The sequence below is a fragment of the uncultured Alistipes sp. genome (genome assembly GCF_963931675.1).
GTDB lineage: Bacteria > Bacteroidota > Bacteroidia > Bacteroidales > Rikenellaceae > Alistipes.
In genome coordinates, this window is sequence record NZ_OZ007039.1 from 87501 (window position 1) to 144019 (window position 56519).

The 56519-nt window shown below is 59.9% G+C and carries 54 protein-coding genes, 1 rRNA gene and 1 pseudogene (2 of these 56 cut by a window edge); 17 read left to right on the plus strand and 39 right to left on the minus strand.

Features of this window, described 5'->3' with window-relative positions:
- The 4 genes from ABGT65_RS00355 to ABGT65_RS00370 form a co-directional block, all read right to left on the minus strand.
- Window positions 1-938: ribosomal RNA gene (locus ABGT65_RS00355) — 16S ribosomal RNA — on the minus strand; it reaches 590 nt to the left of the window's first position.
- A 217-nt stretch (window positions 939-1155) separates the two neighbouring features.
- On the minus strand, window positions 1156-1416 hold the full coding sequence (locus ABGT65_RS00360) for a hypothetical protein (RefSeq protein ID WP_346699240.1): 261 nt from the start codon (window positions 1414-1416) through the stop codon (window positions 1156-1158).
- A 523-nt stretch (window positions 1417-1939) separates the two neighbouring features.
- Window positions 1940-2611, minus strand: a complete 672-nt coding sequence (locus ABGT65_RS00365; protein WP_346699242.1) for an MgtC/SapB family protein — start codon at window positions 2609-2611, stop codon at window positions 1940-1942.
- Between the two features lie 56 nt (window positions 2612-2667).
- Complete coding sequence (locus ABGT65_RS00370; RefSeq protein ID WP_346699244.1) at window positions 2668-4170, minus strand: S41 family peptidase; 1503 nt, start codon at window positions 4168-4170, stop codon at window positions 2668-2670.
- A gap of 133 nt (window positions 4171-4303) precedes the next feature.
- Between ABGT65_RS00370 and rpmI the strand changes: the two genes are divergently transcribed.
- From rpmI to ABGT65_RS00385, 3 genes are all read left to right on the plus strand, one after another.
- The gene (gene rpmI / locus ABGT65_RS00375) at window positions 4304-4498 is read left to right on the plus strand and encodes a 50S ribosomal protein L35 (protein WP_009598828.1); all 195 of its coding nucleotides are present in this window, start codon (window positions 4304-4306) and stop codon (window positions 4496-4498) included.
- 119 nt (window positions 4499-4617) lie between these two features.
- Window positions 4618-4962 carry a 50S ribosomal protein L20 gene (rplT, locus tag ABGT65_RS00380; RefSeq protein WP_346699246.1) on the plus strand — a complete coding sequence of 115 codons (345 nt, stop codon included), beginning with the start codon at window positions 4618-4620 and terminating at the stop codon, window positions 4960-4962.
- Between the two features lie 117 nt (window positions 4963-5079).
- Window positions 5080-6285: an MFS transporter gene (locus ABGT65_RS00385; RefSeq protein WP_346699248.1), complete on the plus strand. Its 1206-nt coding sequence runs from the start codon at window positions 5080-5082 to the stop codon at window positions 6283-6285.
- 447 nt (window positions 6286-6732) lie between these two features.
- On the opposite strand, the gene ABGT65_RS00390 is transcribed toward ABGT65_RS00385, so the two are convergent.
- A complete protein-coding gene (locus ABGT65_RS00390) occupies window positions 6733-7695 on the minus strand; it encodes a hypothetical protein (protein WP_346699250.1) in 963 nt (320 codons plus the stop codon).
- A 158-nt stretch (window positions 7696-7853) separates the two neighbouring features.
- Between ABGT65_RS00390 and ABGT65_RS00395 the strand changes: the two genes are divergently transcribed.
- Both ABGT65_RS00395 and ABGT65_RS00400 read left to right on the plus strand, forming a co-directional pair.
- Window positions 7854-8513 (plus strand): DUF6250 domain-containing protein, encoded by a 660-nt coding sequence (locus tag ABGT65_RS00395; protein WP_346699252.1) that lies wholly within the window; start codon window positions 7854-7856, stop codon window positions 8511-8513.
- Between the two features lie 50 nt (window positions 8514-8563).
- Window positions 8564-9286, plus strand: coding sequence for an MBL fold metallo-hydrolase (locus tag ABGT65_RS00400; protein ID WP_346699254.1), 723 nt, complete (start codon window positions 8564-8566; stop codon window positions 9284-9286).
- A 115-nt stretch (window positions 9287-9401) separates the two neighbouring features.
- On the opposite strand, the gene ABGT65_RS00405 is transcribed toward ABGT65_RS00400, so the two are convergent.
- From ABGT65_RS00405 to ABGT65_RS00425, 5 genes are all read right to left on the minus strand, one after another.
- Entirely contained in the window at window positions 9402-9716 is a 315-nt protein-coding gene (locus tag ABGT65_RS00405; RefSeq protein WP_346699256.1) for a heavy-metal-associated domain-containing protein, read from the minus strand.
- 69 nt (window positions 9717-9785) lie between these two features.
- The gene (locus tag ABGT65_RS00410) at window positions 9786-12140 is read right to left on the minus strand and encodes a TonB-dependent receptor (protein WP_346703028.1); all 2355 of its coding nucleotides are present in this window, start codon (window positions 12138-12140) and stop codon (window positions 9786-9788) included.
- Between the two features lie 105 nt (window positions 12141-12245).
- On the minus strand, window positions 12246-12668 hold the full coding sequence (locus tag ABGT65_RS00415) for a transcriptional repressor (protein WP_346699258.1): 423 nt from the start codon (window positions 12666-12668) through the stop codon (window positions 12246-12248).
- A 136-nt stretch (window positions 12669-12804) separates the two neighbouring features.
- Entirely contained in the window at window positions 12805-13245 is a 441-nt protein-coding gene (locus tag ABGT65_RS00420; RefSeq protein WP_346699259.1) for a hypothetical protein, read from the minus strand.
- 7 nt (window positions 13246-13252) lie between these two features.
- Complete coding sequence (locus ABGT65_RS00425; protein WP_346699260.1) at window positions 13253-13528, minus strand: PqqD family protein; 276 nt, start codon at window positions 13526-13528, stop codon at window positions 13253-13255.
- Between the two features lie 69 nt (window positions 13529-13597).
- Between ABGT65_RS00425 and ABGT65_RS00430 the strand changes: the two genes are divergently transcribed.
- Genes ABGT65_RS00430 through ABGT65_RS00440 form a run of 3 tightly spaced genes read left to right on the plus strand, consistent with a single transcriptional unit; the run spans window position 13598 to window position 17460 of the window.
- The gene (locus ABGT65_RS00430) at window positions 13598-15631 is read left to right on the plus strand and encodes an ATP-dependent DNA helicase RecQ (RefSeq protein ID WP_346699261.1); all 2034 of its coding nucleotides are present in this window, start codon (window positions 13598-13600) and stop codon (window positions 15629-15631) included.
- Between the two features lie 24 nt (window positions 15632-15655).
- Entirely contained in the window at window positions 15656-16264 is a 609-nt protein-coding gene (locus ABGT65_RS00435) for a 3'-5' exonuclease (RefSeq protein ID WP_346699262.1), read from the plus strand.
- Window positions 16261-17460, plus strand: coding sequence for a class I SAM-dependent rRNA methyltransferase (locus tag ABGT65_RS00440; RefSeq protein ID WP_346699263.1), 1200 nt, complete (start codon window positions 16261-16263; stop codon window positions 17458-17460). Before ABGT65_RS00435 ends, ABGT65_RS00440 begins: the two co-directional genes overlap by 4 nt.
- 207 nt (window positions 17461-17667) lie before the next feature.
- Here the strand turns inward: ABGT65_RS00440 and yidC are convergent, their stop codons facing one another.
- The 3 genes from yidC to ABGT65_RS00455 all read right to left on the minus strand — a co-directional run bounded on the left by yidC (window position 17668) and on the right by ABGT65_RS00455 (window position 23756).
- The gene (gene yidC / locus ABGT65_RS00445) at window positions 17668-19611 is read right to left on the minus strand and encodes a membrane protein insertase YidC (protein WP_346699264.1); all 1944 of its coding nucleotides are present in this window, start codon (window positions 19609-19611) and stop codon (window positions 17668-17670) included.
- 74 nt (window positions 19612-19685) lie between these two features.
- A complete protein-coding gene (locus tag ABGT65_RS00450; protein WP_346699265.1) occupies window positions 19686-21305 on the minus strand; it encodes a CTP synthase in 1620 nt (539 codons plus the stop codon).
- A 27-nt stretch (window positions 21306-21332) separates the two neighbouring features.
- Complete coding sequence (locus ABGT65_RS00455; RefSeq protein WP_346699266.1) at window positions 21333-23756, minus strand: DUF349 domain-containing protein; 2424 nt, start codon at window positions 23754-23756, stop codon at window positions 21333-21335.
- A 254-nt stretch (window positions 23757-24010) separates the two neighbouring features.
- Here ABGT65_RS00455 and ABGT65_RS00460 point away from each other — a divergent pair, with 254 nt between their 5' ends.
- The 3 genes from ABGT65_RS00460 (at window position 24011) to ABGT65_RS00470 (ending at window position 27160) form a co-directional block, all read left to right on the plus strand.
- Window positions 24011-24682 (plus strand): response regulator transcription factor, encoded by a 672-nt coding sequence (locus tag ABGT65_RS00460; RefSeq protein WP_346699267.1) that lies wholly within the window; start codon window positions 24011-24013, stop codon window positions 24680-24682.
- A 125-nt stretch (window positions 24683-24807) separates the two neighbouring features.
- Window positions 24808-25899, plus strand: coding sequence for a glutamate 5-kinase (gene proB, locus ABGT65_RS00465; protein ID WP_346699268.1), 1092 nt, complete (start codon window positions 24808-24810; stop codon window positions 25897-25899).
- A 4-nt stretch (window positions 25900-25903) separates the two neighbouring features.
- Complete coding sequence (locus ABGT65_RS00470; RefSeq protein WP_346699269.1) at window positions 25904-27160, plus strand: glutamate-5-semialdehyde dehydrogenase; 1257 nt, start codon at window positions 25904-25906, stop codon at window positions 27158-27160.
- Between the two features lie 547 nt (window positions 27161-27707).
- Here ABGT65_RS00470 and ABGT65_RS00475 read toward each other — a convergent pair.
- From ABGT65_RS00475 to ABGT65_RS00490, 4 genes and pseudogenes are all read right to left on the minus strand, one after another.
- Window positions 27708-27989, minus strand: a pseudogene (locus ABGT65_RS00475) (flavodoxin family protein); the annotation flags it as partial.
- 12 nt (window positions 27990-28001) lie between these two features.
- On the minus strand, window positions 28002-28541 hold the full coding sequence (locus tag ABGT65_RS00480) for a flavodoxin family protein (RefSeq protein WP_346699270.1): 540 nt from the start codon (window positions 28539-28541) through the stop codon (window positions 28002-28004).
- A 12-nt stretch (window positions 28542-28553) separates the two neighbouring features.
- Window positions 28554-28937: a nuclear transport factor 2 family protein gene (locus ABGT65_RS00485; protein ID WP_346699271.1), complete on the minus strand. Its 384-nt coding sequence runs from the start codon at window positions 28935-28937 to the stop codon at window positions 28554-28556.
- 380 nt (window positions 28938-29317) lie between these two features.
- Window positions 29318-30397 (minus strand): IS110 family transposase, encoded by a 1080-nt coding sequence (locus ABGT65_RS00490; protein WP_087309029.1) that lies wholly within the window; start codon window positions 30395-30397, stop codon window positions 29318-29320.
- 280 nt (window positions 30398-30677) lie between these two features.
- Between ABGT65_RS00490 and ABGT65_RS00495 the strand changes: the two genes are divergently transcribed.
- The 5 genes from ABGT65_RS00495 (at window position 30678) to buk (ending at window position 35056) form a co-directional block, all read left to right on the plus strand.
- Window positions 30678-31028: a helix-turn-helix domain-containing protein gene (locus ABGT65_RS00495; RefSeq protein WP_346699272.1), complete on the plus strand. Its 351-nt coding sequence runs from the start codon at window positions 30678-30680 to the stop codon at window positions 31026-31028.
- Window positions 31029-31274: 246 nt separating this feature from the next.
- Window positions 31275-31646, plus strand: coding sequence for a fluoride efflux transporter CrcB (gene crcB / locus ABGT65_RS00500; protein ID WP_346699273.1), 372 nt, complete (start codon window positions 31275-31277; stop codon window positions 31644-31646).
- Window positions 31647-31758: 112 nt separating this feature from the next.
- On the plus strand, window positions 31759-32961 hold the full coding sequence (locus tag ABGT65_RS00505; protein ID WP_346699274.1) for an acetate kinase: 1203 nt from the start codon (window positions 31759-31761) through the stop codon (window positions 32959-32961).
- 63 nt (window positions 32962-33024) lie between these two features.
- Complete coding sequence (locus tag ABGT65_RS00510) at window positions 33025-33933, plus strand: phosphate acyltransferase (RefSeq protein WP_346699275.1); 909 nt, start codon at window positions 33025-33027, stop codon at window positions 33931-33933.
- Window positions 33934-33988: 55 nt separating this feature from the next.
- Entirely contained in the window at window positions 33989-35056 is a 1068-nt protein-coding gene (buk, locus tag ABGT65_RS00515; RefSeq protein ID WP_346699276.1) for a butyrate kinase, read from the plus strand.
- Between the two features lie 139 nt (window positions 35057-35195).
- Here the strand turns inward: buk and ABGT65_RS00520 are convergent, their stop codons facing one another.
- Genes ABGT65_RS00520 through aroQ form a run of 3 tightly spaced genes read right to left on the minus strand, consistent with a single transcriptional unit; the run spans window position 35196 to window position 38594 of the window.
- Window positions 35196-36644: a lipopolysaccharide biosynthesis protein gene (locus ABGT65_RS00520; RefSeq protein ID WP_346699277.1), complete on the minus strand. Its 1449-nt coding sequence runs from the start codon at window positions 36642-36644 to the stop codon at window positions 35196-35198.
- Between the two features lie 3 nt (window positions 36645-36647).
- Window positions 36648-38123, minus strand: coding sequence for a pyruvate kinase (gene pyk / locus ABGT65_RS00525; protein WP_346699278.1), 1476 nt, complete (start codon window positions 38121-38123; stop codon window positions 36648-36650).
- 45 nt (window positions 38124-38168) lie between these two features.
- A complete protein-coding gene (gene aroQ / locus ABGT65_RS00530) occupies window positions 38169-38594 on the minus strand; it encodes a type II 3-dehydroquinate dehydratase (RefSeq protein ID WP_346699279.1) in 426 nt (141 codons plus the stop codon).
- Between the two features lie 114 nt (window positions 38595-38708).
- Between aroQ and thiL the strand changes: the two genes are divergently transcribed.
- Window positions 38709-39647 carry a thiamine-phosphate kinase gene (thiL, locus tag ABGT65_RS00535; RefSeq protein WP_346699280.1) on the plus strand — a complete coding sequence of 313 codons (939 nt, stop codon included), beginning with the start codon at window positions 38709-38711 and terminating at the stop codon, window positions 39645-39647.
- A 51-nt stretch (window positions 39648-39698) separates the two neighbouring features.
- On the opposite strand, the gene ABGT65_RS00540 is transcribed toward thiL, so the two are convergent.
- From ABGT65_RS00540 to trkA, 19 genes are all read right to left on the minus strand, one after another.
- The gene (locus ABGT65_RS00540; protein ID WP_346699281.1) at window positions 39699-39974 is read right to left on the minus strand and encodes a septum formation initiator; all 276 of its coding nucleotides are present in this window, start codon (window positions 39972-39974) and stop codon (window positions 39699-39701) included.
- Window positions 39975-40610, minus strand: coding sequence for a 7-carboxy-7-deazaguanine synthase QueE (locus tag ABGT65_RS00545; protein WP_346699282.1), 636 nt, complete (start codon window positions 40608-40610; stop codon window positions 39975-39977).
- Window positions 40610-41152: a hypoxanthine phosphoribosyltransferase gene (hpt, locus tag ABGT65_RS00550; RefSeq protein WP_346699283.1), complete on the minus strand. Its 543-nt coding sequence runs from the start codon at window positions 41150-41152 to the stop codon at window positions 40610-40612. The genes ABGT65_RS00545 and hpt overlap by 1 nt, the downstream gene beginning before the upstream one ends.
- A 182-nt stretch (window positions 41153-41334) precedes the next feature.
- Window positions 41335-41913 (minus strand): electron transport complex subunit RsxA, encoded by a 579-nt coding sequence (gene rsxA / locus ABGT65_RS00555; protein WP_346699284.1) that lies wholly within the window; start codon window positions 41911-41913, stop codon window positions 41335-41337.
- Between the two features lie 2 nt (window positions 41914-41915).
- On the minus strand, window positions 41916-42500 hold the full coding sequence (locus ABGT65_RS00560) for an electron transport complex subunit E (RefSeq protein WP_346699285.1): 585 nt from the start codon (window positions 42498-42500) through the stop codon (window positions 41916-41918).
- Window positions 42493-43158, minus strand: a complete 666-nt coding sequence (locus ABGT65_RS00565) for an RnfABCDGE type electron transport complex subunit G (RefSeq protein ID WP_346699286.1) — start codon at window positions 43156-43158, stop codon at window positions 42493-42495. Before ABGT65_RS00565 ends, ABGT65_RS00560 begins: the two co-directional genes overlap by 8 nt.
- A 12-nt stretch (window positions 43159-43170) precedes the next feature.
- Entirely contained in the window at window positions 43171-44142 is a 972-nt protein-coding gene (locus tag ABGT65_RS00570; RefSeq protein WP_346699287.1) for an RnfABCDGE type electron transport complex subunit D, read from the minus strand.
- Between the two features lie 46 nt (window positions 44143-44188).
- Entirely contained in the window at window positions 44189-45538 is a 1350-nt protein-coding gene (gene rsxC, locus ABGT65_RS00575; RefSeq protein ID WP_346699288.1) for an electron transport complex subunit RsxC, read from the minus strand.
- A gap of 18 nt (window positions 45539-45556) precedes the next feature.
- Complete coding sequence (locus ABGT65_RS00580) at window positions 45557-46606, minus strand: RnfABCDGE type electron transport complex subunit B (RefSeq protein ID WP_346699289.1); 1050 nt, start codon at window positions 46604-46606, stop codon at window positions 45557-45559.
- Window positions 46606-47028: a SoxR reducing system RseC family protein gene (locus ABGT65_RS00585; RefSeq protein ID WP_346699290.1), complete on the minus strand. Its 423-nt coding sequence runs from the start codon at window positions 47026-47028 to the stop codon at window positions 46606-46608. The genes ABGT65_RS00580 and ABGT65_RS00585 overlap by 1 nt, the downstream gene beginning before the upstream one ends.
- Window positions 47029-47031: 3 nt before the next feature.
- A complete protein-coding gene (locus ABGT65_RS00590; protein ID WP_346699291.1) occupies window positions 47032-48612 on the minus strand; it encodes an NAD+ synthase in 1581 nt (526 codons plus the stop codon).
- A gap of 318 nt (window positions 48613-48930) precedes the next feature.
- Window positions 48931-49692 carry a C4-type zinc ribbon domain-containing protein gene (locus ABGT65_RS00595; RefSeq protein WP_346699292.1) on the minus strand — a complete coding sequence of 254 codons (762 nt, stop codon included), beginning with the start codon at window positions 49690-49692 and terminating at the stop codon, window positions 48931-48933.
- Window positions 49693-49714: 22 nt separating this feature from the next.
- Window positions 49715-50500 (minus strand): Nif3-like dinuclear metal center hexameric protein, encoded by a 786-nt coding sequence (locus ABGT65_RS00600; protein ID WP_346699293.1) that lies wholly within the window; start codon window positions 50498-50500, stop codon window positions 49715-49717.
- A gap of 54 nt (window positions 50501-50554) precedes the next feature.
- Window positions 50555-51178: a MerR family transcriptional regulator gene (locus tag ABGT65_RS00605; RefSeq protein ID WP_346699294.1), complete on the minus strand. Its 624-nt coding sequence runs from the start codon at window positions 51176-51178 to the stop codon at window positions 50555-50557.
- A gap of 2 nt (window positions 51179-51180) precedes the next feature.
- Window positions 51181-52581 (minus strand): methyltransferase RsmF C-terminal domain-like protein, encoded by a 1401-nt coding sequence (locus ABGT65_RS00610; protein WP_346699295.1) that lies wholly within the window; start codon window positions 52579-52581, stop codon window positions 51181-51183.
- On the minus strand, window positions 52578-53198 hold the full coding sequence (locus ABGT65_RS00615; RefSeq protein ID WP_346699296.1) for a deoxynucleoside kinase: 621 nt from the start codon (window positions 53196-53198) through the stop codon (window positions 52578-52580). The genes ABGT65_RS00610 and ABGT65_RS00615 overlap by 4 nt, the downstream gene beginning before the upstream one ends.
- A gap of 64 nt (window positions 53199-53262) precedes the next feature.
- A complete protein-coding gene (locus ABGT65_RS00620) occupies window positions 53263-53697 on the minus strand; it encodes a DUF3997 domain-containing protein (protein WP_346699297.1) in 435 nt (144 codons plus the stop codon).
- A gap of 14 nt (window positions 53698-53711) precedes the next feature.
- Window positions 53712-55181 carry a GH3 auxin-responsive promoter family protein gene (locus tag ABGT65_RS00625; protein WP_346699298.1) on the minus strand — a complete coding sequence of 490 codons (1470 nt, stop codon included), beginning with the start codon at window positions 55179-55181 and terminating at the stop codon, window positions 53712-53714.
- Between the two features lie 150 nt (window positions 55182-55331).
- A protein-coding gene (gene trkA, locus ABGT65_RS00630) for a Trk system potassium transporter TrkA (protein ID WP_346699299.1) crosses the window boundary here: on the minus strand, window positions 55332-56519 show its 3' portion. Its footprint extends 153 nt past the window's final position; only the last 1188 of its 1341 coding nucleotides appear in the window; the start codon falls outside the window, past its right edge — the gene reads right to left on this strand; its stop codon occupies window positions 55332-55334.

The window sequence follows — 56519 nt, forward strand, 5'->3', positions numbered from 1 at the left end:
CCGCTTGTGCGGGCCCCCGTCAATTCCTTTGAGTTTCATTCTTGCGAACGTACTCCCCAGGTGGATAACTTATCGCTTTCGCTTAGCCACCGACCGTGTATCGCCGACAGCGAGTTATCATCGTTTACTGCGTGGACTACCAGGGTATCTAATCCTGTTTGCTCCCCACGCTTTCGTGCCTCAACGTCAGATATAGTTTGGTAAGCTGCCTTCGCAATCGGTGTTCTGTATGATCTCTAAGCATTTCACCGCTACACCATACATTCCGCCTACCGCAACTACTCTCTAGTCCAACAGTATTAGAGGCAGTGCCGGAGTTAAGCCCCGGGATTTCACCTCTAACTTATCAAACCGCCTACGCACCCTTTAAACCCAATAAATCCGGATAACGCTTGGATCCTCCGTATTACCGCGGCTGCTGGCACGGAGTTAGCCGATCCTTATTCATACGATACTTTCAGTCACCTACACGTAGGTGAGTTTACCCTCGTACAAAAGCAGTTTACAACTCATAGAGCCGTCTTCCTGCACGCGGCATGGCTGGTTCAGACTTGCGTCCATTGACCAATATTCCTCACTGCTGCCTCCCGTAGGAGTTTGGTCCGTGTCTCAGTACCAATGTGGGGGGTTAACCTCTCAGTCCCCCTATGTATCGTCGCCTTGGTGAGCCGTTACCTCACCAACAAGCTAATACAACGCATGCCCATCCAAAACCACCGGAGTTTTCAACACCAAAAGATGCCTTTCAGTATGTTATGGGGTATTAGTACCAATTTCTCAGTGTTATCCCCCTGTTCTGGGTAGGTTGCATACGCGTTACGCACCCGTGCGCCGGTCGCCGGCAGTTGAAGCAAGCTTCAACCCCGATGCCCCTCGACTTGCATGTGTTAGGCCTGCCGCTAGCGTTCATCCTGAGCCAGGATCAAACTCTCCATTGTAAAAAAAAGAATGTTTATAGATCTTTCGCTCAAATCTCAAAGGTATTGTTTGAAATCACTCTCTTGCGAGAGTGGAAAACTTTAGCTGCTCAAATACTTCAAAGAACGCTGTTCACTATATTACTATAAGAACAATTTCTTTCTTTTTGTCGGGTCGGATCCTTCGATCTTCGCCTTGGTTCCGCCACTGATTTTTCAGTGGGAAAGTGGTGCAAAGTTAAGTCAAATTTTTCGAACCACCAAATCTTTTTTTCAGAAATTTTTCAGAACCTTTTTCATTTGCCTCGAATCGGCTTTCGATTCTAAAGCGGGTGCAAAGGTAAATCCTTTTTTCTGAACTTCCAAATCTTTTTGAAGATTTTTTCGAAAATTTTTCAGAACCCTTTTTGCTGTTTCCGGACCGGTTTCCCGATCTGGAAGCGGCTGCAAAGGTAAATCCTTTTTTTGAAACTCCAAAAGATCTCGGAACTTTTTTCAATTTTTTTCAGAACCTGTTTCGCTTCGATTTCAGAGCTGTTTCTTGGTCGAAGCGGGTGCAAAGATAAGGGGTTTCCGAGCAAACTTCCAAATATTTTCCGGACTTTTTTTGCCGCGTTTCCGGCCTTTTTCCGGCACCGGGCTATGAATCAGCGTCTTAGTTGTGAAAATTTTTTAATATCTCTATCCCCGACAAACCGAAGCCGAAATCATGCGATCCTTATTATATATAGGTATCTTTTTTTCGGCCTCTCCTGCGCGCCGCAAACGCCCCGACTCTGCACCGGCGACCTGCTGTTCCAGGTCGAAGCGGCCTCAGCCGTGGAAAGTGCAATCACGGCCGCTACGGAATGCGACAGTGTGCTGAATTTCACACATGTAGGGATTTTTCCCGCCAGCAACGGCCCCGATCCGGAATTGGGAGCCTCGGGCTACGCCGCCGATTCGGTACTGGAGGCAACCAGCGACGGAGGTGTGCAGGTCGTTCCGCTGGCGGATTTTCTGAACCGGGCGGGCCGCAGCGCTCAAACGATCTTCTCGACCGTGATGTCGGGATCGGCACGCAGGAGCTCGATAAAAGTCTCCTCGCCGTTCGTCCCCCTGGCCCGAATGACCAGCGTGGCTCGGTGTACCACCCCTTCGGGCGTGCGGGCCGCCTCGACCTCGTAGGAGATGACCGAATATTCCCGGGTTTCGAGTTTCGAGAACATGGCGTCGATCGGGGCCCGGCTCGGAGCCGAGAAGACGATCATGGTTCGCCGCCGACCCAGATCGCCGAAGAAGAGCGTCAGCGCCTCCAGCCCGAACAGGGTCAGCACCGTCGCCGCAGCCGCCACGACATACATGTGCGCCCCGGCGGCCAGCCCGATACCTGCCGTGGCCCAGAGGCTCGCGGCAGTGGTCAGGCCGCGCACCAGCTGCCGGTGGATAATGATCGTCCCGGCGCCGATGAAGCCGATCCCGCTGACGACCTGGGCGGCAATCCGGCTGGGATCGAGCCGCAGCCCGTCGTGCGAGGCGAGGAACTCCTCGAATCCATATTGTGAAACCACCATCATCAGGGCGCTGCCGAGCGCCACGAGGAAATGGGTCCGGAATCCGGCATCCTTGACCCGATACTCCCGATCCAGGCCGATCACCGTTCCGCACAGCCCGGCCACACACAAACGTCCGATAAAATCCCACTCCATACCCATCGTTTCACCATTTTGAATTCATTGCCCCTCCTCCTTGCCGGCGCTTCGGCAGGGATTTACTTGTCGCTCAGGATTTCGAGCGCCTTTTCCAAGACGGCATCGCGGCCCGAAAGCACGTCCTGCATCGTATTCTCCGCCACGACATCGGGTGTAATCCCGCACCCGACAAACTCCCTGCCATCGGGGAGACGCACCTCCTCGGTGCAGACCGCGCACTGCAGCCCCGGAAGCACCTCATACATAACCTTCTTTCCGGCAGAACCCGACGTGGGGACTCCGACGGTCGACATGTGGGGCTGCGACGACGCCCAGCCGACGAAGGTTTCGGCAGCATTTCCCGTTGCGTCGTTGACAAGAATCACGGTCGGGACAACCAGTCTCCCGTCACGATCCTCCGGAAAGCGATACATTTCCCGTTCAGGCTCAGAGAAAGCTTCGCTGCAGTAGTGCTGACGGGCAATCCGCGCGCGGGCATCACTGGCCAGATCCTCGAAATCAAACTCATGGTATCCCCTTGCTGCGAGTGCCGCATCATAGATGCGTGACCGCGACACGGGACCGTAAAGAACCGTATCCCGGGTCAGCCGGGAGAAGATTTCCGCAGCCCCATAATCGAGCCACCGAGAGGAGTTATTTCGCAGATCGAGGATGAGTTTGCGGGCCCGGGCCCGGATCTCGGGGAATGCGTTGCGGAAGGCCTGGGCCTCTCCGTACTCAAAAGAACCGATCTTCAGATAAGCCACATCGCCGGGATACCACGTCAGCCGGAAGTTCTCGTTCAGCTCCTTCCCGCTGCATCCGGGCAGCGCTACGCAAGCATCCACATCCGGTTCGGCACCGTAGTGCGGGTTGACCAGCCGCACGGAGCCCTCCGTCCCGTCCGGGCGGCGGAACTCCACCTCATGCGAGGTGCCGATCGGCCCGTACAGCAGGACCCTGACGGCCCAACGGCGCCGCACCCGTTCCGTCGATGCCGGGATACAGGACATCAACCCGGCAATCCGCTCCCCGACGGGTTGTCCGTTCACGGAGAGGATCTCGGAGCCGGGCGGCATGATCGCAGCCTTTGCTTCGCTGACCTCGGAGACGACCACATGGCCCCCGACATCCATCAGACGGAGTACCCACCCCTCTTCGTAACCGATGGAGGTAAGCGGGAAATTACGGAATGTGCGGACATAGGTCTGACTGTTCCCCAGCGCAGCGTAGAATTCCGCAAGCAGGCGGTAGAACTCCATATCGTCACGGGTCTGCATCGCGGGCGTGATCAGGGCCCGGTAGAGCGAGTCCCAGCGCTCGGCGCCGAAACGGTCCAGATAGGCGTAGTTGCGGTGAACCTCCATCCAGCACTTCGACAGGGCGAAGAGTTTCTGTTCGACGCTCCAGGCCCGGCCCCGCACGCCGGAACCTCTTCGGGAGGGCACGGGCACCACGCGATAAACCATGGTATCCCCTTTCAACTCGACCCCGACGGTCTGCATCGCGGGTTCCTGGGCCCAGCCCCCGGACATTGCCCCGACCGCTGCGAGCAATGCGACCCCCCAACAGCCAATTCTCATAACGCAACATTTTTTGACACTACAAATTACGAAAAAAGGCGGAGACGACAAAGTTTTTCCGGCAAAAGATTGCGGGAAGCGAAAAATTTCGTACTTTTGCAGGCTATGTTTAACTAATTAACTGTTTACGACAATGCCGAAAATGAAAACCAATGCCGCGGCGAAGAAACGCTTTACCTTCACCGGCACAGGAAAGATCAAGCGTAAACACGCTTATCACAGTCACATCCTGACCAAAAAGACGACGAAGCAGAAGCGGAACCTCTGCTATTCGGGTACCGTATCTGCGGCCGACGAGGCCAAGATCAAGAACCTGCTGGTGAAGTAATCCGCCGGTAGATTCGGATAGCCGCCCGCCAGGGCACCAACAATTACAAACCGGGACGAACCAGCCCCGAAGAATACGGGAGAACCGTATCGCTGGCAGTCTCCAAAAAACTTTACATTATGCCACGTTCAGTAAACGCTGTTGCGTCACGCGCACGTCGAAAGAAAGTTTTGAAACTTGCCAAAGGTAACTTTGGTTCAAGGGGAAACGTTTGGACCGTAGCGAAAAATACGGTCGAGAAGGGGTTGTGCTATGCCTATGCACACCGCCAGCTCAAGAAGCGGACGTTCCGTTCGCTGTGGATCATGCGTATCAACGCTGCGGTCCGCGCGCAGGGAATGACCTATTCGCAATTCATCGGCAAACTCAACGCCAAAGGCATCGTCCTGAACCGCAAGGTGCTGGCCGACCTGGCAATGAACGAGCCGAAGGCATTCGAGGCAATAGTTAACGCAGTTAAATAGCCCTTTTCACGAGGGGTTTTAGCACGGCGGACACCCTCGGGGTGCCCGCCGTTTTTTACAATACTACCTATCAACCAACCACCGCACCGCGTCCCCGCACGCCCGATACGCAGACCCATGCAGAGCTGGAAACGCACCTTCGCCGTCATCTGGAGCGGCCAGGCCATCTCGATCCTCAGCAGTTCGATCGTCGCCTACGCGATCATCTTCTGGATGAGCGTCGAGACCCGGTCCGCGGAGGTGCTGGCCCTGTCGGCCATTGCGGGGATGCTTCCGCAGGCGGTGCTGGGGCTCTTCGTCGGGGTCTACATCGACCGCTGGGACCGCAAGCGCACGATGATCCTCGCCGACAGCTTCATCGCCCTCTGTACCCTGGGTCTGGCCGTGCTGTTCTGGCTCGACGCCGCGGAATTGTGGCACGTCTACCTGCTGCTGGCGTGCCGATCGGCAGGTTCGGCCTTCCACGTCCCGGCGATGCAGGCCTCGGTGCCGCTCCTGGCCCCGAAAGCGCAGCTCACCCGCATCGCGGGCGTCAACCAGGTGATCTCGTCACTCTCGGACATCGCAGGCCCGGCCCTGGGCGCCCTGCTGCTGAGCCTCACCTCGATCGGGAACATCCTGCTGTTAGATGTCGTAGGGGCACTCGTTGCCTGCACGACGCTGCTCTTCGTCCGGATCCCGAATCCCGAACGCCCGGAGCGCCGCCCGGACCTGTGGCGCGAATTCCGCGAAGGCTTCACCGCCATGCACTCCCAACCGGGTTTGGGCTGGTTCTTCGGCCTGGCCATCGCCGTATGGTTCCTGATCATGCCCGTGGGGGTGCTTTTCCCGCTGATGACGCTCAACCATTTCGGCGGCGGGACCTGGGAGATGAGTTTCGTGGAGATCATCTGGGGAGGCGGGGCCCTGCTCGGCGGGGCCATCATGGGGGCCCGCAACTACCCGGTCAACCGCATCGTGCTGATCAACCTGATGTATCTGGTCGTCGGGCTTTCGTTCCTTTGTTCGGGGCTGCTTCCGGTTTCGGGATTCTACGGATTCGCAGTACTGACGGCCGCAGCCGGGATTTCGAGCAGCGTCTTCAACGCCTCGTTCGTCTCGGTGCTCCAGACGCGGATCGAAGCGGGGCTCTTGGGGCGTGTGCTGTCGCTCTACCGCAGTTTCGGATTGCTGCCCTCGGCACTCGGGTTGCTGAGTGCGGGATTCCTGGCCGAGCGGGTCGGGCTGACGACGACGTTCATCATCTCCGGGAGTCTGATTTGCCTGCTCGGCGGGGTTGCCTTCTGCATTCCGTCGGTCGTGCGGCTCGACCAACGGAGATAACGGACACCGTCCCGCCCTGCCCCGGCCTGCCCCGGCCTCGGTCCCGGCCTTGGTCCCGTCCCGGCCTCGGTCCCGGCCCCGTCCCGGCCTTGGTCCCGGTCCCGGTCTCGGCCCAACCTCGAACCATTCCGCCCTCCTCAACTGTTCCCGGTCCTGCCCGGCCGTTCTTGTTCTGTCCCTTCCGAGAAATCCGTCCCGTCACCTGTGAAAAGTCCGCTCCGCCCGGAGATTCGCCCACTCCGGAAATTGCCTTGTCCGGGAATTCGCCCTTCCCGCCGATATTCGACAGACCCTTTTCCGCACTCTTTTCTTCCCCTCCCTCTCTCCCGACATTCCCAAAACACAAAAACGGCAACCTCACATGAAAGAGGTTGCCGTTTTTTCAAGGCCGGAGGTTTCGGAATCCTCCGGGAGCGCATCCGGATGGAATCCGGAGCCGTTCCCGGCTCAATCCTTCGGATAGACGTATCCGTTGTAGTAAATCCGGAAGGAGTATCGGCGGCTGGCCTCGTCGAACGAGTAGACGTAGCGCACATCGGGAGCGGGATAGGCCGACGTATCGTAATCGAAGGGCGAGGAGAATTCGCACTCCTGGGTGCCGCTGACGATCTGCATACCGATATAGAGGCCGTCTGAGACACGATAGGACATCTGGAGGGGGCTCGAACCGTACATGTTGCTGTAAATGGAGTAGCCCGAAGCGGAACCGTTGACCTCGAATGCCTTGCCGACGCAGGAGGAGTAAGCCAGCGTCACCTCGTCATCGGACGGACGGACGGTGAATCCCGTCATCGAGCTCCAGTCGGAAGCCCCCGAGCTGCTGCCCTCGATGGAGGCTGCGATGTTGGAGATCTGAATGGTATAGGAACCGTCGCCATTATCCGCAATCCGGGTCGACCCGCCGTTCATGTTGATCTGGGTTTCACCACTGTAAGAGGAGCTGTAGAGTTTGAAATCGGACTGCATCACGACACTCCACACGGCACCGTCGGCCAGTTCGGGCTTGCCGCCGGTCTCAACCAACAGCGAGCCTTCGAGATAGAATCCGTCGGGCATCTGGTCGCTCTTGTTGAAGGTGAGTTTGTAGCCCTGCTCGACCTCTTCGATCTTCGTGCCGCTGTTGAACAGGAGCGAAAGGACCGAACGGTTGTTGTATTTCACATTGGCGACCGTCACCTCCTCGGCCTCCTCTTCGGCATTCCCGCGCTGTTTGGCGACCTCGGCAGCCAGCACGGCCACACGCATACCGGCATTGGCGGCCTGCATGGCCACGCGGTCCTGCGTCGTGACATAGGAGTAGATGTACTGCCCCGGCTGCACGGGCAGAAGATCCTTGTAGGAGTCGTTCTCCTTGATACAGCTCGAAAGCGCGAGGGCTGCGAGCGTCAACGTAGCAAAAATTCTATTCATGAGATGTTGTTCTGTTAAATTTTCCTTTAAACGTCCGATGCGGCGAATTACTGCATCGGGAATTGAAAAAAAATGTATTCGGCCCCTCAAAGGTACAATTTTTTTCGCGGACAAGCGGAGAATTTGGACTTTTCGCATCAAAATCGTATCTTTATTCCATGATGAAGAAGTTAGCGACCCTGTTTTTTGCCGTTGTGCTGCTCGGATGCGGCCGCTCGACGGAGTGGATTGCGGAAGATGAATCGGGGGATTCGCGCCTTGTCCGGCACGGCGACACGCTGGAGATCACCGCACCGAAAGGGTTGACACTGTGGTATCCGGAACGGCTCACGGGCGACTACCGGGTGAGTTACGAGGCTACGGTGCTGATGCAGGAAGGGCCCTGCGACCGGCTGGGCGACCTGAACTGTTTCTGGGCGGCCGAGGACCCGGAACACGGGGATGATTTTTTCGCCCGGGCGTCGTGGCGGGGCGGGATTTTCGAACGTTACAACTCCCTGGACCTGTTTTACGTGGGCTACGGGGGCAACGGGAATACGACGACACGGTTCCGGCGCTACTACGGCAACCGCTACGGGGCTCCGGCCGACGAAGTGAAGCCGCTGATCGGAGAGTACACCGATGCGGGTCACCTGCTGGTCGCCAACCGCCCGATCCGGATCGAGATAACGGTCGATTCGGGTCGCACGACCTTCCGGGTCGACGGCGAGGAACTCTTTTCGCGCAAGCTCTCCCCGGGCGAGGGAGACGGATATTTCGGCTTGCGGCTGCTGAACAACCGGACCCGGATCGTGAATTTCCGGATCGAGACCCGATAACCCCAACGACAAGAGAGATGCACACACACTTGATAACAAAGATAACGCTTATGTCATTGCTTTCTTTCTTCGGCTGCGGCCGTGCCAAGCAGGCCGAATATCCGTCGGACACGCTCACGACACGCGACGGGACCGAACTGACGTTCCACTTTTTCAAACACGCCTCGTTTTCGATCACCGTCGGGGATAAAACGATCTACATCGATCCGGTGAACGACTATGCGGATTACGGTTCGCTGCCGAAAGCGGACCTCGTACTGATCACCCATTCGCACTACGACCACCTGGACGTGGCGGCCGTGGACCGGATTCTGACACCGGATACGGAGATCGTGTGCGACCGGACCTCGGCCGAAGCCTTCGAGATGAACTGCTACACGATGCGTCCGGGGAGCGTGGCGACACCGCGCGACTACGTGAAGGTGGAGGCGGTTGCGGCGTACAACACGACGCCGGGACACCTCCAGTTCCACCCGAAGGACCGGGAGGATTGCGGCTACGTGCTGACGATCGGCGGGACGCGGATCTACATTGCCGGGGACACGGAGCCCACGCAGGAGATCAAATCGCTGAAGAACATCGACATCGCCTTCCTGCCGGTGAACCAGCCCTATACGATGACCGTGGATCAGGCCGTCGAGGCGGTGAAGGCGATCCGCCCGGCGATCTTCTACCCCTACCACTATGGGGAGGTGGAGGAGAAGACGGATCTCGAACGCCTGGCCCGCGAGCTGGAGGGCATCACCGAAATCCGCATCCGCCCGATGGAGTAACCGGCCGGTCCGACCGAAACAAGGCAGCAGACAAGAGGGTTTTCCGCCAAACGGAAAACCCTCTTGCATCGATAAACAACCCTACCCCGGCAAGGGGTGGGGTGAACGGCCGCAACTATTTCTTTCCGGCTGCGTCCTTCTTGACTTCGGCCTTGACCTTGAGAGAGGCAAAGCCCTTGATGATCTTCTCGTCGCTGTTCTTCGAAGCGTCGTAGACGACGGTAACCTCCTTTTTGGGCAGGTCGACCTGTACGTCCTTGATGCCCTTTCCGAGCGAAGGGACGTTGTTCATGATCTTCTGCACGCAGTGTTCGCAATCGATGTCGGTTACGAAGACCGTCGTGACACTCTTTTTCTGGGCGGGCTTGGCCGCCGTTGCAATGCCCACGCCCATCACGAGGGCCAGACATACCATCAACAGTTTTTTCATAGCAGTTTTATCGGGTTTTTCGTTGTACTTTTTATTATATCAAGGTATCGGTGACCACACTACGCACCATCAATAGATGTTAAGCCGCATCCCGATATAAAACTTGCGACCCATCAGAGGTCCCCAGACGTTCATCGAGTTGAAGGCCGCCGAGTAGGGATTCTCCGCCCCCATGATCGGGTCCTTCTGGATGTAGTCGGCAATGTTCTCGCAGCCGACATAGAGATCGAACTTGCCCAGCTTGCGGCTCACCTGGGCGTAGAACATCGGGTAGCGCGGCGAATGATAGCTGTCGGCCAAATCGGCATTCTGCGTCGGGATGCGGGCCGGGCCGTTCAGCTGGGCCGTGGCATCGAACGTCCAGCGGCGGAACTTCGTGGCGTACTGGATGTTGAGCAGCGTCTTGTACTCGCTCACCAGCGGGCGCTCGACGCGTGCCGACGATCCGTCCGCCCGGCGGATGGTCATCTCGCTGTCCGTGTAGCGGAACGTGGCGAAGATGTCGAGCCGCTCGACGGGCGACCACGAGAAGTCGACCTGATAGGTATCGGTGTAGGAGCGGCCGTCGGTGTTGTAGAAGACGATGCGGTCGGCATACATCTCCTGGTCGGCCACCACCGAGTTGTAGAACTGCGTGCGGAAGTAGTCGAAACTCAGCGTCGCATCCTCCTCCTTGACGAGTCCGAATGTCTGCGTGAGGCTTCCGCCGACGGTCAGGGCCTTCTCCATGCGGTCGATGTCGTGGAAACTTCCCACAACGGGCTTTCCGTCGCGGAAGACAACGGGCTGAATGGCGCGTCCGGTGGCCAGTACGCCGATGTTGTCCGTAATGAGGTTCGTCGAACGGTAGCCCAGCCCGGCCGAGGCGCGGAAGGTGGTCGACGGGGTGATGTTCCACTTCAGATGGCCGCGGGGCGTGACGAAAAAGCGGTCGTAATAGTGGTTGTAGTCGCCGCGGATGCCCGCCACGACCGAGAACTTGTCCTTGATGGCATAGGTGTACTCGGCGTAGGCGCCGACCTCACGTTCGTTGCGGTCGAGGTCGTAATCGCCCTCCTGGAAATCGGTAATCCAGGGCGTGCGGTTCAACAACCCCTCGCGGTAGTAGTCCAGGTGGAGCTGTCCGCCGACGATCAGCGACGACCGATAGGTGAAGTAGTGGTTGTACATCAGATTCAGCGCCAGTGAGTTCTGGTTTCCGTCGTAATCGTTCAGGCCGAAGTAGGCATCCTCGCTGAAGTGGTCGAAATCGGCCACGAACGCCAGGTTCGAGCGCATCTCGTCCTGTTCGTCGGCATCGTAGACGGCCTGTCCCACGGGCATTCCGACCTTGAAATAGCCGTTGGCGTTGCGGTTGCGGATGTGCGAACCGTAGAGGGGCATCGGCTTTCCCTCGTCCTTCCAGTCCCAGTCGGCGAGCATGGCGTCGCGCATGGCCGCGGTGTTCTTGTAGTCGAGCATTCCGCCGAGGCGGTTCTCCTGGACGAATTTCCAGCCCCAGCGGATCTGCGTACCGTTGTCGGCAGCATAAAGCCACTTGTTGGCGACATTGATCTGATCCGAAAGGGGCAAATCCCGGAAGCCGTCGTCGTTGTGGTCCATCTTCCGCACGTCGGTGTCCATCGACCCGTGGAGCAGGACGACGCTCGTGAGTTTCTTGTCCTTCGTCACGGGGAAGGCCGACGAGACATTGATCTCGGGGCGCAGTTCGTCATCGAGGTAGAGGTTCAGGAAGAGCCGTTCGTCGTCGGTGGGCTTGCGGTGTTCGAGGTTGATCTGCCCGGTGATGGCTTCGTGCCCGGCGGTGACGGAGGCGACGCCCTTCGAGACCTGAATCGAGTTGAGCCACATGCCGGGCGTGTAGCTCAACCCGTAGGGAGCGCTCAGTCCGTGCATGATCGGGCGGTTCTCGTCGAGGATCTGGGTGTAGGTTCCGGCCAGCCCGAGCATCTTGATCTGCCGGGCCCCGGAGATGGCGTCGCTGTAACCGACGGTCACCGAGGCGGAGTTTTCGAACGATTCGGCGAGGTTGCAGCAGGCCATCTTGCAGAGGCCCGCGAAGGAGATCATCTCGCCCTTGACGATTCCGTCGCGTTTGACGAAGTTGCCGCTCATGGCTCCCTCGACGACGACATCTTCGAGGGCGACGCCTTCGGCGCGGAGTACGAAATCGAGGCGTTCCGCCGCGCTTTCGACCCGGATCGTATCGTTGACATAGCCGAGGTACGACGCCACGAGGCGGTCATACCCCTTGACGCGGTGGAGGAGGAAAGCCCCCTGGGCATCGGTGCTGGCACCGATGGTTGTCCCGGCCCAGTAGACCGAGGCCCCGACGAGGGGCTGGTTGTCGGCATCGCGCACCATGCCGCGCAGGTCCTGGGCACGGGAGCTTCCCAGGCAGCACAACACAGCACAAAGAGCCATCAGAGTTTGTAATTTCTTCATAATATCTTCGGTTTTATTTCGCCGACAAAGATAGCCAGCCGCAATTGCAACCCGATTGCAAATTACCGCTTCGGAGCGCGGGGCTCACCTCTTGGATCGGCAGTCGGGACAACGTCCCTTGACCAGATAGTTGATTTCCCGGACTTCGTACCCGGCGGGATAATGAATCACGGGGATGTGTACATTGTCCAGGCAAAATGTCTTCCCGCAGGCCTCACAATGGAAATGGCAGTGCAGTTCCTCGATCCGACAGGCATGGTCGTTGTGACAGAGGCAATACTTGGTGGCACCGCTTCCATCCTCGATGACATGCAGCAGATGATGCTCCGCAAAAAGGGTCAGCGAGCGAAAGATCGACGATTTGTCCAGCGTATCGGCTTCGGTTTCGAGATCGGACAGACTAAACGTATGGTCGAAACGCTCCATGGCCTCAAGCGCCAGCATTCGGACGGCCGTAGGCCGGATTCCATGCTTCAGCAGGATCTCTTCACAATGGCTACTGTTCATTTTCGGGGATGAGCACCAGACGGACACCGCCGGCGCACAAAAGGTTGCGGGTTGATGATAGGCGGGATATTTCCCGTACGGCCGGAGCCGCAGGATCAAGCGCCCCCCCCCGGAGTAATCCGAAGGAAGCGCGGGATCAAGCCGCAACAGGCGGAGCCCTCAGGCCGGCAACGGCCCGACACACCTCGCGGGGAAGCGGGATATTGCGGAGCAGACCGTTCCCCGACGAAGAACAGGCGGGAGTATCCAGCGCAATCTCGGCGGCCAGCGACAGCGGGAGTACCGCCACGACACAACGGATGTATTTTTCGCTGTCGTCGGAATAGGACGACGTGTAGAGATCGATTTCGGTGGAGTGGAGTTCGCAGTCGCAGCACGCCTTGAGCGAACACTCCTGGCAGCAGCCATGCAGCCCGGCAGCATCCGTTTCTGCGAGGTGGCAGCAGCCCGTACAGCGGTGTTCGACCGAAGCCCTCATGCCCAGGCACTTGCAGGTCAGCGACGCCAGAGCTGTCCCGGCGGTCGCCGAGACGTAGAATGCACAGAGCAGAAGGGCGATATATCGTTTCAACTTCATGTCGGCGTCAATCTCCGATGATTCCGCAGGCCGCGAGTCGTTCGATCCAGGCCCGGGCATCGCGCCTTGCGACCTCGGGCTCGACGTCGTAACGCGCGACGAGGAGCTGCGCGGCCTCTTCCGCGGAAAACGCCCGGTCCCGCAGCTTCTCCCAGAGCCAGCAGGCCGACTCGTTGAGCGAGACGAGACGTGTGAGATCGGCGGCGCCGTCGGGCGCGGGGACCACGACGACGTGCTCTCCGGCCATCTCGCGAAGCCTGTATTCGGGACGAATCTTCATCATGCGAACCTTGTACGCCCGCAAAAATAGGAAAAATTCTCCGAACCGCCCAATTTTTCCTACCTTTGTATCATGGAATCGGCCACGGAGCATACGGACATACATGCGATTCTGCAGCGTTACTGGGGTTTTCGGGCGTTCCGGCCCGTACAGGAACAGATTATCCGCGCAGTGCTTGCGGGGCGCGACACGCTGGCACTGATGCCGACCGGCGGGGGGAAGTCGCTGACCTATCAGGTCCCGACCCTGGCCCGGGCGGGGGTGTGCATCGTGGTCACGCCGCTCATTGCGCTGATGAAGGACCAGACCGACCGGCTCCGGCACCTGGGCATCCCGGCCGTGGCAATCCACTCGGGGCTCTCGCCGCGGCAGATCGACATCGCGCTGGACAACTGCGTCTACGGCGACGTGAAATTCCTCTACGTGGCGCCCGAACGGCTGACGAGCGAAGCCTTCCGGCTGCGGGTCGTGCGGATGAACGTCACGCTGATCGCGGTCGACGAGGCGCACTGCATCTCGCAGTGGGGCTACGACTTCCGGCCGTCATACCTGCGGATCGCGGAGCTGCGCGAACGGCTTCCGGGCGTCCCGGTGCTGGCACTGACGGCCTCGGCGACGGAGGTCGTGGCCGAAGACATCATGCACCACCTGAAATTCTCCGAACCGCACCTGCTGCGGAGCAGTTTCGCCCGCCCGAACCTCTCCTACAGCGTCCGCCACACGGACGACAAGAACGGACAGCTGCTGCGGCTGCTGCGGAACGTCCCCGGCTCGGGGATCGTCTACATGCGGACACGGGAGGGTACCGAACAGCTGACCGAACAGCTGCGCGACGAAGGGATCGCGGCGGCGGCCTACCACGGCGGGCTGGGGCACGCGGACCGCACGCAGCGTCAGGAGTTGTGGTTGAAGGGCAAAGTGCGGGTGATAGTCGCCACGAACGCCTTCGGCATGGGCATCGACAAGCCCGACGTGCGTTTCGTGGTACACTACTCGATGTGCGACTCGCTGGAGAGCTACTACCAGGAGGCCGGGCGTGCCGGGCGCGACGGACAGCGGGCCTATGCGCTGCTGCTGGTGGCCTCGGACGACGGAGAACGCATTGCGCGGCGTTTCGACCAGGAGTTCCCGCCGCTGGAGCAGGTCAAGGAGATCTACGAACGGATCTGCTCCTACCTGCAGATCGGGATCGGCGAAGGGGGCGAATGCAGCTACCAGTTCAACCTTTCGGACTTCTGCGCCCGGGAACATCTCTATTCGGGGAAGGTGCTGAGCGCCCTGAAACTCCTCCAGCAGAACGGCTACATGACGCTGAGCGACGCCCAGGACCATCCGGCCCGGGTGATGTTCTGCGTGAGCCGCGACGAACTGTACCGCCTGCGCGTGCAGCGCGATGACCTGGACCACTTCATCCGCACGCTGCTGCGGCTCTACAACGGGATTTTCAACGACTTCCGGCCGATCGACGAGGGCGAGCTGGCGACCTGGAGCGGCTATACGGTGAACCGGGTGAAGGAGCTGCTGAAACAGCTCTGGCTGCTGCGGGTGATCCGCTACATTCCGTCGAACCGCTCGCCGCTTCTGTTCCTGAACGAGGAGCGGCTGCCGCGGGCGGACCTCTACATTGCGCCGGAGACCTACCGGCGGCGCCGGGAGCTGATGCACGAACGCTTCGCGCGGATGCTGGCCTATGCCTCCAACGAAGAGGAGTGCCGGAGCACGGTACTGGAGCGCTATTTCGGAGCGGAATCGCCGACCGCGTGCGGGATCTGCGACGTGTGCCTGGCCCGGAAGCGGGCCGCCAAAGCGGCTCAGAAGACCCAGGAGGGCCAGGAGGGTCAGAAGAGTCAGGAGCCCGGAACAGTCGGGACGGCCGATACCTCCGTTCCGGTCGGCCGTGCAGCCGTTCCGAATGTCTCCCCCACTGCGGCGATGCCGCTTCGCGAAAGGCTGCTCGGACTGCTCTCCGCGGCGCCGTCCGACCCGCAGCAACTGGCGGCAGCCTGCGCGTGCCCGCCCGAACGGGTGGCGGAAGCGATCCGGGAATTGCTCGCCGAGGGCAAAATCGTCGGCGACAAGGGCGGGATATTGAAAATTATTGCGTAATTTTGCGGGAACATTCACCTCGGGATGACCACAGTCAACAACTTTACGGATAAAATCAGCAATGAAGAGGCGGCCCAACTCCCGGCCATCGAATTCGGGGGTGCAATCCGCATCGTCGAGCACGAACGCGACATCGCCCTGGCCTGCAAGGCGCTCGCCGCGGAACCGGTGATCGGTTTCGACACCGAGACACGGCCGTCGTTCCGCCCGGGCGTGACGTTCCGGGTGTCGCTGTTGCAGCTCTCGACGCCGACGGTCTGCTACCTGTTCCGGCTGAACAAGATTCCGCTGGCCAAACCGATCATCCAACTCTTCGAGAACCGGCAGCTGCTGAAGATCGGCGCCGACGTGGCGGGGGACCTTCGCTCGCTGCGCCAGATCCGGCACTTCCGCGATGCGGGGTTCATCGACCTGCAGGCGATCGCCCCGCAGTGGGGCATCGGCGAAAAGAGCCTGCGCAAGCTCTCGGCCATCGTGCTGGGACAGCGGGTCTCGAAGGCCCAGCGTCTGAGCAACTGGGAGGCCGCGACGCTGACCGACAAGCAGCAGCTCTACGCCGCCACGGACGCCTGGGTCTGCATCCGCATCTACGAACAACTGCTGCGCACGCCGCAAAAACCGTTACGCCCATGATACCTCAAATCATCCTGCGCAAAGGCAAGGAGGAATCGCTCCTTCGCCGCCACCCGTGGATCTTCTCGGGAGCCATCGACCACATCCGGGCCGAGGAGGAGTCGGACTTTGCCGAAGGGGCCCTTGTCGAGGTGTGCAACCGTTCCGGGGAGTTCATCGCCCAGGGACACTACCAGATCGGTTCGATTGCCGTGCGGGTGCTGTCGTTCGAGCGCGAACCGATCGACCAGGCGTGGTGGAACCGGCGCATCGCCGTGGCCCACGACGTGCGGCGCACGCTGGGGCTCACGGAGAACCCGCAGACGACCTGCTACCGGCTCATACACGGCGAAGGGGATTCGCTGCCGGGGCTGGTGGTGGACATCTACGGCACGACGGCCGTCATCCAGTGCCATTCGGTGGGGATGTACCGCTCGCGGATGGAGATCGCCGAGGCGCTGCGCGCAACCTACGGCGAACGGCTGACGGCCATCTACGACAAATCGTCGCAGACACTCCCCTACAAGGCCGACCTGGGGGCCGTGGACGGCTATCTCTGGGGCCATGCGGACCACACCTCGCAGGTGGTGCTCGAGAACGGCGAGCAGTTCCTCGTCAACTGGGAGCAGGGGCAGAAGACGGGCTTCTTCCTCGACCAGCGCGAGAACCGCGAACTGGTAAAACGCTATGCAAAAGGCCGCACCGTACTGAACACCTTCTGCTATACGGGCGGATTTTCGGTCTATGCGCTTTCGGGCGGGGCCAAGGAGGTGGTTTCGGTCGACTCCTCGGAACGGGCCGTGGAACTGGCCACCGAGAACATGCGGTTGAATTTCGGAGACACGGCCTGCCATACGGAGATTGCGGCCGACGCCGTGGAGTACCTCAAGGAGATCGGCGACCGCTACGACCTGATCATCCTCGACCCGCCGGCCTTCGCCAAGCACCACAAGGTGCTGAGCAACGCCATGCAGGGCTACCGGAGGCTGAATGCCCGGGCGCTGTCGCAGATCCGGCCGGGCGGAATCCTCTTCACCTTCTCGTGTTCGCAGGCCGTTTCGAAGGAGCTGTTCCGCACGACGGTCTTCTCGGCGGCGGCAATCGCGGGTCGGAAGGTGCGGATCCTGCACCAGCTGACACAGCCCGCCGACCATCCGATCAACATCTACCACCCCGAGGGCGAATACCTCAAGGGGCTGGTTCTCTACGTCGAGTAACACCCCGACTTCCTCCGGAGACTCCGGACGGCAGAACGAGAGAGGCTCCTCCCCGAAAAGGGAGGAGCCTCTCTCACGATACGTCCCGCATTTGGCCAGCAGCTGAATACGGCCGGCAACCCGATGCGGCCCGCAACTCGGCCGACAGCTCGATACGTCCCGCAGCCGGCACTTCAGTCGCCGCAAGGAGCAGGCCGCCATCCGCCACTATTTGCGGCGGGCGCGCTGCTGAGCCTCCTGCTGGCGGAGCAGCTCTTCGTAACGCTGCTGGAATTTCGATTTCCTGCCTTTGGATTTCTTCGCGGCATTGGCCTGCATGATGGCATGGATCTTATCATCGTCGACCATACGGCGGATGACGAGCGTCTGGGCGATGGTGAAGAGGTTCGAAAGCAGGTAATAGTAACACAAACCGCTGGAATAGTCGTTGAACCAGAAGAGCATCATGATCGGCATGAGGTAGACCATCATGAACTTCATACCGGCCATCTGGGGCTGGGACGAGGCGGTCTGCTGGTAGCTGAACCACGAGTAGCCGAAGAGCGACACGGCCATCAACAGCGCGAACAACGAGACGTGGTCGCCGTAGAATGGGATCGAGAAGGGCAGGTTCAGCACGCTGTCATACGACGAGAGGTCGTCGGCCCAGAGGAAGGACTGCCCGCGCAGCTCGATCGATGCGGGGAAGAAGCGGAACATGGCGATCAGAATCGGCAGCTGGATCAGCATCGGGATGCAACCTCCCATGGGGTTGATACCGGCCTTCCTGTAGAGTTCCATGGTGGCCTGCTGGCGCTTCATGGCATCCTCCTGCTTGGGATACTTCTTGTTGAGTTCGTCGACCTGGGGTTTGATCAGCCGCATTTTGGCCATCGAGACATAGCTCTTGTAGGTCATCGGGAAGATCACGACCTTGACCAGAATCACGAGGATCAGGATGATGATTCCGAAACTGGAGATGTAGTTTCTGAGGAAGTCGAAGACCGGGATCACGCACCAGCGGTTGACCCATCCGAAGATTCCCCACCCGAGCGGCACGAGTCGCTCGAGGTGGATGTCGTCGCCTGCGGGGGAATCGACCTTCTTGAGGATCGAATACTTGTTGGGTCCGAAATAGAAGGCGAAGTCATACCCTTCGGTCTGGGGCGTATAGGGGACGGACATCTGCGCGGAGAAGTTCTTGAGCAGATCCGACTCGGGCATTGCCGTATCGAACCGGAGGTTGGCGTAGGAGACATTCCCGGGAGCGATGAAGACCGACGAGAAGAACTGCTGTTTGAAAGCCACCCAGTTGACCTGGGTCGTCACCTCCTTCGATTTGGACTCCTCGCTCATGCCGAGCTCCTCGATCGAACTCTCGCCCGGGAAACGGTACGCCAGTGTGGTGTACATGTTCTCGTTCTTGAAACCCCGCTCGTTCTGATAGGAGGTGTTCGACCAGTCGATCTGGATCTGGGTCTGGTTGGCCATTTCGGGGGCCATGTTCACCAGGCGCACGTCGAAATCGACAAGATAGTCGCGTTCGGGCGATTTCGTATCATATATAAGGTAGCGGTATTCGAGTGCAGCCCGTGCGGTCACGGGCAGACGCATGACGACCTGCTTCGCGCCGTCGGCCAGTGTCTCGACAGGCTCGGCCGTGAAGACGTACTCCATCGTGTTGACGGGGATGTTCCTCAGCCCGTTTTTCACGTAGAACAGCATTGCGAACCGGGACGTTGCGGGGTCCATGAGTTCGACGGGCTGGTTGCGTTCTCCGCGGGGGGCATATTTGGTGTAATCCTTGAGCGTGACGCTCTTGACCTGACCGCCGCGCGTCGAGAAGGTCACCGCCAGCACATCGTTCTCGACCGAGAACTCTTCGGACCGGGCACCGCGGGCCTCGGCGAGCTCAGCCCCGAGGGTTTCGACCTGGCGCCGACGGGCTGCCGAAGCGATCGAGTCCGCATCGACGGGATCGGCGATCAGCGCCTCCTGCGACACGGGGTCGGCCAGAGGTGCGGGATTCGAGGCGCGGGCCACCGAATCCATATAGGCGTCATAGAGGGCTTTCTGTTGTTGAAATTCCTGTTGTTCCTTACTGCTGAAGTAGGCGAATCCGAGGAAGAGGAGCGCCACGACGGCAATACCGATAATCGATTTTTTATCCATTCAAACGTTGTTGCTTGTTTCGAGTGAGTAAAACAGCGGGAGCGTGCTTTTTTCAGGGATTGCAGTTTCTCCGCCTATTTGGCTTCGGCAAACTCCAGCGCGGCCTTCACGAAGGCGACGAAGAGCGGCGAAGGGCTCAGGACGGTGCTCTTGTATTCGGGGTGGAACTGCGTACCGACGAACCAGGGATGGCCCTCGATCTCGACGACCTCGACGAGGTTCGTATCGGGGTTCACGCCCACGGCCTTCATGCCTGCGGCCTCGAAGCGTTCGAGGTAGTCGTTGTTGAATTCGTAACGGTGGCGGTGGCGTTCCGAGATATTGAGTTTTCCGTAGGCCTCGGCGGCTTTGGATCCTTTCCGCAGCACACAGGGGTAGGCGCCCAGGCGCATCGTTCCGCCCTTGGCGGTTACGCCCTTCTGCTCCTCCATGAGGTCGATGACCGGGTGTGCGGTCTGCTCCATCTCGCTGGAGTTGGCATCGGCGATGCCGAGGACGTTGCGGGCGAATTCGATCACGGCGCACTGCATGCCGAGACAGATTCCGAGGAACGGGATCCGGTTCTCCCGGGCGAAGCGCACGGCCTCGATCTTGCCCTCGATCCCGCGGTTTCCGAATCCGGGCGCCACAAGGATACCGCCCATCTTGCCGAGCTGAGCCTCGACGTTCTCGGGGGTGATCTTCTCGGAGTTGACGTAATGGAGTTTGACGTGGCAGTCGTTGACGGCCCCGGCGTGGATGAACGACTCGCTGATCGACTTGTAGGCGTCGTGGAGTTCGGTATATTTACCGACGAGGGCGATGTCGATCTTCTTCGAGGGATGCTTGATCTTCTCGACGAAGGCGCACCAGGCATCCATGTCGGGTTCTTTGTCGGCCGGGAGGTTCAGCTTGTCGAGGACCACCTCGTCGAGGTGCTGAGCGTGCATCATCAGGGGCACCTCATAGATCGAGGGCACGTCGATGGACTCCATGACGGCATTGGCGTCGACGTTGCAGAACAGGGCGACCTTACGTTTGAGGGCCGTTGTGAGCGAGTGCTCGGCTCTCAGGACGAGGATATCGGGCTGGAGTCCGTTTTCGAGCAGCGCCTTGACGGAGTGCTGCGTAGGTTTGGTCTTCATCTCTCCCGACGCGGCCATGTAGGGGATCAGGGTCAGATGCACCAGAGCGGTATTCCTGTATCCGAGCGCATAGCGGAGCTGGCGCACCGATTCGATGAAGGGCTGCGACTCGATATCGCCGACCGTACCGCCGATTTCGGTGATGATCACATCGTACTTTTTGGTCTGTCCGAGGAGCTGGATGCGGCGTTTGATCTCATCGGTGATATGGGGGATGACCTGGACGGTTTTCCCGAGATACTCGCCCTTTCGCTCCTTCTCGATGACGCTTTTGTAGATGCGTCCGGTGGTGACGTTGTTGGCCTTCGAGGTGGGCTGGTTCGTAAAGCGCTCGTAGTGTCCGAGGTCGAGGTCGGTTTCCGCGCCGTCTTCGGTGACGTAGCATTCGCCGTGCTCGTAGGGGTTGAGCGTTCCGGGGTCGACGTTGATGTAGGGGTCGAGTTTCTGAATGGTCACGGAATAGCCCCGCGCCTGCAGCAGACGCGCGATCGAGGCGGAAATGATTCCCTTCCCGAGCGAGGAGGCGACACCGCCCGTCACGAATATGTACTTGGGTTTCGTCAGTTTCATCTTCGTTGTCCTGATAAATATTTTTTGCTATTTGTTGTCCGGCTGATTCTCTTCCGCCTCCTGGCTGTCGATCATGCGGACCTTCTCGACGGTTGCGTTCATCTCCTCGCGGGCGCGCTCGATCTTGGCGCGCACGTCGGCGATGAGCGACTCGGCGTTTTTCGATTTGGCGAAGAATCCGATGTTGTTTTCCAGCAGGGCGATCTCCTGCTCCAGCTGGCGGACCTTGTTGTAGAGGCGTTCGCGTTCGGAACGGAGACGGCGATCCCCGGCGCCCTTCATCGAGGAGAGTTTCTCGCGGAAGCGGCCCATCGAGCGGTCGCGTTCGGAGCCGCGCAGGACGTTGAACAGTTCGTCGACGGCAGCCTTGTAACGCTTCTGGATGGCATCCTTCTGCTTGATGGGCACGAATCCGATCTCGCTCCAGCGGCGCTGGAAGTCGCGGATCACCTCATAACCGCCGGTGCGGACATCGGCGGCGGCCATTTCGTCGAGCAGGGCGAGTTTCTTGCGGAGGTTCTCCTCATACTCGCCGTCGACCGTTGCGAAATGGGCGGCCTTGCGTTCGAAGAAGCGGTCGCAGGCGGCGCGGAAGCGTTTCCAGACGGCTTCGGAGTGGCGGCGCGACACGGCCCCGATCTGCTTCCAGCGGGTCTGGAGGGCGATCAGTTCGTCGGTTGTCTTCTTCCACTCCTCGCTGTTCACGAGCGACTCGGCAGCCTCGCAAATCTCGTTCTTGAGCTGGAGGTTGTGATCCATCTCGGCCTTCAGCCCGGCATAGAACTGGCGTTTGGCCTCGAAGAAGCGGTCGCAGGCGGTGCGGAAACGCTCGTAGATACGGTTGTTGTCCTTCTTGGGTGCGAAGCCGATGGTCTTCCAGGTTTTCTGGATCTCCAGGAGCTTGTCGCTGGCCTTGTTCCACTCCCTGCGGGTCGTGAGGGGCTGTGCGGCGAGTTCTTCGGTGGCCTCGCAGAGTCCGGTCTTGAGTTCGAGGTTCTTGAGCTGCTCGCCCTTGAGGGCTTCGAAATGCTCCTGATGGAGTTTGTTGATGCGGCTCGACGCGGCCTTGAAGCGCTCCCAGAGGGTCTCCTTGTACTCGTTGGCCACGGGACCCGTCTCGCGCCACTCGTCGTGGAGTTTCTGCAGTTTGTGGAAGGCCTCGACCACCGAGGGTTCGAGCAGCAGGGCTTCGGCCTGTTCGCAGAGGGCGACCTTCTGCTCGTAGTTCTTCTTCAGGTCGAGATCGCGCAGCTCCTTGTTGATCTTGATGAAGTTGTAGAAGTTCTCGACATGGAGGTTGTAGGTCTCCCAGAGGTCCTTGATGTAGGCCTGGGGCACCGGGCCCGTATCACGCCAGCGCTGCTGGAGTTCGCGGAACTTGTTGAAGGTATGGTTGAGCGTCTCGTCGGAGTTGACCAGTTCCTTCAACTCCTCGATGATCTGCTGTTTGACCTTGAGATTGGCCTCCTTTTCGGCCTCGAGGTTGGCGATGAAGATGTCGCGGCGGCGGCGGTACTCCTTGAAGAGCTCCTTGAGCTGCACTTCGGCCCCGTCGACCGCGGGAGCGAAATCCTCCTCGGCGCCCCCCTCTTCGAGGAAGCGGCGGCGGGCGGCCTCAACCTCCGAACGGCGGATGCGGTAGAAGGCGATCTTCAGGGCCTCGACGTCGCGGCGGATCGACTGTACGGGCTGCTCTTCGAGCATCCGGGCGAACATGGCGACCAGCTCCTCCTTTCCCTTTCCGGCGAATTTCTCTTCGGGGGCCTCCTTCTCCTCGGCAGCGCGCTGTTCGGCTTCGGCCTCCTCGGCGGTTTCGCCTTCGAGTTCGAGTCCGGCATCCTGTGCGGCGAGGGCCGCCTCCTCATCAACGAAATCCATCCGCACCTCTTCGGGGGCCTCCTCCTCTTCGAAATCGGCTACAGGCTCCGCCGCGGATTTGATCCGAGCGCGCTTGGGGCGGGGTGCGGCGTCAGCACCGGCCGGTTCCCGAACAGCCTCGGGAGCTCTCTCCCCCACGGGTTCCTGCACAGCCTCGGAGACGGTCTCGGGAGTTGCCTCCCCCACGGATTCCTGCACAGGCTCCGACGCAGCCTCCTCCCCCGGTTCCTGCACGGGCTTCTCCACCTGTTCCGTCACAGGTGCCGCCGCCGTTTCGACGTCGGCAGGCGTTTCGGCCGAAGTTTCCGCGGGGGCTTCGGGTGCCCCGGGGGTTTCCGGTGTTTTCTCCGCTCCTGCGGATTCGGCCTCAGGGGCCTCTTCGGCAGCGGGATCCTCGGAGGCAGGGGTCTCTTCAGGGGCAGGGGTCACAGCGGGCTCTGCGGGAGCCGCCTCCCCGGCCGGGATTTGGGATTCGGAGGTTTCGGGAGTCGCCACGGGACTCGTCTGCGCATCTTCAGCCAGGGGGCTGACTTGCTCCTCGGGAGCAGAAAGTGTCGGTTTTTCAGTAGCCATCTCAGTTGATGTTTTTGATTCCCGGACAAGCGGGAGTACATAAATCCCGCAAATATACTTATTTTCCGCGGAACCCGAAAGAGAAATCGACAAAACCTGCAACAACGTCGCAATCCGGGAGAGGAGCAACGGAAGAGGAGCGGAGATTCGGCGGACGGACGGGAAAAAATGCACGAATTCGCGGAAAAATTCGTATCTTCGCAAAGTTATCACCATGCGGGCGCCCGGAGTGCGCCCGCCTTGAAACCGCAACCATGAGCCACCGCATCCTGCTGGTCGACGATGAGGTCGACATTCTGGAATTCGTCCGCTACAACCTCGTGCGCGAGGGTTACGAGGTCTACACGGCGCAAAACGGCGCCGAAGCGCTGAAGGTCGCCGCGGAGTGCCATCCGCACCTGATCCTGCTGGACATGATGATGCCGGTGATGGACGGGGCGCAGACGTGCCGGGCGATCCGTGCGAATCCGGAGTTGAAGGATACGATGGTGGTTTTTCTCTCGGCACTGGGCGAAGAGGAGCAGCAGTTGGCGGGTTTCGGCGTGGGGGCCGACGACTACCTGACCAAGCCGATCAAGATGAAACTCCTGAAGAGCCGCGTGCAGGCGATCCTGAAGCGGATCGATGCGGACCCGATTCCGAAGAAACCGGCCCCGACGGGCATTACGGTGGACCGGGAGCGCTACACGGTGATCCGCGACGGCGAGGAGATCACCCTTCCGCGCAAGGAGTTCGCGTTGCTGGAGCTGCTCTATTCGTCGCCGGGGCGTCTGATTCCGCGGGAGGAGATCTACACGAAGATCTGGGGCACGGATGTGGTTGTGGGCGACCGCACGATCGACGTGCACATCCGGAAACTGCGGCAGAAGATCGGCGACGAACGGATCGTCACGGTCAAGGGCGTAGGCTACAAGTACGAGCCGTAGCACCCCGGCCGAAGGGGGGGGGTCAGGCGAGGTCCGACCACGAAAAGGTTCGAATACGGAAGGGCCCAGCCGCGAAAAGGCCGGCTACGAAGAGGCCCGAGCAGGAAAAGGTTAATGAGAAAAATATGACACACACGGGAAAATACCGCCGCATCGTGATCAAGATCGGCAGCAACGTGCTGACGCGCGATGACGGGCGCCCCGACACGACGCGCATTTCGGCGCTTGTGGACCAGATTGCACGCCTGCACCGGGCGGGTGTGGAGGTGGTTCTCGTCTCGTCGGGGGCGGTTGCTTCGGGGCGCAGCCTGCTGGAGTCGCGCGTGGGGCGCATCGACACGGTTTCGGCGCGCCAACTCTACTCGGCGGTCGGACAGGTGAAGTTGCTGAACCGCTACTACGACCTCTTCAACGACTACGGCATCGCGTGCGGGCAGGTGCTCACCACGAAGGAGAGCCTCTCGACGCGCCGCCAGTACCTCAACCAGCGCAACTGCATGGAGGCGATGCTCGCGGCCGGGGTGATCCCGATCGTGAACGAGAACGACACGATCTCCGTGACGGAACTGATGTTCACCGACAACGACGAACTTTCGGGACTCGTGGCGGCGATGATGGACGCCGATGCGCTGCTGATCCTGAGCAACATCGACGGCATCTACGACGGTTCGCCCGCCGACCCGTCGTCGCAGGTGATCCGGCGCGTGGCGCCGGGTCGGGACCTTTCACAGTATATCGATACGACGCGCTCGTCGCGCGGACGCGGGGGCATGACCTCCAAGAGCCGGATTTCGAGCCGCGTGGCGGGCGAAGGGATCGAGGTGGTGATTGCCAACGGACGCCGCGACGGGATCCTCACGGACCTCGTGCTGACGGACCGCGACGTGGTCTGCACGCGCTTCGAAGCGGCCCGACACGCCGCTTCGGGTGTGAAGAAGTGGATCGCCAGCAGCGAAGGTTTCGCCAAGGGGGCGCTGCGTCTCGACGCCGGGGCGACGGCCGCGGTGAGCCGGAGCAAGGCAGCGAGCGTGCTGGCCGTGGGCGTAACCGACGTCGAGGGGGATTTCGAGCGGGACGACATCGTGCGGGTCCTCTCGCCGGAGGGTACCCAGCTGGGCGTGGGCCGCATCTCGTGCGACAGCGCCACGGCGCGCCGCAACCTGGGCTGCAAAGGTCTCAAACCACTGATTCACTGCGATTACCTTTACCTGGAATAAGATCATGGAAACAAACTACCGCGCACTTTTCGAGGCAGCGCGCCGGGCCGGCACCGCCCTCTCCAATACCCCTGCAGACCGGCTCTCGTCGGCCGTCCGCACGGCAGCCGGGCTGCTCCGCACCCACACCGACGAGATCCTGACGGCCAATGCCGAAGACCTTGCGGCCATGGACCCGGCCTCCCCGCTGTGCGACCGCCTGCGGCTGACGCCCGAACGGATCGCCGCCATCGCCGCGGACATGGAGTCGGTAGCGGCACTCCCCTCGCCGCAGGGCGAGGCGCTCGCCGCCTGGAGCCGTCCGAACGGGATGCAGCTCCGCAAGGTGCGCGTTCCGTTCGGCGTGGTGGGGATGGTCTGCGAGGCGCGTCCGAACGTCACGGCCGATATTTTCTCGCTCTGCCTGAAGACCGGGAATGCCTGCGTGCTGAAGGGCGGGAGCGACGCCCGCCGCTCGAACGAGGCGATTGCGGCCCGGCTCCACGAAGCGCTGCGCCGCGAAGGGCTCGACGAAGCGGCCTTCACGCTGCTGCCGTCGGACCACGCAGCGGTGGGCGAACTGCTCGGGGCCGTCGGCTACGTCGACGTGGTGATTCCGCGGGGCGGGGCGGGACTGATCCGCTTCGTGCGGGAGAACGCCCGGGTTCCGGTGATCGAGACCGGTGCGGGGATCGTCCACACCTATTTCGATGCCGCGGGCGATCTGGAGAAGGGCCGTGCGGTGATCTGCAACGCCAAGACGCGCCGCGTGAGCGTCTGCAACGCCCTGGACTGCCTCATCATCCACCGCGACCGGCTCGGGGACCTCGCCGCGCTGTGTGCGCCGCTGGCCGGGCACCGGGTCACGATCTACGCCGACAAGGCCGCCCTCGAAGCTCTGGAGGGACACTACCCTGCCGCACTGCTCGCCCCGGCCACGGAGGAGCACTACGGCACGGAGTTCCTGGACTACAAACTGGCCGTAAAGAGCGTGTCGTCGTTCGACGAGGCGCTGGCGCACATTGCCCGCTACTCGTCGCGGCACAGCGAGGCGATCGTCACCGAGGATGCGGCAGCGGCCGAGGCCTTCACGCGGCGGGTGGACGCGGCGTGCGTCTACGTGAACGTATCGACGGCCTTCACCGACGGCGGACAGTTCGGATTCGGCGCCGAGGTGGGGATCTCGACGCAGAAGCTCCACGCCCGGGGTCCGATGGGGCTTCCGGAACTGACAACCTACAAATACGTCATCACGGGCGACGGGCAGACGCGGCCGGCCTGACGGATCCGACAAAAAATCCCGGTTTTCAGCCAGAATAAAAGGCAAATTTGACTATTCCCACTGACAGTCAGACAGTTTGATTTCAAGTGGCACAGAACGGCATAAGGTCGGGAAAACGGATTTAGGCAGATTGCAGCAGCAGATGCATTTCCAAATCATTACCCGATGGAAAAGCCACGCAACCTGCCATAAACGGGCAACTGATTGTCGAATGGTTCAGAGAGCAGTTTGGCAGGCTGTTCTCATCCGTTAAAAGGACGGTTGAGCCGCTTAGAAGAGGCAAGGGCATGGGATTGTAAACAATACCAACGGGAGGGTAGCAAGATTGTGTTTTGGGCAGACCAAAACCTCTTGCCGCCCTCCCGTTGGTCATCTGAATGTTTTTAATTCTTTTTGTACAAGTGGTATATCTTGCTGACTATCTTCCAGCCGTCCGCCCCTTTGACAAGGGTAAACATGTCGGTGTACGTTCCGGCTTTGCTGAAGCGGGATTCTATACGGGCTATGGCTGTGTCTTCCGTAGCGCTGCAAACGGTCAGTTCATAATCTACCTCCTGTTTGCCCACTGATTGCCCGAATTTAAGCAGTTCTCCAATGTGAACGGTGCGGATACTGCCGTCTTCCGCCCGCTTTCGATGCACTTCAGCAGCCACGCCATGTTTTGCCCCAAGACGCGCATGGTCTGCAAGCCCTCCTTGTCCTTGCGCACGTCATCGGGCGTGAAGCCGTGCACCGAGTTCCAGTATTGAGATGCCACGACAGGCATGTTGGCAATGGTAAAATACTGGTTTAGCTGCTCGAAGGTGGCAGAGGCTCCACCACGACGGCACGATACGTACGTTCAGAATTTATGCGCCAGTTCAGCCGCTTGCTTGCAGCCGTCTGTCTTGTTGATGTCCCCTTCGTTCAATACTCCGGTAATAAGTACTTCGCCAGCCATCTCCCATTTCAGCAGGGCGGCAGAACGCTCCAGCGGCATACGGATGCCGTCCATTACCGTCACGTCGTCTTCTTCGCAGCAGGCTATCAGTCCGCATTTCTTTCCGGCGATATCCTTTCCGCCTACCACGAATGAAAACAGGCGGTCAACCACGCCCTTTATCTGTGCCGGGATGGAATACCAGTAGGTCGGCATGGTGAATACGACAGCATCGGCTTCCATGATGGCAGGTGCAATAAGGTTGAAATCATCATCAAATGAACAAGCCTTGCCCGTCTTGAAGCAGGTCTGACAGGCACGGCAGCCGCCTATCTTCATCAGTGCGGCATCAAAGCGTTGCACCGTATGGCCGAGTTTCTCCGCTTCCCTGATAAATGCATCCGTTAGGGCAAAGCTGTTGCCATGCTTGCGAGGACTGCCCGTAATGACTGTTATCTTCATGACGCTTCCTCCTTACTTTTGAATGGTATCCGAATTCTGATTGTACGCCTTTGCCACGCACCGCCACTCGCCGTTCATCTTCATCAGCAGCAGGTAGTCGGTGAAGTCGATACGGCCTCCCCATTTCTCTTCCAGCACGCGCACCACGGCGAGGGTCTCTTCCACGTCCACCACATCGATGCGTGCCTTGAAGTCATCGCCTGCGCCTACGGTGTCCACATTGCGGTAGAACTGCTCGATGCTGCCGTGCTCCAGCTTCCCGTCGAGGTAGCCGAACAGGACGGCTTCGTCAATAAACAACTCGCGGGCGTACTTGCTGTTGCCTTCCGCCACGCTTTTCACAAACTTCATGGCAGCTGCTTCCACTGCCTTGTACTCTTCGATACTTGCTCTCATGATGTTAATTTCCAGTTACAATCCAAATAAATTTGGATCAAAGTTTTTGGTTAGATTTGTTTTTATTTCATTAACAACATATTGCGTTTCTTGAAGATCTTCCCGGCCAAAGGTCAAGGCACAAGTGACTCCGCCGGCCTCTGATCGAGCCGGTGCGGAGACACTTCGTGCTTAACACCTTTGGCCCTTTCGAAAGCCGAGATTTCAGAACCCGTAAAAAACCTTCGGTAAACAGACTTTCCACAGCGGTCAGCACGCTGCCGCATGTTCCTGTATTAGTTTACAAAGGCCAGAGGAGCAAACTATTTTAAGCGGACGTTAACGCCGCAAACATCATGTAGTATTCTCTCTGGGAAAATCCGTTTACCGGAAGGGTTTCTCTATGACATGACACTATTGACATAATCAGTCTGGTGCTTGAGTACGAAGTATAATCTGTTGACCAGTTTGCGAGCGACCTTTACGATGGCCTTGCTCTTTGGCATTCGCTTGCACTGTTCAGTAAAAAACAGGTTCATCGCAGGGTCTTGACGTACCGCCACCCATGCGGCCTCTATCAGGTTACAGCGCATGACGGCGTTTCTTCGCACGGTAATGTCTCCTGTCCCATCTTTCTCTCCACTGGAATGGCACATCGGGATCATCCCGATATAGGCGGCCAGTTGTTCGGCATTGCGGAAACGGGCAATGTCGCATATCTCCGAAAGAAATGCCATTCCCGTAGCCTGTCCGAACCCCGGAACGGTCATAATCAACCGCAGCGGTTCGCGAAACCGGTCCGTCTTGGCCAATGTCCGCAAAGCCCGTGTCATCTCCAACTTCTGGCGGCGTAGCTCCTCCAGATGCCGGATTTGAATGTCGAGGGCCTGACGCCCGCTCGGTGTGAGGGTTTCAACCTCCTTCAACCAGGCAATAAAACGTTTTGACCAGTTGGAGAACGGTTCGAGGAACTCTTGTGGAATCCCAATGCCCAGATACCGCAATTGGGACTTGATCCGGTTCTTCTGACGCGTCGTGTCTTTTGTTATCGAGTTCTTCAATCTTATCAAGGAACGCATCTCCAACGATGCGCTGTCCGGCGTGTAAATGCCTTTCAGTTCGTTGGCTCGTAAACTCCGCGCCAGCTTGCTGCTATCCACGGCGTCACTCTTACGAAGCTTTTCACTGCTCTTGGTCGGAACATCCCCCGGATTGACCACGATGTTGTCAATCCCTAATGCCGTCAGCCGTTCGTGTATCCAGAACCCGCAGAAGCCGGCTTCGTATACCGAATGATATTCGGCTCCCGGATAACTCCGCGCCAGAAATCCGTGCAATGCTTCCGGACTCGGATGCTGACTAAACTTCTTCAGCACGGAGGTCTCCGACAAGACCGTAACCGACCAACTCTTCAAATGGACATCGATCCCTATATAAATCTTTTGTCCTCTGAAACTAATTTCGTTTCTTTGTCCTCTCATGGCTATCGCTATTTTAGTTAGTTAAGGTTTGGCTGCTTTAATCTAACCAAAATCTCGATAGCTTTTTTCTTCTATCCGCTATCGGTGCGGTCTACTCGGATCGTAAACATAGGAACTGTTTAATTGATTATCTTGGTTTGATGCTGCAAAGGTAGGTGATTCCTCCTGCCTGTACAAGTACCGAAAAATTATTCATATACTGAAAAATTATTCGGTATATCCACGTTACGGCATATTATCCTTACCTTTGCAGGCGTAACCATTCAATAACGATAGAACCATGTACGAAAGAAAGATACCTGTGGATTTGGACTGTCCCTTGCGGCTGACCATGAGCCTGATTGATTCCAAGTGGAAGTCATGCATCCTGGACGAACTGCGCTACCGTGCCCTGCGTCCCAGCGAACTGCACAAGATATTCCCCGAAGCTACGCCTCGTGTGCTTGATATGCAACTGAAGGAATTGGTGGAAGACGGGCTGGTGGCGAAAACTATTTTTCCCGAATTGCCTCCGCGCTCGGAATATGCCATCACACCACTGGGGATGACGCTGATTCCCATCATCGATGCAATGATTGCATGGGGAGAGAAGAATACGGAATTATTTGAAAAGAAATATGGGAAACGGTAATAGAATTCGGTTGCTTTTCGCTATTTTTGTGGCAAGACAAGAGTTGTTTGACAGAAATAAATGGCATATCGCAGAAATAGCGACTGTTTCCAAGTCATTACCTCGTCCTTTGAGAAAAGCTCATAGATAGCTTATTTCTAATATATTCCTATTTAAACATCGCTTTTTCTGACAAAAAACCGAACGATCCGTAATCATTTTATTGCTAAATTTGCAAGTCCGTAAAATAATGCCTATATTTAGTGTATGATTCGTGCACTTTTCTGCGTGGGTCTCGGAGGTGCTGCGGGGAGCATGGCCCGCTACCTGCTTTCGACGTGGACGCTGGGAGGCCAGACGATGCTGGGATTCCCGGTGGGGACGTTCGTTGTCAATGCCGCGGGGTCGCTGCTGATCGGCATCCTGCTGCAGACACTCACGTCGTCGACGGCGGGCTGGCTGCTCGTGACGGGCTTCTGCGGGGGTTTCACGACCTTCTCGACCTTCTCGGCAGATACCGTACGCCTGCTCCGGGCCGGAGATTACGGACCGGCGGCGGGTTATGTCGTTTTGAGCGTGGGCGTATGTCTCGCCTTCACGACGCTGGGAATGCACCTGGGGTCGCAAATGAAGGGTTAGAGCAAGGGAAAGACCGGCCGAGCAACAGCAGAAGGATGCGGGAAAGAGGACAGAAACGTTGCGGAGAGAGGCCGAGGAATGCAAACATATAAACTTTAACAACTGATACATTATGGTAATTCTCGTATTGAACTGCGGCTCTTCATCGATCAAATATCAGGTGATCGACATGACGGCCGCTTCGGGCAAACTGCTCGCCAAGGGACTCGTGGAACGCATCGGGCTTCCGGAGGGCGACCTGACCCACAAACCCGTGGGCAAGACACCGTTCGAAGTGCACCAGCCGATTCCCGACCACACGACGGGTATCAAGCTGGTACTCGACGCACTGACCGATCCGTCACACGGCGTGATCGCCTCGCTCGACGAGGTGAAGGCCGTGGGACACCGCGTGGCACACGGCGGCGAATACTTCCCGGCAAGCTGCCTGGTGACGGAGGAGGTGAAGGAGAAGATCCGTTCGCTGTGCCAGATTGCCCCGCTGCACAACCCGGCCAGCCTGGAAGGGATCAACGCCGTGGAGAAAGTGCTCCCCGGGACGCCGCAGGTGACGGTCTTCGACACGTCGTTCCACCAGACGATCCCCGCGGTAAACTACATGTACGCCCTGCCCTACGAATACTATGAAAAATACCGCGTGCGGAAGTACGGCTTCCACGGCACGAGCCACAAGTACGTGGCACGAGTGGGTGCCGAGCTGGCCGGGCTGGACTTCGAGCACTCGAAGATCATCACCTGCCACATCGGCAACGGAGGTTCGGTGACGGCCGTGCTGAACGGCAAGTCGTTCGACACGTCGATGGGCTTCTCGCCGCTCGACGGTCTGGTGATGGGCACGCGCTGCGGGCAGGTGGATGCCAGCGCCATCACCTTCATCGGCGAGAAGGAGGGCATGAGCTATGCCGAACTGGAGACGATGATGAACAAGAAGTCGGGCGTCATGGGTCTGACGGGCATTTCGAGCGACATGCGCGACATCGACCACGCCTACGAGGAGGGCAACCCGCGTGCGATCCTGGCACGCGACATGTACTACCGCCGGATCAAGAAGTTCGTGGGCGAATACGCCGCGGAGATGGGCGGCGTGGACCTGATCGTCTTCACGGGCGGTGTGGGCGAGAATTCGAGCGAGATGCGCGAATCGGTCTGCACGGGCCTGGAGTTCATGGGCGTGAAGTTCGACACCGAGGCCAACAAGGGGGCCCGGGGCGTGAACAAACTGCTTTCGGCTGCGGATTCGAAGGTGAAGGTGGCCGTGATCGCCACCGACGAGGAGCTGATGATCGCCACGGACACCTACAATCTGGTCAAATAGGGCACCGACCCCAACACCGGCAAACCAAACAGAAAGAGAGACGAACACTAAAATTCGAAAATTATGATTCAGCATCTTACCGAGATCGTCGAAGAGGCGAGAAAACGGGGTAAAAAACGTCTTGCCGTAGCCTACGGCCAGGATTCGCACACACTGGAGGCGGTTTACAACGCCTACAAGGAGGGGCTTGTGGAGCCGACGCTCTACGGCGACAAGAAGGTGATCGAACAGGTCTGCGCGGAGAACAATCTCGACCTCAAGGCCTTCAACATCGTGGACGAGCCGAATGACGTGAAGTGCGTGCAGCAGGCCGTGGCAGCCGTCGTAGCGGGGAACGCCGACGTGCTCATGAAGGGTCTGGTCTCGACGGACAAGTACATGCGCGGGATCCTGAACAAGGATGCGGGTCTCTTCCCGCCGAAGGGCGTGTTGAGTCACGTCTCGATCGTGGAGATGCCGTGCTACCACAAACTGCTGATCATCTCGGACGTGGCGGTGATTCCGCTGCCGGACTTCAAGCAGAAGATGAAACAGATCGGCTATCTGGCGCAGACGGCCAACCTGCTGGGCATCACGACGCCGAAGATCGCCTGCATCGCCCCGTCGGAACAGGTTCTTCCGAACGTGATCTCCTCGACGGACGGAGCCCTTCTGGCGAAGATGGGCGACCGCGGACAGCTGGGCAACGTGATCGTCGACGGACCGCTGTCGCTGGACGTGGCGCTCTACAAGGAGGTTGCCGAACACAAGAAGGTGAAGGGTTCGTCGGTGGCCGGCGACCCGGACTGCCTGCTCTTCCCGAACCTGGAATCGGCCAACGTCTTCTTCAAGAGCACGACGCACCTGTGCGGCGGAGAGCTGGCCGCCATGGTGATGGGCACGAACGTACCGTGCGTGCTGACGTCGCGCGGCGATACGAGCCGCACGAAGCTCTTCTCGATCGCCCTGGCCTGTCTGGCCGTAAGAAAATAAGACGCAGCCCGAAACCACACAACCAACCAACCTAACCTGCTGAACCGAGAACTTTATGGGCTACAAGATTTTAGCGATAAATCCCGGCTCAACATCCACGAAGGTCGCCCTCTATGACGAGGAGCGGCCTTTGTTGGATCTGACCCTGCGGCACTCCACGGAGGAGCTGCAACGCTTCACCGACGTGATCGACCAGCTGGACTGGCGTCGGGGTTTGATTCTTTCGGCGCTCCGGGATGCGGAATTTCCGTTGCGGGATCTTTCGGCCGTCATCGGCCGCGGCGGATTGATCCGCCCGATTCCGGCCGGTGTCTACGAAGTGAATTCACGGATGCGCTACGACCTGCGCCACGCGGTGATGAAGCACGCCTGCAACCTGGGCGGACTGCTTGCGGCGCAGATTGCGCACATGGCCAAGGTGAAGGCCTATATCGCCGATCCTCCGGTCGTGGACGAGATGGACGACCGGGCGCGGATCACGGGAATGCCGATGTGCCCGCGGAAATCGGTCTTCCACGCCCTGAACCAGAAGGCGATTGCGCGTCTGCACTGCGCGAAGACGGGGCGAATCTACGAGGAGACGAACCTGATCGTGGCCCACATGGGCGGAGGCATCTCGGTGGCGGCCCACCGCCGGGGCCGGATCGTGGACGTGAACAACGCCCTGGACGGCGACGGGCCCTTCGCTCCGGACCGGGCGGGGAGCATTCCGTCGAGCGAGCTGATCAAGGTCTGCTTTTCGGGGCAGTACACGAAGGAGGAGCTGCTGAAGTTCGTTTCGAGCAAGGGCGGGCTGGTCGCCTACCTGGGGACGAACTCCGTGATTCAGGTGATGGAGCGCATTGCGCAGGGAGACCAGCGGGCCCGGAAGGTGCTGGATGCGATGTGCTACAACATTTCGAAACAGGTCGGCGCGATGGCTGCGGTGCTCGAAGGCCGGGTGGACGGGATTCTGCTGACGGGCGGCATCGCCTACAACGAACCGGTGGTGGATTACATCCGGCGCCATTGCGGGTTCATCGCTCCGGTCACGGTCTACGCGGGAGAGAACGAGCTCGAATCGCTGGTCCAGAATGCGCTGGTGGTGCTCCGGGGCGTCATCACGCCGAAGGTCTACCAATAGCGGAGGCTGCGGCTGACGCGGACGGATAATACGGGGACTACGCTGAGACGGACAGGCCATAGCGGAGGCTGCGGCTGACGCGGACGGAATCGCCATACATACCTGCCGGATGCGGATGCCGGGAAAAATGACAGATCGCCTATTTGCGGGCGATCTGTTGTTTAAGGATGGTGACGACCTCCCGGAAGGCCTCCAGCCGGAATAGTTTCGAAAGCCCGGCGTAAGAGAGAATACCGACGAGAACCTCGGCCGTAAGTCTGAGGAGCGCATTTCCGGGCAGCGCCACGGCGGTCAGGCGCACGGCGGCATACATGGCCAGGGAGACGAGCGTCACGGGCAGCAGGGTTTTCAGGAAGCGGCGGGTCGTGAAGGTCGTAAAGCGGCGTGTCGCCCAGAAGTTGACCGCCATTTCGCAGGCGGCAATCAGGACCATGCCCCAGACCACGGCCATGACGCTGTGCGGGATGGTCACGGCGAAGATAAGGGTCATCAGTATCTTCTTGAGGATTTCGAGCCGGACGATCAGGGGTCCCTTGCTTTTGACCTTCAGGACGTTGTAGGAGACGAGCCCGATGGGATAGAAGATTCCGGAGAGACAGAGGACCTCGAAATAGGGAACGGTCGGCATCCACTCGACGCCGAGAAATACGGCAAACATGTCGTATGCCACGGCGGAGAGTCCGAGCATGATGGGGAACATCACGTAGGCGATGACCAGCACGATCTGCCGGTAGCTTTCGGCGAATTTCGGGGCGTCGTCTCCGATCTTCGCCAGTGCGGGGAAGGTGACGCTCTGTACGGCCTGCATTCCGGTTGTTGCGGGCATGTCCTTGATTTTCACCGCCTGGTCGAAGGATCCGAGGGTTGCGGGATCGTAGAGTTTTCCGAGGAAGAACTGCGGGATCTTGTTGTAGAAGTTGGAGATCAGGTCGGTGGCCATGAGGCTGAAGCTGAAAGGCGCCATTTTCCGGATGGGCCTCCACCCGAAGGCGCCGCGGGGTCTCCAGTCGCTGAGCCACCACAGCAGGAGGGTGCGCACGACAGCGGCGAGGAGCCGTTCGGCGACAAGGGCCCAGATTCCCCAGCCGGTCAATGCCAGGACGATGGCCGCCACACCTCCGACGAGTGCCGAAAGGAAGGTCACCTTGGAGAGGAGTGCGAAGCGGAACTGCCGGACGAAGATGGAGTTCTGGACCGAGCAAAGGGCATTGAGGGGCAGGAGGAGGAAGAAGACGGGTGCGATGCGAGCGATTTCGGGCATGTCGTACCAGCGGGCCGCGAGGGGCGACAGGGCGAGCACCGCGACGTAGAGCAGGGCCGCCATGGCGATATTGAAGAGGAAAACCGACTTGTAGTCGTACTCCCGGGGGTTCCGGTGGCGGATGAGACTTTGGGAGAAGCCTCCGTCGACGATGACGAGCAGAACGGTCACCACGGCCGAGGGGATCGACATGAAGCCGAGGATATCGCGGGTCAGCAGGCGCAGGATCACGAGCCGCACGGCCAGGGTGAGGAGCATGGAACCGATCTTCTCGGCCATGCTCCAGGCCACGCCCTGCGCGACTTTTTCTTTGAGTTCTCCGGCCAACTTCTATGCGTTGTGCCGGGCCGTAATCTCCTCGTTGCGGTGCCGGATGCTCTTCACGGTAGCGATTTCGACGTAGGAAGCGCCGCCGTCGGGACCGAAGCTTCCGCCGACGATGGCCAGCAGATCGTCATCGTTGAGTTTGCGGTACTGATCGATGAACTCCAGCGCATCGACCAGGAAGTGGTAACGGTCCGAGAGCTCCTGGTTGCGAAGGATCGGCACCACGCCGTAGGAGAGGGCGAGAATCCGCTGCGCATGGAGCGAGTAGCAGACGGCCATAACGGTTTTGCGACCGCGGAAAGCGGCCAGATAACGACCCGTGCGGCCGGTTTTGGTGTCGAGGACGACGTACTTGATCGGGAGGTTCGTCGAGGCGCGGACGGCCGAACGGGCGAGCTGGGCGGTGATTTCGTGGTTCACCGAGACCATGTTCATGTCGATCATGGGCTGGAAGTGCTCCTCGTCGCGTTCGATGGCGCGGGCCACGCGGGACATCGTTTCGACAGCCTCGACGGGATAGTCGCCCATGGCGGTTTCGTCGCTGAGCATCACGGCATCGACCCGTTCGTAGATGGCGCTGGCCACGTCGCTGACTTCGGCACGGGTCGGGCGGGGCGACTTGACCATCGAATAGAGCATCTGGGTGGCGATGATCACGGGCCGCTTGGCGCAGATGCACTTCTCGACGATACGCCGCTGGGCGTTGGGAATGGCCTCGGCGGGGAGTTCGACACCGAGGTCGCCGCGGGCCACCATGATTCCGTAGGAGGCCTCGATGATCTCGTCGATGTTGTCGAGCCCCTCCTGGTTCTCGATCTTGGAGATGATCTTGATCTTGCTGCCGTGCGCGTCGAGAATATCCTGCACGGCCTTGACGTCGCGGGCCGAACGGACGAACGAATGGGCGATGAAGTCGACGTCGTTGCGCACGGCCCATTCGATGAACCGGCGGTCCTTCTCGGTGACGGAGGGGAGGTCGATCGAGACGCCGGGGACATTGACGCTCTTTCGGGAGCGCATGGCCCCGCCGATCACGAATTCGCAGTCAAGTTCCTCGTCGTTCTTTCCGAGGACGCGGATCTCCAGTTCACCGTCGGCAATGAGCATCCGGGCCCCGACGGGAATATCGCGGACGATCGAGGGGACGTTCATGTAGACGACCTTGCGGGTCGTGCGGTCCGAACCGTCGGAGCCGCGCACGGCGACCCGGTCTCCGGCCTGGAAGCGGATGCTGTTTCCGTATTCGTCGGCAATCGTCGTGACACGGATCTCGGGGCCTTTGGTGTCGATCATGATCGGGATGGCGGGATTGACCCGGTGTACGGTTTCGACGATCTTCGTGGCACCCTCTTCGGTAACGTGGGCGGAGTTCACGCGCACCACGTCCATTCCGGCATCGAAAAGTTTCTGTACGAACTCCTCGGTACAGCGGAAATCGGACATCGTGGCGACGATCTTGGTTTTTTTCATGCGATACATAAAACACTCAGTTTTTCGTTTTCAGATATATTCAGCGATTCCCGGCTATCGGACGGGATTCAGCAGCGCCTCAACGCCCAGCCGATAGGAGTCGAGCCCGAATCCCATGATGGAGCCCCTGGCCACGGGAGCGAGCATGGAGGTGTGGCGGAACCCCTCGCGGGCGAGGATCGAGGAGATATGGACCTCGACGACCGGCACGGAGACCGCCGCCACGGCATCGCGCAGGGCCACGGAGGTGTGGGTATAGCCTCCGGCATTGAGGACGATACCGTCGTAACGGCCGTCAGCCTGCTGCACGGTATCGATGAGCACGCCTTCGTGATTCGACTGGAGATAATCGAAGTCCACGTGGGGGTAACGCCCCTTCAACTCCTCAAAAAAACCTTCGAAGGTGCGGGAGCCGTAGATTTCGGGATCGCGGCGGCCCTGCAGGTTGAGGTTCGGGCCGTTGAGAATCAATATTTTCATGAGTTGTCAGCTATAAAATTCGAAGTGCGGAGCACAAGAGACGCATTTCGGGAACAAAGGTAGTTATTTTCGCCGAAAAAACGGTATCTTTGCCTCACGGGCACATCAAAAAACATGACGGAATTCGGATTCATCGACCAAATACGGAGGCTTTTCGCCGCACTTCCCGACAACGGATTCGAGGGGATCGGCGACGATTGTGCCGTACTGCCGCTCACGGACGGCGAAGTGCTGGTCTTCACGTCAGACCTGCTTACCGAAGGGGTTCACTTCCTGCGTTCGGCGACCACGGCCCGGGAATTGGGCAGCAAATCCCTCGCCGTAAACCTGAGCGACGTAGCGGCGATGGGCGTGCGTCCGGTTGCGACACTGCTGTCGATCGCCCTGCCGCGGGATGCCGCGGGGAGTTGGGCGCTGGAGTTCATGGAGGGTTACCGGGCGCTCTCGGCACGCTACGGCACGCCGCTCGTCGGCGGGGACACGACGCGCTCCGAATCGGGCATCACGATCAACGTCACGGCGATCGGCCGGGGCGCGGCGACCCGTCTCAAACGTCGCCGGGACGCCCTTGCGGGGGATACGGTCTTCGTGGCCGGGGAGCTGGGGGCTTCGGGAACGGGCCTGCAGGATATTCTGGCGGGGCGCCCCGACACGCCGCTGGCGGCCGTGCACCGCAATCCGCAGCCGCAGGTCGACGAGGGGATCTGGCTCGGCGGGCGGGCGGAGGTCCATGCGATGATGGACCTTTCGGACGGCCTGGCCTCGGACCTGGGGCACATTCTCGAACTTTCGCACACGGGAGCGGAGATCGACCTGGAACGCATTCCGGTCGCCGCGGGTTCGGACCTGCGGACGGCGGCCTGCGGCGGCGAGGATTACAAACTGCTCTTCACGGCGGCCCCGGAGGGTGCCGAACGGCTTGCCGCGGAATTCCAGGCACAATTCGGCACCCCGCTCCACCCCATCGGGCGCATCACCCCGGACGGGGGTCTGACGTGGCTGCGCAACGGACGCCCCGAAGCACTCGACTGGCACGGTTTTGCCCATTATTAGACCGCCGACATGAAAAAGGCCCGCTTTCCATGCGGGTCCTTCAATCCGGAACTACTCTTCGAGGATATAGACATGCTCGTCGCGCCGCTGCATGTGGTAATGCTCGCGGGCATAGGCTTCGAGATAATCGTCGAACCGCAACTGTTCCAGCAGGGCGCTGTCGAGCGCGATTTTCTCCACATAGAAACTCCGCTCGTGCTCCAGGGCATTGATCTGCCGTTTGATCTTCACGGCATGTATGGCATTTCGCCCGATCACGAAGAGCGAAAAGACGACGATCACCGACGTGAGGACGATCCAGAATCTGCGGCCGAGCTGAATATTCATCTATGGGATATGCATGTACTTGTGGGTCTGGATGGAGATATTCCAGCGGGGATGCGCCTTGGCATACTCGACCAGCAGGGGCATGACCTGCCCGGCGACGCTCCATTCGGGCTGGAGGTAGAGCAGGCAGCGTTTCCGGACCCGGGCGGCATTCCGTTCGGCCCACTCCAGATCGGCTTCCGACTCGACGATGACCTTCAGTTCGTCGGCCCTTGCGAACGCCTCCTCCAGAGGAGGCTGCTGGCGTTTGGGCGAGAGGCACACCCAGTCGAAGACGCCGCTGAAGGGATGTGAGCCCGAAGTTTCGAGGAAGATTTCGAGCCCCCGGGCGCGGAGCTCCTCGGTCAGAACGCCCAGCGGATAAAGCAGCGGCTCGCCCCCCGTAATGACGATGGCCTGAGCGGGACAGGCCGTGGCGCGGTCGATCACGGTCTGCACGTCGGTCGGGGGATAGAGCGTCGGATTCCACGTGTACTTGGCATCGCACCAGCGGCACCCGACATCACAGCCGCCCAAACGGATAAAATAGGCGGGTTTTCCGGCATGGAATCCCTCGCCCTGAATGGTATAGAAATCCTCGACAAGGGGCAGTCTGCGCCCGCCGCCGAAGAGTGCGGGATCGATCGTGAGAGCCATTATTCCGTAACGACGTAAATATCCTTCAGGCTGCGGCCCAGCTGGTCGTAGTCGAGGCCGTATCCGACGATAAATTCGTTGCCGATCTCCATGGCTTTGTACTTGATGGGGCGCTCCTTGCGGTAGGACCCGGGTTTGAAGAAGAGCGTGCAGACCTCGATGGAGGCGGGTTTTCGGGTTTCGAGGTCACGAATCATGTGGTCGATCGACTCCCCGGTATCGACGATGTCCTCGACGATGATCACGTGTCGGCCCTCGATAGAGTTGTTCAACCCGATGAGGCTTCGGACCTGCCCGGAGGATTCGGTACCCTCGTAGGAGGCGAGTTTCACGAACGAGAGTTCGTTCTGGAACTGGATTTTCTTGATCAGGTCGCTCATGAACATGAACGAACCGTTCAGAATGCCGAGGAAAATCGGGGTCTCCTTTCCGGCGTAATCCTGATTGATCCGCCGGGCGACGGCTTCGACGGCTCGGTCGATTTCAGCGGCCGGGATCATGATTCTGAACTTTTTGTCGTGAAGTTTTATGACATCCTCCATTTGGGTTCAGGATTTTAAGCATTAAGGGAATTCGGATGTGCAAAAATAGAAAATTGCGGAGAAGAAACGAAGAAACGAAGCTGTTTTTTTACAAGATTCGGTCCGAACGGCCCTGCGTACAGGGTGGCGTTCGGACCGAACCGCAACGTACCGGCGTATCGGCACCGGCTATCCGACCGGGACTATACGAGGCCGGAGAATCCCATGAAGGCCATGGCCAGAATACCGGCGGTGATCAGGGCGATGGGGATTCCCTTGAAAGCCTTGGGGACATCCTCGAAATCGAGGCGTTCGCGGATTCCGGCGAAGAGCACCAGCGCAAGGGCGAATCCCAAGGCCGTAGCGACCGAGTAGGTCACGCTCTGCAGGAGGTTGAACTCCTTCTGGATCATGAGGATGGCCACGCCGAGCACGGCGCAGTTGGTCGTGATCAGGGGGAGGAAGATTCCGAGGGCCTGATAGAGCGACGGGGAAAGTTTCTTAAGGATGATTTCGACCATCTGGACGAGCGCCGCGATCACGAGGATGAAGACGATGGTCTGCATGTACTCGATGTGGAGCGGGACGAGGATATAGGTCTGAATGGGCCATGCGACGAGAGCCGTGAGCGCCATGACGAACGTAACGGCGGCGCCCATACCCATCGAAGTTTCGACTTTGGACGAAACGCCGAGGAAGGGGCAGATGCCGAGGAACTGGGCCAGGACGACGTTGTTGACGAAGATGGCGCCGATAATGATTGCGAAATAAGAGATCTCCATGACTACTTCTTGGCTAATTTGTTAAACAGGACCATCAAGTATCCCAACACGAGGAAGGCTCCGGGTGCGAGGACGAAGATCAGCGGGGTGTAGTCGGCAAGTCCGAGGCTGACACCGAAGATGGCGCCGCTGCCGAGGATCTCGCGCACGGCACCGATGACCGTCAGCGACAGGGTGAACCCGAGACCGATGCCCACACCGTCGAGCATCGAGTCGACGGGGGAGTTTTTCGAGGCGAAGGCCTCGGCACGCCCGAGGATGATGCAGTTGACGACGATCAGCGGGATGAATACGCCGAGCGAGGCATAGAGAGGCGGCACGAAGGCCTGCATCAACATCTGGATGATGGTCACGAACGAAGCGATCACGACGATGAAGGCCGGAATACGGACCTTGTCGGGGATCAGATTCTTGATGAGCGAGATCACAAGGTTCGACATGACGAGTACGGCGGCCGTAGCGAGGCCCATGCCCATACCGTTCTCGGCCGAAGTGGTCGTACCCAGCGTGGGGCACATACCGAGCACCAGCACGAACGTCGGGTTGTTCTTGATGATGCCGCTGATTGCGATTTTCAGTTTATTCATTTTGCCCTCCTTCCTGAGCTTCCGGCTCGTTGGTTTGTGCAGCAGCGGTATTGGTGGCACCGGATGCGGTATCGGTGACGGCCACGCCCTCGGCGACGCTTCTGTAAGCCATCCAGGCGCGATTTACGGCATCGACATAGGCCCGCGAGGAGATCGTTGCCGCGGTGAGTGCATCGACATCGCCGCCGTCCTTCTTCACGGCGAGTTTTCCGTCGACGAGTTTCTTGTTTTCGAGTTTCTGGCCCTGGATGCTGCCCAGCAGGACATTGCCTTCGTCGGCCATCTTGGTCCCCAGACCGGGGGTTTCGGCCTGTTCGAGGACGTTGACGTTGACGACCTCGCCGTCGGGCGTAAACCCGACCATCAGACGGATCACGCCGTTGAAGCCCTGCTTGGTCATGGTCTGCACGGCATATCCGGCGACCTCGCCGCCGTTCGAGGCGGTGTAGACCGTGATGGGCATTTCGTCGATCGTCAGGGTCTGCTCCTCGGTCGTCTCGAATGCCGGGAGGACCTCCATAAGTGCGGCCTTCGTGGCGGCCTCCTTGGCCAGGGCGATCGGCTCTTCGGTGATCATGTTGACAACGCCGACTCCGGCCGACGCGATGAGCGTGATGCCGAAGAGGACGGAGGTCATGTTGACAAGTGTACTTTTCATGGTTGCCTCCTCCTATTTTACGACGCCGAAGCGTTTGGGTTTGACATACTTGTTGATCAGGGGCACGCAGGCGTTCATCATCAGGATGGCGAACGACATACCCTCGGGATAGGCACCCCACAGACGGATGAGCATCGTGATGACGCCGATTCCGATGGCGAAGATCACGCCGCCCTTGACGGTCATCGGCGAGGTCGAGTAGTCGGTAGCCATGAAGACCGAGCCGAGGATGGCACCGCCGGCGAGGACATGGAACAGGGGCAGCTGCCAGAGCATTTCGCCCGACTCGCCCGAGCAGAGGGCCACGAGGAAGGCGAAGAGAGCCATTGTGGCGAGGATCGTCACGGGGATGTGCCACGTGATGACGCGGCGCCAGAGCAGGTAGACGAAGCCGAGGAGCAGGGCCAGCGTGGCGACCTCACCCAGCGAACCGGGCATGTTGCCGAGCAGGAGATCCTGCACGCCGAGGACATCGGGACCTGCGACCTCCTGCTTGACGGCGGCCAGGGGCGTAGCGCCCGAGAGGGCGTCGAAGGCGCCGGTGACGGGCAGGGGCCAGGTGGTCATCTGCACGGGATAGGCGATCAGCAGGAAGACACGGCCGACGAGCGCCGGGTTGAAGGGGTTCTTGCCGAGGCCGCCGAAGGTCATCTTGGCGATGGCGATGGCGACGAAGGCTCCGATGACGACGATCCACCAGGGAATCGAAGCCGGGAGGTTGAAGGCCAGCAGCACACCGGTAACGACTGCCGACCAGTTGGAGATGGTGAGCGACCCGCGGACGAGGAATTTCTGGATCAGGAATTCGAACAGCACGCAGGCAGCGACCGAGATGGCCGTCACGCGGAGCACGTCGACCCCGAAGACGATGGCCGAGACGACCAGCGCAGGCAACAGGGCGATCACCACGTCACGCATGATGCAGGCCGTCGACTGAGCGGTCTGGACGTGCGGTGCGGGAGCGACAATAAGTTTGTTTGCCATAAGTGTTATCGTAAAATTTTAACTTTTCGGGTTTATCGTGCGGGGCTTATTTTTTGGGAGCGGCCGCAGCGGCACGGGCTCGGATGCGGCCCATGACGGTCTGTTTACCGAGGCGCACCCAGTCGAGCAGGGGCAGGTAGGCCGGGCAGGTGGACTGGCAGCAGCCGCACTCGATGCAGGAGGTGATCATGCGGGCTTCGAGTTCGTCCCAGTTCTTCTTCTGGGTCATCTTCGAGAGGAAGTAGGGCTCCAGACCCATGGGGCAGGCGGCAACGCACTTGGCGCACTTGATGCACTGGGAAGCCTCCCGGCGGCGGGCATCCTTCTCCGACATGACGGTGATTCCCGAGCAGCCCTTCGTAACGGGCGAGTCGAGGTTGACCATCGCGCGGCCCATCATCGGGCCTCCGTTGATGACCTTGCCGGCATTTTCGGGCAGGCCTCCGGCGGCGGCGATCAGGGCCGAGACGGGGGTACCCATGCGTGTAAGGAGATTTTTGGGCTCCTTGAGGTTCTTGCCGGTGATGGTGACGACGCGCTGGATGAGCGGCAACCCCTTCTGCACGGCCTGGTAGACGGCGAAGGTGGTCGAGGCGTTGCAGACCACGGCGCCGACATCGATCGGCAGAGCGGGCGGAGGCGGGACCTGACGGCCCGTGACGGCCGCGATCAACTGCTTTTCGCCGCCCTGCGGGTAGCGGACCTTCAGGGGCACGACCTCGATGCCCTTGTATTGGGCGGCGATCTTCGAGAGATGGGCGATGGCATCGGGCTTGTTGTTCTCGATGCCGATGTAAGCCTTATCGACGCCGACGGCCTTCATCAGGATCGTGACGCCGACGAGCATCTCCTCACCGTGCTCCAACATCATGCGGTGGTCGGAGGTCAGATAGGGCTCGCACTCCACGCCGTTGATGATGACGCATTCGGCCTTCTTCCCGGCGGGGATCGAGAGTTTGACATGCGTGGGGAACGTGGCGCCGCCCATACCGACGATACCGGCCTCCTTGATTTTGGCGATGATCTCCTGCGCCGACAGGCTGCACTCCTTGACGAGCGTCTCCGAGCGGTCGATCCCTTCGGCCCACTCGTCGCCTTCGCGCTTGATGGTGATCATCATCTGGCGCAGGCCCTGACCGTTGGCGACCATGTCGACGGCCGTGACGGTACCCGAAATCGGGGCGTGGATGTTCGCCGACATGAAGCTGCCGGCCTCGGCGATGAGCTGGCCCGTGAGGACCTTGTCGCCCTTGGCGACCTTGGCCACGGCCGGGGCACCGATATGCTGTGCAAGGGGGATATTGACCACCTCGGGCAACGGAAGCACCTCGATGGGTTTGGCGCTGCTCAGTTTGTTTTCCGACGGATGGACTCCGCCCATTGGAAATGTCTTCATATCTCTGCTGACGTTTTTTTACGATTCATGACTGGGCTCTTTCGTTGCAGCGGGAGCGGTTTTCGGAGCGGCCTTTCCGGCGGCCTTCTCGACGACCTTCTCAGCAGCCGGAGCAGCCTTCGGGGCCTCCTTTTCAGCCTTCGGGGCGGCCTTTTCGGCAGCCTTCTCGACGACCTTCTCAGCAACCGGAGCAGCCTTCGGGGCGGCGGGAGCGGCTTTCGGGGCGGCGGGAGCCTTGGGCTCCTTGGGCAGCGGATCCATGCCGACCAGTTTGATGGCACCCGTCGGACACTCGTTCACGCACTTGCGGCAGAGTTTGCACTTCTGCGGGTCGATGTAAGCAAGGTTGTTCTCCACGGTGATGGCGCCGAAAGCACACACCTTCTCACACTTGCCGCAACCGATACATCCGGTCTTGCAGGCCTTCATGACGACGGCGCCCTTGTCCTTCGAGACGCACGAAACATAGACCGCACGGTTCTTGGGCCACTTTTTGCGCAGTTCGATGACCATTTTGGGGCAGGCCTTGACGCAGGCACCGCAGGCGGTACACTTTTCGGGATCGACCTCGGGGAGTCCGGTCTCGGGATTCATGTGAATGGCGTCGAAAGCGCAGGCTGCGACGCAATCCCCCAGCCCGAGGCATCCGAACGCGCACCCGGTCTCACCGGCGTAGAGCGACGCGACCACAGCGCACGATTTGGCGCCGTTGTACTCATTGGTCCGGGGGCGTTTTTCGCAGGTTCCGCCGCAACGGACCGTAGCGACTTCGGGCTGTTTTTCAGCCGCGGCCTTTCCGAGGTAGGCCGCAATGACCTTCATGCAGTCGCCGCCGCCCACGGGGCAGAAGAGCTCGGAGATGTCATCGCGCTTGACCAGGGCATCGGCCATACCTCGACAACCGGCGAAACCGCAACCGCCGCAATTTGCTCCGGGCAGCATTTTCTCCACCTCGTCGATGCGGGGGTCCTCCTCGACGCGGAACTTCTGGGCCACGAAGTAGAGGATCACGGCAGCGAGCACACCCAACACGCACAGTGTCAGGATCGTGTAAAGTAATACTTCCATCAGATTTTAGTTATTGTAAATTGAATTGTGTGTTCGATTTTTCGACGGCAGATCCAGAGGGCGACGTAGTAGAGGGCCACGCTGCCCAAAGCGGCCAGGACGCCGACCCCGTCACTGGCACCGAAGACCGCCACGGCAAGGACGAGGGCCGCCAACAGGACGACGAGCGCCCCGCCATAGGCCAGCAGGACGGCGATGCGTCCCGCCTTTTTGCGCACGCCGACCGAGACGGCCTGCCCGGGGCGGTAATCCGCGGCGTCGGGCGCAGGGACGACAACGATCTTCTCCTGCGCCTCGGCCATACCGCAGGCCTGACGGGCCTGGCAGGCACCGCAGGCGCTCCGGGAGGTGATCTTCACAAGGACGGCGCCCTTTTCGACGCGCTCCACGACGCCTTCGTGTTCGATTATCCCCGGTTCCACGCCTCAGTCTCCGTATTTGTTCGTAAGCGGCATCAGCCGTTCGTGACCGAACGAGCACGACGAGAGGCGCAGGACGGGCGGAAACTGGAAACGTTTCTTCTCGTTGCGCATGATCATGGAGTGTATCTTCTCGACGACTTCGGAGTCGAATCCGGCATTGATGATCTCCTCGCGATGCTGCCCCTCCTCGATCATGCGGAAAAGGATGGCATCGACAACCTCGTAGGGCGGGAGAATATCGCTGTCCTTCTGTCCGGGACGGAGTTCCGAGGAAGGTTCCTTGGTCAGGATGCTCTCGGGGATGACATTGCCGCGCGTGCGGTTGATATAGCGGGCAACGTCGTAGATTTCGCTTTTGTAGAGGTCGCCCGTGGGGCTGAAGGCACCGGCCGTATCGCCGTAGAGGGTGCAGAAACCCAGGGCGTTTTCGCTTTTGTTCGAGGAGTTGAGCAGCACATGGCCGGTCTTGTTCTGCAGGGCCATGAGCAGGACCGTGCGAATGCGGGACTGGATATTCTCCTCCGTGGCATCGAACTCCGTCCCGCCGATAACGGGCTTCAGGGTATCGACCACGCTGTTGTAGATCTCCGAGATGGGGATGACGTTGTATTCGATTCCGAGGTTGCGGGCCAGCTCCTTGGCATCCTCGACGGATTCGTCGGAGGAGAACGGCGAAGGCATGAGCAGTGCGCGGACATTTTCGGGGCCGAGGGCGTCGGCAGCGATGCAGGCCACGACGGAGGAGTCGATACCGCCCGAGAGTCCGACAGCGGCCTTTTCATAATTGTTTTTGTGGAAGAAGTCGCGCAGTCCGCAACGGGCAGCCTCGTAGACGAGTCTCGTACGGTCGTTGTAGGTCGAAGGGATCAGGATCGGCTCGTACTCGGCCCGGGTATCGAAGATCTGGAAATCCTCCTCGAAGTTCTTCATCATCAGAACGGGTTCACCGCGTTTGTTCAGGGCCCCGGAGGTGCCGTCGTAGACGATCTCCGTGGATCCGCCGACCTGGTTGACCATAACGAGGTTCTTGCCCTCGACGAAGGCCAGGTTGCGCATCATTTCATAGCGGTAGATCATGGTGCCCTTCCCGTATCGTCGGGCATTGATGGAGATGATGGTTTCGACGGACTTGTCGAAATCGTGCTCGCGGCTGAGGTCGTCGCCGACGATGATCGCGCACTTGTGGCCCTTGATCGTGGCGTATTCATACCCTTTGGAGGGGGAGAGGAAGCCCATTTCGCGGCGGGCCGTAATGTATTTTTTGCCGACATAGCGGAGGACCTTGCGGTCCTGGATGAGTGCTGCGGCACTGATCGTACCCTGTGCAGTAAGGATCGGGAGACCGACGATGGCGGCGATACCGTCGCAGCAGGAAGCTATTTCAACGAGCGCATCTTCACAGAGTTCGAGGAACGTGGTTTTGCGAAAGAGGTCGAAAGCCGGAGTTCCGCTGACGGCCTGCTCGGCGAAAATCACCAGATCGGCGTGCCGGGCCTTTGCCTTGTTGATGGAATCGATGATTTTGGAGGTATTGCCGTCGATATCACCGATCGTGTAATTTAGCTGGGCTATGGCTATTTTCATGGCAGTAATTTAAGTCGGAAAAATCCATCGCGGCAAATTTAAGGATTATTTGCAAAAGACGAAAATCTTTTCGGTGTTAATAAATTCACATTCTCGACTTTACAAAAATCTTTAAAAACAAAAAAAGAAACCGAAACGGGACTCCGGAGTTTGTCGGAATCCCGTTTCGGAACTTATTTTTTCATTTCGGGCACACCCCGGGACATTTTGCGCGAGGGCCAAGGTCTCCGGCGGCGGTTTCACGACCCGACTCCATCGCCCGGTCTCATCACGGTCCTCGACGCTACGGGGTCTCTGCCCCCTCGGACGGCCCCCGGGTTACTCCTGGGCGGCCTCGGGATCGGCCACCAGAATGCGGCCGCAATACTCGCAGACAATGATCTTCTTGCCCTGACGAATATCGACCTGGCGCTGGGGCGGGATGCGGTTGAAGCAGCCGCCGCAGGCATCGCGCTTGACGGTCACAACGGCCAAACCGTTGCGGACATTGCGCCGGATCCGGTCGTAAGCGGACAGCAGGCGCTCGTCGATCTTGGCCAGCACGCGCTCACGCTGCGCCTCGTACTCGGCGACCTGGGGAGCCGTTTCGGCCTCGATTCCGTCGAGTTCGGCCTTCTTGGCGGCGAGGTCCGCAGCACGCTCTTTCGAGAGGTTTTCGGCCTCTTCGAGCTGGAGTTTCTTACCCTTGATCCCCGCAGCGTACTCTTTCAACCGTTTTTCGGCCAGTTCAATTTCCAGTTCCTGGTATTCGATCTCCTTGGAGATGGCATCGAATTCCCGGTTGTTACGCACGTTGTTCTGCTGCTCCTTGTAGTTGCCGATCATGATTTTCGCCTGATCGACCTCGCGTTTACGCTGTTTGGTCAGCGTGTTGAGCTCTTCGATCTCGGCATTGACATGCTCGATGCGCGTGGTCATGCCGGCCATTTCGTCTTCGAGGTCCTGCACCTCAAGAGGCAGTTCACCCTTTACCTTGTTGATTTCGTCGATCTTGCTGTCGATCTTCTGCAACTCGTAGAGAGCCAGAATCTTCTCCTGCATCGAATAATCAACGTCGGCGGTTTTCTTTTGCGTTGCCATATATGTATTGTATAGTTTAGACTCAGAGCAGGTAATTCACCGGATTGCGAGAGCGCTCACTCTTGCGAACCGCAAAGGTACGTAAATTTTTCGACAAAACGTCAAATAAAAGTTGAATTGCGCAATATTCGCTTTCAAAATGGCCTATATCCGCTACAATGAGCCCCTTGTCGGGGGTCATGAAGTCGTTGTACTTGAGGTCGGCGGTGATGTAGAGTTCGGCTCCGGCGCGGAGCGCGTCGGGGATCAGCGAGGCCCCGGCCCCGGTGCAGAGCGCCACGCGCCGCACTTCGGAACGCGCTATGTCACTGTAACGTATGGCGCCCACCTCAAGCCGTTTGCGGATAAAACGCAAAAACTCCAGGGGATCAACGGCTTCGGGGAGTTCCCCCACAACCCCGAATCCCACTCCTTCGGCGACGGGAGAGGGCTGCAGCAGCCGGAGGTTTCCGATTCCGAGCATCTCGGCCAGGCGCCAGCTCATGCCGCCGGGGGCGCTGTCGAGGTTGGTGTGGCAGGCGTAGAGGGCGATGCGGCTGCGGATGGCGCGCTCGACGCAGCGCTGTACGGGATCCGCCGAATTGAAACGCTTCAGGGCGTGGAAAACCAGCGGGTGATGGGTGATCACCAGGTCGCAACCCTCGGCTTCGGCCTCGTCGAGCACCTCCTCGGTGACATCCACGGCCAAGAGGGCCCGGTGCACATCGTCGTCGTGACGCCCGACGACAAGTCCCGCATTGTCATAGGATTCCTGCCACCCAAGCGGAGCAAAACGTTCGATAACGTCGGTTATTTCTCTGATCAACATAGCAATATGGAAATTCGTAAAACAACTGTCGGCCCAATCCCTGCCGGCACCGGATCAGAAAAGCGACTGTTCGTAGAAGGCAAAGAGCTCCTTGTTTTCGACCTCCTCCTTCTTGCGACGGGGTTTGCGGCCGTTCTGGCGCGTCGGTTGTCCGGGCACCGCCTCCGGGCGCTCGGGAGCGGCCGAGCCCGGTTTCGGAGCGGTTCCCGCATCCGGCGTCTCGTCGATCTTCACCACGGCCCGGGCCCGACGTCGGCGGGCCGGCGTTTCGGCCGACGGTTCCGCTGCCGGGCGCTCCGACGCTTCACCGCCGGAGAGCGCTTCGCCCCCTTCGACAAGTTCCCCCGCCCCGGCCTTCAGCTCCTCGCGGACCTCGGCCAGCAGCGACCGGATCCGCTGCAGGCGTTCCATCAGTTCCGTATCACGGCCGACCGCCGTGACGGCATTGCCTTTCCGCAAGGCCTTCTTCGCCCCTTCGAGCGTCATGCCGCACTCCTTGACCAGATGGTAGATCATTTTCAGGTGCTCGACATCCTGCGGCGAGAAGAGCCGGTTGCCCTTCTTGTTGCGCTTCGGGCGCAGGATCGAGAATTGAGACTCCCAATGGCGGATCAGCGAGGTGTTGACATCGAACATCTCGGCCACTTCGCCCATCGTATAAAAAATCTTCTCGGCCATATCTATTGTTTCATGATTCGCAATGAGTGGGGATAGAGGTTGTTCACCCTGCCCCCGATCCGTTTGGCAAAACCCAGCCCCCGGCCCCGCACCCCGACGAGGTTCATCCCTTCGGCCAGCCCCGCGGCGGCGATCTCCTGACGCCGCAGGTAACGCAGCGCCTCCGCTTCGTCCAGCTCGGCCATCGGCACGGCAGCACGGTTCAGCTCCGGGCAGAAGGCCAGCGCCGGATCGGGTTTCAGCACCCCCTTGAAAAGCTGGCCCATCGCCACCCCCGAACAGATCACCGGCAGCACCTCGGAGAGCGTCCGCACCGCTTCGGACTGCGTCTCATACCAGGCGTAATACGTCTCCCCCACCGCCGCAAAGTGCATCCGCTGCGGTTCGCGGAGCCAGCGGGAGAGCTCCGCCGCGGTTTTCCGGTCCACGGGGGCAAAGAGTGCCCGGCGCGGTTTCGGCGTCCGCATCCGGCCGCCGGCATCCGCCGACTTGCGCGCCACGGCGGCGAAGAACCCCTCGCCGCATGCCCGGTGGGGATAGAAGCGGAAGGTCCGGAAGGCCCCGACGCGTCCGCAGACCACACCCCACGACGCCTCCACGTCGACAGGAGCCGTCTCCTCCACCTCCGCTTCGGCCCAGGCCAGCAGGCGTTCCAGCGACCCTTCGTCCTCGTCGCGGTTGAAGGTGCAGGTGCTGTACACGAGCGTGCCGCCCGGCTTCAGGGCCCGCCACGCTTCGCGCAGGATCCCGTCCTGACGCGCCGCACAGAGCCGCACGTTCGCTTCGCTCCACTCGCCGCGGGCCGCGGTATCCTTGCGGAACATCCCTTCGCCCGAGCAGGGGGCATCCACCGCCACGACGTCGAACCACGCCTCGAAATCGCCCAGCGCCCCGGCTTCGCAGCACGTCACGGCGACGTTGCCCGTACCCCACTTGCGCACGTTGTCGGCCAGCACCGAGGCCCGGCGGCGGTCGATTTCGTTCGCCACGACCAGCCCCTCCGGACCCACCAGCGAGGCGTAGAGGGTCGTCTTGCCGCCCGGGGCCGCACAGAGGTCCAGCAGCCGGGCGCCCGGAGGAAGCGCCCCCTCCAGCAGGTGTTCCACAAACTGCGACGAAGCCTCCTGCACGTAGTAGGCTCCGGCATGGAAGTCGGGGTCGAACGTAAACGAGGGGCGTTCGGTCAGATACCAGCCCTCCCGGCACCACGAAACCCGGCGTTCGGGCTGCAGATTGGGGAGTTCCCCGCACGGGAACTCACCGGCCGGTCCGCCCGGGATCTTCGCCGGGTTCAGCCGCACCGACGTGGGGGCTTCCGACTCCAGCGCCGCGCAAAGGGCCGCACCCTCCTCCGCCCCGAGGTCGCGCAGAACTCGGGCCGTAAACGCTTCGGGCAGCATCATCGCTCTTCCGGGGCTTTGAGAGCGTCGAGACGGCTGCAGATCCGCTCGAAAACAGCCGGGTCCGAAACGAAATCCTCGTGGTCCTTGTCCACGACCAGCACCTCCCCCTCGTAGATCGTGTCGATCCAGTGGTTGTACTTGTCGTTCAGCCGCTTCAGGTAGGATTCGTCGATGTTCATCTCGTACTCCCGCCCCCGTTTGCGGATCTGCGAAATCAGTGTCGGAACACTCGCCTTGAGGTAGATCAGCAGGTCGGGCTGCGGGATGAGCGACGTAACCAGCCGGAAAATCTTCATGTAGGTCTCGATGTCGCGCGTCGTCATCAGGCCCATTTCATGGAGGTTGTCCGCGAAGATATGCGCATCCTCGTAGATCGTCCGGTCCTGGAAGATCACACCCGCCTCGCTGTCCGAAAGCATGTCCATCGTCTGTTGGATCCGGCTCCCGAGGAACGAGATCTGCAGGTTGAACGCCCAACGGTTCATATTCTCGTAGAAATCGCCGATATAGGGGTTGTCGCACTCCTCCAGATAGCACTTCGCGGCGTAACGCTCCGTCAGCATCTGAGTCAGCGTCGTCTTGCCGCTCCCGATATTTCCTGCAATGGCTATATACATGACCGTATCGTTAATGGTTTGGAAAAGGAATAACGCAAAGCATTATCTCTTCCCGTTAATAATTTTACAACTCCTCGAAAATTATATCATCCGGCACGCCCAGCTCTTTCCGTTTAACTTCAAAATCCTTTTGCCCGAATGCCCCGAATTTGTTCTCCTGTGCTTCCCAGGCTTCCTGCGTGTTGTCTACGGGAATAATATAATACTCGGTCGTATGCCTGTCATAACGCTGCGTGGGAATACCCATACTGTCCCTCAACGCGCGATATGCCTTGACCAGAATAAAATCATCGTCATACCCTACGGCATAAACACCCGCTCCGGTTATCCCCGTATAAGGTGCATCATCGTCCGGTTGATGATAACACACGTCCATATCCTCCCTGGTATCTACCGCTATCAAGTAATAATTCCCAGTAAGATGCCGTTCATACACAAATCCGCAGCTTTGCATAATCAGGAGCAACCCTAAAATGAGGAATGACATACCTGTTTTCATAGCCCATGAATGCTTTACCTGATCCCCGCAAAGGCCTTGATGTCCTCGATGACCCGCCGGTCGTTCATCAGACGCGGAACCTTGTTCTTCCCGCGGGCCCGCATCCAGGCCAGGAAACAACCCCGATCCAAACGGATCACCCGCTGGCGTTCGAGCGTCGTGCGGCGCTTGGCATCGTAATCCGAATTCACCGCCCGCAGCTCCTCGTCCAGCGTCGCGGCAAATGCCTCCAGGCTCTCCGGCTCGCGGTCGAACTCCACCAGCCACTCGTGGGCGCCCCGTTCGCGCAGCGACATGTAGCACGGCGCCACCGTATATTCGCTCACCACCGCTCCCGTCCTGCGGCACGTCTCCGCAAGCGCCCGCTCCGCATTGTCGACGATCAGTTCCTCGCCGAAAACGTTGATATACTGTTTCGTGCGTCCCGCAAAGCGGATCCGGCAGGGGTTTGTCGAGGTAAATTCCACCGTGTCGCCGATCTCGTAGCGCCACAGGCCGTTGTTCGACGTGATCAGCACGGCATAAACCTTGCCGCACTCCACCCCTTCGAGCGGGACGATCTGCGTCCCGTGGCGGAACTCGAAGAAGGTCCCGTAGTCCAGCATCAGCAGCATGTCGTTGCGCGCCGGGTCATCAGCCAATGCAAAGAAGCCCTCCGAGGCGTTGTAGGTCTCCATGTAGTGCATCCCCGCCGAAGGGATCAGCTCCTCGAACGAGCGCCGGTAGGGCGTAAATTCAACCCCTCCGTGGGCGAACATCTCCAGGTCGGGCCACACCTCCAGCAGGTTCCGCTTCCCGGTATACTCCAGCACCCGGCGCATCAGCGCCAGGTTCCACGACGGAACCCCCGCAAAGGCCGTGATGTGTTCGCCCGTGCATTCGCGGCAGATCGCCTCGCATTTCGCATCGAAATCCGGGATGATCGCCGTCTCGATCCGCGGGGCCCGGAACCAGCCGCTCCAGAACGTCGTCTCGTGGATCAGCAGCGCCGAAAGGTCCCCGACCAGATTGCGCCCCTCCCGCACGCACGAACCGCCCAGCGTCAGCGTCTTGCCCTCCAGGACCCGGCTCTGCGGGTAGTTCCCCGCATAGACCGTCGCCACGTCGCGCATTCCCAGCGTATGGTTCCGCCACAGCGACTCGCGCGTCACCGGGATGTATTTGCTCCGGTCCGAAGTCGTCCCCGACGAGCGCGCGAACAACGTCACACGACCCGGCCACGTCACATTCCGGGCCCCTTCGCGCATCCGCTCGACATAGGGTTTGAAGCGCTCGTAGTCGAACGTCTCGACCCGCGTCTGGAACTGCTCCAACGTGCGGACATGCCGCAGATCGTAACGCTCCCCGAACTCCGTGTCGCGCCCCCGGCGCAGCAGGTGCTCCAACATCCGCATCTGCGTCTCGGCAGGATAGCGCCGAAACCGGTCGATCGACCGTTCCCGGCGGGAAAACCACGCCCTGAGTATGCTGTTTCGTAAAGACATTTTTTCCAACATTCGACGGAGACCCGGCACCCGCCCGGGCCGTATCCACCCGGATCGATTCCGCGCTCCGTTCCTCTGTTTTTTTCGACAACCGACCGATGTGCGGCACCCGCCCCGGCAGCATCCGCCCCGGACCGTCCCCGCACCCCGTCAGTTAAAATAATATCCCACCTTCCCCACCGAACCCGGCATGGCAAAAACCACCACCCGGTCGTAAGGGTTGATCTCCATGTTGTCCACCGCAATGAAAACCTTGTCCCCGCGCACGATGCCCCCGATGATCGTATCCTCCGGCAGACCCAGATCCCTGATCCGCGCCTTCGTCGCCGGAGAGTTCGGCTTCACGATGAACTCCAGCACCTCGGCATCGCTCCCCGTCAGGCACTTGATCGCCTGCACGTCGGTCGACATCGTGAAACGGAAGATGTTCGATGCCGTTACCAGTTTCTTGTTGATGATCGTGTCGATGCCGATCGACTCCGCCAGGTTGATGTAGTTCAGGTTCTCGACCTCCGCGATCACCTTCTTCACCCCCATGCGCTTGGCCAGCATCGCCGCCAGGATGTTCGTCTCGCTGCGCCCCGTGACCGCCACAAAGGCGTCCATGTTCGACAGCCCCTCCTCCATCATCGCCTCCGTATTGCGGCCGTCCTCGTTGATGATCAACGTCTTGTCCAGCATTTCCGCCAGTCGGTAGGCCTTCTCGGCGTTATAGTCGATGAGCTTGATGTTCACCTCGTCCTGCAGTTCCATGGCCACCCGGATCCCGATCCGCGAACCGCCCAGGATCATCATGTTCCGGATCTCGATATTCGTCTGTCCCGAGAACTCCATCACCTCGCGCACGGCGTCCTGGCGCGCAATCACGTAGATCACGTCCCCCTCCATGAACTCCTCGCCCTCGCGCGGGATGATCGTCTGCCCCCCGCGCGTAATGGCCACCGTCCGACAGTTCAGCGGTGTCGGGTCGTCGTCGAAGCCCGACAGCACCTGCCCCACCAGCGGCGAGGCCGGCTCCAGCCGGAAAACCACCAGCGAGAGCTTCCCGCTCGAAAAATCCACATACTCCGTCGTCGAGGTGTGGCCCAGCAGGTTGATCACCTCCTGCGCCGCCACCTTCTCCGGATAGAACAGGTAGTCGATGCCCATGTCGATGAACATCTCCTTGTTGTTGGGTTCCAGGTATTCGTTGTTGTCGACGCGCGCGATGGACTTCCGCGCCCCGAGCTTCTTGGCCAGCATCGCCGCCACGATGTTGTCGTTCTCCTCGTGGTTTACGGCGATGAACAGGTCGCACTTGCGGACCGCCGCCTTGCGCAGCACCGCAAAGGTCGTAGA

Excerpts from the sequence above, each read along its gene's own strand:
- ABGT65_RS00365 (WP_346699242.1), bottom strand. The coding sequence starts at position 2,611 with ATGGGTATGGAGTGGGATTTTATCGGACGTTTGTGTGTGGCCGGGCTG.
- ABGT65_RS00540 (WP_346699281.1), bottom strand. The coding sequence starts at position 39,974 with ATGAATATTCAGCTCGGCCGCAGATTCTGGATCGTCCTCACGTCGGTG.
- ABGT65_RS00395 (WP_346699252.1), top strand. The coding sequence starts at position 7,854 with ATGATGAAGAAGTTAGCGACCCTGTTTTTTGCCGTTGTGCTGCTCGGA.
- ABGT65_RS00600 (WP_346699293.1), bottom strand. The coding sequence starts at position 50,500 with ATGTTGATCAGAGAAATAACCGACGTTATCGAACGTTTTGCTCCGCTT.
- ABGT65_RS00560 (WP_346699285.1), bottom strand. The coding sequence starts at position 42,500 with ATGAATAAACTGAAAATCGCAATCAGCGGCATCATCAAGAACAACCCG.
- ABGT65_RS00470 (WP_346699269.1), top strand. The coding sequence starts at position 25,904 with ATGGAAACAAACTACCGCGCACTTTTCGAGGCAGCGCGCCGGGCCGGC.
- ABGT65_RS00570 (WP_346699287.1), bottom strand. The coding sequence starts at position 44,142 with ATGGCAAACAAACTTATTGTCGCTCCCGCACCGCACGTCCAGACCGCT.
- ABGT65_RS00370 (WP_346699244.1), bottom strand. The coding sequence starts at position 4,170 with ATGAGAATTGGCTGTTGGGGGGTCGCATTGCTCGCAGCGGTCGGGGCA.
- ABGT65_RS00590 (WP_346699291.1), bottom strand. The coding sequence starts at position 48,612 with ATGAAAATAGCCATAGCCCAGCTAAATTACACGATCGGTGATATCGAC.
- ABGT65_RS00615 (WP_346699296.1), bottom strand. The coding sequence starts at position 53,198 with ATGTATATAGCCATTGCAGGAAATATCGGGAGCGGCAAGACGACGCTG.
- ABGT65_RS00430 (WP_346699261.1), top strand. The coding sequence starts at position 13,598 with ATGGAATCGGCCACGGAGCATACGGACATACATGCGATTCTGCAGCGT.
- hpt (WP_346699283.1), bottom strand. The coding sequence starts at position 41,152 with ATGGAGGATGTCATAAAACTTCACGACAAAAAGTTCAGAATCATGATC.
- ABGT65_RS00410 (WP_346703028.1), bottom strand. The coding sequence starts at position 12,140 with ATGGCTCTTTGTGCTGTGTTGTGCTGCCTGGGAAGCTCCCGTGCCCAG.
- ABGT65_RS00545 (WP_346699282.1), bottom strand. The coding sequence starts at position 40,610 with ATGGCTCTCACGATCGATCCCGCACTCTTCGGCGGCGGGCGCAGACTG.
- rplT (WP_346699246.1), top strand. The coding sequence starts at position 4,618 with ATGCCACGTTCAGTAAACGCTGTTGCGTCACGCGCACGTCGAAAGAAA.
- ABGT65_RS00595 (WP_346699292.1), bottom strand. The coding sequence starts at position 49,692 with ATGGCAACGCAAAAGAAAACCGCCGACGTTGATTATTCGATGCAGGAG.
- ABGT65_RS00610 (WP_346699295.1), bottom strand. The coding sequence starts at position 52,581 with ATGATGCTGCCCGAAGCGTTTACGGCCCGAGTTCTGCGCGACCTCGGG.
- ABGT65_RS00455 (WP_346699266.1), bottom strand. The coding sequence starts at position 23,756 with ATGGCTACTGAAAAACCGACACTTTCTGCTCCCGAGGAGCAAGTCAGC.
- ABGT65_RS00460 (WP_346699267.1), top strand. The coding sequence starts at position 24,011 with ATGAGCCACCGCATCCTGCTGGTCGACGATGAGGTCGACATTCTGGAA.
- ABGT65_RS00620 (WP_346699297.1), bottom strand. The coding sequence starts at position 53,697 with ATGAAAACAGGTATGTCATTCCTCATTTTAGGGTTGCTCCTGATTATG.
- aroQ (WP_346699279.1), bottom strand. The coding sequence starts at position 38,594 with ATGAAAATATTGATTCTCAACGGCCCGAACCTCAACCTGCAGGGCCGC.
- ABGT65_RS00485 (WP_346699271.1), bottom strand. The coding sequence starts at position 28,937 with ATGAGAGCAAGTATCGAAGAGTACAAGGCAGTGGAAGCAGCTGCCATG.
- ABGT65_RS00405 (WP_346699256.1), bottom strand. The coding sequence starts at position 9,716 with ATGAAAAAACTGTTGATGGTATGTCTGGCCCTCGTGATGGGCGTGGGC.
- ABGT65_RS00480 (WP_346699270.1), bottom strand. The coding sequence starts at position 28,541 with ATGAAGATAACAGTCATTACGGGCAGTCCTCGCAAGCATGGCAACAGC.
- ABGT65_RS00565 (WP_346699286.1), bottom strand. The coding sequence starts at position 43,158 with ATGAAAAGTACACTTGTCAACATGACCTCCGTCCTCTTCGGCATCACG.
- ABGT65_RS00495 (WP_346699272.1), top strand. The coding sequence starts at position 30,678 with ATGTACGAAAGAAAGATACCTGTGGATTTGGACTGTCCCTTGCGGCTG.
- ABGT65_RS00450 (WP_346699265.1), bottom strand. The coding sequence starts at position 21,305 with ATGAAACTGACGAAACCCAAGTACATATTCGTGACGGGCGGTGTCGCC.
- ABGT65_RS00625 (WP_346699298.1), bottom strand. The coding sequence starts at position 55,181 with ATGTCTTTACGAAACAGCATACTCAGGGCGTGGTTTTCCCGCCGGGAA.
- ABGT65_RS00385 (WP_346699248.1), top strand. The coding sequence starts at position 5,080 with ATGCAGAGCTGGAAACGCACCTTCGCCGTCATCTGGAGCGGCCAGGCC.
- ABGT65_RS00505 (WP_346699274.1), top strand. The coding sequence starts at position 31,759 with ATGGTAATTCTCGTATTGAACTGCGGCTCTTCATCGATCAAATATCAG.
- ABGT65_RS00390 (WP_346699250.1), bottom strand. The coding sequence starts at position 7,695 with ATGAATAGAATTTTTGCTACGTTGACGCTCGCAGCCCTCGCGCTTTCG.
- rsxC (WP_346699288.1), bottom strand. The coding sequence starts at position 45,538 with ATGAAGACATTTCCAATGGGCGGAGTCCATCCGTCGGAAAACAAACTG.
- ABGT65_RS00435 (WP_346699262.1), top strand. The coding sequence starts at position 15,656 with ATGACCACAGTCAACAACTTTACGGATAAAATCAGCAATGAAGAGGCG.
- ABGT65_RS00490 (WP_087309029.1), bottom strand. The coding sequence starts at position 30,397 with ATGAGAGGACAAAGAAACGAAATTAGTTTCAGAGGACAAAAGATTTAT.
- rpmI (WP_009598828.1), top strand. The coding sequence starts at position 4,304 with ATGCCGAAAATGAAAACCAATGCCGCGGCGAAGAAACGCTTTACCTTC.
- crcB (WP_346699273.1), top strand. The coding sequence starts at position 31,275 with ATGATTCGTGCACTTTTCTGCGTGGGTCTCGGAGGTGCTGCGGGGAGC.
- proB (WP_346699268.1), top strand. The coding sequence starts at position 24,808 with ATGACACACACGGGAAAATACCGCCGCATCGTGATCAAGATCGGCAGC.
- ABGT65_RS00400 (WP_346699254.1), top strand. The coding sequence starts at position 8,564 with ATGTCATTGCTTTCTTTCTTCGGCTGCGGCCGTGCCAAGCAGGCCGAA.
- ABGT65_RS00425 (WP_346699260.1), bottom strand. The coding sequence starts at position 13,528 with ATGATGAAGATTCGTCCCGAATACAGGCTTCGCGAGATGGCCGGAGAG.
- ABGT65_RS00440 (WP_346699263.1), top strand. The coding sequence starts at position 16,261 with ATGATACCTCAAATCATCCTGCGCAAAGGCAAGGAGGAATCGCTCCTT.
- ABGT65_RS00580 (WP_346699289.1), bottom strand. The coding sequence starts at position 46,606 with ATGGAAGTATTACTTTACACGATCCTGACACTGTGCGTGTTGGGTGTG.
- pyk (WP_346699278.1), bottom strand. The coding sequence starts at position 38,123 with ATGTATCGCATGAAAAAAACCAAGATCGTCGCCACGATGTCCGATTTC.
- ABGT65_RS00605 (WP_346699294.1), bottom strand. The coding sequence starts at position 51,178 with ATGGCCGAGAAGATTTTTTATACGATGGGCGAAGTGGCCGAGATGTTC.
- ABGT65_RS00420 (WP_346699259.1), bottom strand. The coding sequence starts at position 13,245 with ATGAAGTTGAAACGATATATCGCCCTTCTGCTCTGTGCATTCTACGTC.
- thiL (WP_346699280.1), top strand. The coding sequence starts at position 38,709 with ATGACGGAATTCGGATTCATCGACCAAATACGGAGGCTTTTCGCCGCA.
- ABGT65_RS00510 (WP_346699275.1), top strand. The coding sequence starts at position 33,025 with ATGATTCAGCATCTTACCGAGATCGTCGAAGAGGCGAGAAAACGGGGT.
- ABGT65_RS00415 (WP_346699258.1), bottom strand. The coding sequence starts at position 12,668 with ATGAACAGTAGCCATTGTGAAGAGATCCTGCTGAAGCATGGAATCCGG.
- buk (WP_346699276.1), top strand. The coding sequence starts at position 33,989 with ATGGGCTACAAGATTTTAGCGATAAATCCCGGCTCAACATCCACGAAG.
- rsxA (WP_346699284.1), bottom strand. The coding sequence starts at position 41,913 with ATGGAGATCTCTTATTTCGCAATCATTATCGGCGCCATCTTCGTCAAC.
- yidC (WP_346699264.1), bottom strand. The coding sequence starts at position 19,611 with ATGGATAAAAAATCGATTATCGGTATTGCCGTCGTGGCGCTCCTCTTC.